Origin of the sequence: Arenimonas daejeonensis, assembly GCF_007993735.1 — a bacterium.
Classification (GTDB): Bacteria; Pseudomonadota; Gammaproteobacteria; order Xanthomonadales; family Xanthomonadaceae; genus Arenimonas; species Arenimonas daejeonensis.
The window spans coordinates 2,455,165-2,511,722 of sequence record NZ_CP042453.1 but is presented as its reverse complement, the minus strand read 5'-3'; the positions used below and the strand labels follow the sequence as shown (position 1 = coordinate 2,511,722).

At 69.2% G+C, this 56,558-nt stretch carries 39 protein-coding genes, 1 tRNA gene and 14 pseudogenes (2 of these 54 only partly in view); 32 read left to right on the top strand and 22 right to left on the bottom strand.

Translation table 11 applies throughout. The features are described from left to right. Positions 1-628 carry the 5' portion of a dienelactone hydrolase family protein gene (locus FRZ33_RS12220; protein WP_146909962.1) on the bottom strand. It extends 35 nt beyond the left edge of the window, so the window shows 628 of its 663 coding nt (coding positions 1-628); the start codon lies at positions 626-628; the stop codon falls past the left edge of the window. Between the two features lie 94 nt (positions 629-722). Between FRZ33_RS12220 and rimO the strand changes: the two genes are divergently transcribed. From rimO to FRZ33_RS12205, 3 genes and pseudogenes are all read left to right on the top strand, one after another. Further along, the gene (gene rimO / locus FRZ33_RS12215) at positions 723-2,057 is read left to right on the top strand and encodes a 30S ribosomal protein S12 methylthiotransferase RimO (protein ID WP_146909960.1); all 1,335 of its coding nucleotides are present in this window, start codon (positions 723-725) and stop codon (positions 2,055-2,057) included. A gap of 59 nt (positions 2,058-2,116) precedes the next feature. Continuing rightward, entirely contained in the window at positions 2,117-2,776 is a 660-nt protein-coding gene (locus FRZ33_RS12210) for a hypothetical protein (protein WP_146909958.1), read from the top strand. A gap of 52 nt (positions 2,777-2,828) precedes the next feature. Next, positions 2,829-4,704: pseudogene (locus FRZ33_RS12205) on the top strand (ABC transporter ATP-binding protein). On the opposite strand, the gene greB reads toward FRZ33_RS12205, so the two are convergent. Then, positions 4,705-5,205, bottom strand: coding sequence for a transcription elongation factor GreB (greB, locus tag FRZ33_RS12200; RefSeq protein WP_146909956.1), 501 nt, complete (start codon positions 5,203-5,205; stop codon positions 4,705-4,707). A 139-nt stretch (positions 5,206-5,344) separates the two neighbouring features. On the opposite strand from greB, the gene FRZ33_RS12195 reads away from it, so the two are divergent. The 4 genes from FRZ33_RS12195 to FRZ33_RS17050 all read left to right on the top strand — a co-directional run bounded on the left by FRZ33_RS12195 (position 5,345) and on the right by FRZ33_RS17050 (position 8,382). Next, positions 5,345-6,022: a VIT1/CCC1 transporter family protein gene (locus FRZ33_RS12195; protein WP_146909955.1), complete on the top strand. Its 678-nt coding sequence runs from the start codon at positions 5,345-5,347 to the stop codon at positions 6,020-6,022. Between the two features lie 86 nt (positions 6,023-6,108). Further along, a complete protein-coding gene (locus FRZ33_RS12190; RefSeq protein WP_146909953.1) occupies positions 6,109-6,660 on the top strand; it encodes a LemA family protein in 552 nt (183 codons plus the stop codon). Continuing rightward, entirely contained in the window at positions 6,657-7,964 is a 1,308-nt protein-coding gene (locus tag FRZ33_RS12185; RefSeq protein ID WP_146909951.1) for a DUF2207 domain-containing protein, read from the top strand. Before FRZ33_RS12190 ends, FRZ33_RS12185 begins: the two co-directional genes overlap by 4 nt. Continuing rightward, positions 7,846-8,382: a DUF2207 family protein gene (locus FRZ33_RS17050; protein ID WP_146909949.1), complete on the top strand. Its 537-nt coding sequence runs from the start codon at positions 7,846-7,848 to the stop codon at positions 8,380-8,382. Before FRZ33_RS12185 ends, FRZ33_RS17050 begins: the two co-directional genes overlap by 119 nt. On the opposite strand, the gene FRZ33_RS12175 is transcribed toward FRZ33_RS17050, so the two are convergent. Then, on the bottom strand, positions 8,383-9,879 hold the full coding sequence (locus tag FRZ33_RS12175; RefSeq protein ID WP_146909948.1) for a helicase HerA-like domain-containing protein: 1,497 nt from the start codon (positions 9,877-9,879) through the stop codon (positions 8,383-8,385). 602 nt (positions 9,880-10,481) lie between these two features. Here FRZ33_RS12175 and FRZ33_RS12170 point away from each other — a divergent pair. Further along, the gene (locus FRZ33_RS12170) at positions 10,482-11,426 is read left to right on the top strand and encodes a transglycosylase SLT domain-containing protein (RefSeq protein ID WP_322618996.1); all 945 of its coding nucleotides are present in this window, start codon (positions 10,482-10,484) and stop codon (positions 11,424-11,426) included. Between the two features lie 758 nt (positions 11,427-12,184). Here the strand turns inward: FRZ33_RS12170 and FRZ33_RS12165 are convergent. Continuing rightward, a pseudogene (locus FRZ33_RS12165) lies at positions 12,185-14,214 on the bottom strand (3-hydroxyacyl-CoA dehydrogenase NAD-binding domain-containing protein). Positions 14,215-14,375: 161 nt separating this feature from the next. On the opposite strand from FRZ33_RS12165, the gene rpoE reads away from it, so the two are divergent. The 11 genes and pseudogenes from rpoE to recO all read left to right on the top strand — a co-directional run bounded on the left by rpoE (position 14,376) and on the right by recO (position 23,888). Further along, positions 14,376-14,969, top strand: coding sequence for an RNA polymerase sigma factor RpoE (gene rpoE / locus FRZ33_RS12160; RefSeq protein WP_146909946.1), 594 nt, complete (start codon positions 14,376-14,378; stop codon positions 14,967-14,969). Further along, the gene (locus tag FRZ33_RS12155) at positions 14,966-15,607 is read left to right on the top strand and encodes a sigma-E factor negative regulatory protein (RefSeq protein WP_146909944.1); all 642 of its coding nucleotides are present in this window, start codon (positions 14,966-14,968) and stop codon (positions 15,605-15,607) included. Before rpoE ends, FRZ33_RS12155 begins: the two co-directional genes overlap by 4 nt. Beyond that, positions 15,604-16,527 (top strand): MucB/RseB C-terminal domain-containing protein, encoded by a 924-nt coding sequence (locus FRZ33_RS12150; protein WP_146909943.1) that lies wholly within the window; start codon positions 15,604-15,606, stop codon positions 16,525-16,527. Before FRZ33_RS12155 ends, FRZ33_RS12150 begins: the two co-directional genes overlap by 4 nt. Further along, the gene (locus FRZ33_RS12145) at positions 16,520-16,957 is read left to right on the top strand and encodes a SoxR reducing system RseC family protein (protein WP_146909941.1); all 438 of its coding nucleotides are present in this window, start codon (positions 16,520-16,522) and stop codon (positions 16,955-16,957) included. Before FRZ33_RS12150 ends, FRZ33_RS12145 begins: the two co-directional genes overlap by 8 nt. Before the next feature lie 10 nt (positions 16,958-16,967). Beyond that, positions 16,968-18,431 (top strand): annotated as a pseudogene (locus FRZ33_RS12140) (DegQ family serine endoprotease). Positions 18,432-18,552: 121 nt separating this feature from the next. Beyond that, positions 18,553-20,346 (top strand): translation elongation factor 4, encoded by a 1,794-nt coding sequence (gene lepA, locus FRZ33_RS12135; RefSeq protein ID WP_146909939.1) that lies wholly within the window; start codon positions 18,553-18,555, stop codon positions 20,344-20,346. A 33-nt stretch (positions 20,347-20,379) separates the two neighbouring features. Beyond that, positions 20,380-21,190 (top strand): annotated as a pseudogene (gene lepB, locus FRZ33_RS15625) (signal peptidase I). A 23-nt stretch (positions 21,191-21,213) separates the two neighbouring features. Beyond that, positions 21,214-21,594 (top strand): DUF4845 domain-containing protein, encoded by a 381-nt coding sequence (locus FRZ33_RS12125; RefSeq protein ID WP_146909937.1) that lies wholly within the window; start codon positions 21,214-21,216, stop codon positions 21,592-21,594. Next, positions 21,587-22,242 (top strand): annotated as a pseudogene (gene rnc, locus FRZ33_RS12120) (ribonuclease III). Before FRZ33_RS12125 ends, rnc begins: the two are co-directional and overlap by 8 nt. Beyond that, a pseudogene (gene era, locus FRZ33_RS12115) lies at positions 22,239-23,151 on the top strand (GTPase Era). Before rnc ends, era begins: the two co-directional pseudogenes overlap by 4 nt. Before the next feature lie 3 nt (positions 23,152-23,154). Next, positions 23,155-23,888, top strand: a pseudogene (recO, locus tag FRZ33_RS12110) (DNA repair protein RecO). On the opposite strand, the gene FRZ33_RS12105 reads toward recO, so the two are convergent. After that, positions 23,874-24,542: a response regulator transcription factor gene (locus tag FRZ33_RS12105; RefSeq protein ID WP_146909934.1), complete on the bottom strand. Its 669-nt coding sequence runs from the start codon at positions 24,540-24,542 to the stop codon at positions 23,874-23,876. The pseudogene recO and the gene FRZ33_RS12105 overlap by 15 nt on opposite strands. Before the next feature lie 34 nt (positions 24,543-24,576). Between FRZ33_RS12105 and FRZ33_RS12100 the strand changes: the two genes are divergently transcribed. The 8 genes and pseudogenes from FRZ33_RS12100 to FRZ33_RS12065 all read left to right on the top strand — a co-directional run bounded on the left by FRZ33_RS12100 (position 24,577) and on the right by FRZ33_RS12065 (position 32,340). After that, positions 24,577-26,619: a YdbH domain-containing protein gene (locus tag FRZ33_RS12100; protein ID WP_227977845.1), complete on the top strand. Its 2,043-nt coding sequence runs from the start codon at positions 24,577-24,579 to the stop codon at positions 26,617-26,619. A 20-nt stretch (positions 26,620-26,639) separates the two neighbouring features. Continuing rightward, the gene (locus FRZ33_RS12095; RefSeq protein ID WP_146909930.1) at positions 26,640-27,251 is read left to right on the top strand and encodes a YdbL family probable chaperone protein; all 612 of its coding nucleotides are present in this window, start codon (positions 26,640-26,642) and stop codon (positions 27,249-27,251) included. A 169-nt stretch (positions 27,252-27,420) separates the two neighbouring features. Then, positions 27,421-28,739, top strand: a pseudogene (gene rlmD / locus FRZ33_RS12090) (23S rRNA (uracil(1939)-C(5))-methyltransferase RlmD). Between the two features lie 498 nt (positions 28,740-29,237). Beyond that, positions 29,238-29,741, top strand: coding sequence for a CYTH domain-containing protein (locus FRZ33_RS12085; RefSeq protein ID WP_146909928.1), 504 nt, complete (start codon positions 29,238-29,240; stop codon positions 29,739-29,741). Beyond that, on the top strand, positions 29,741-30,748 hold the full coding sequence (gene nagZ / locus FRZ33_RS12080; protein ID WP_146909926.1) for a beta-N-acetylhexosaminidase: 1,008 nt from the start codon (positions 29,741-29,743) through the stop codon (positions 30,746-30,748). The genes FRZ33_RS12085 and nagZ overlap by 1 nt, the downstream gene beginning before the upstream one ends. Before the next feature lies 1 nt (position 30,749). Further along, positions 30,750-31,295, top strand: coding sequence for a hypoxanthine-guanine phosphoribosyltransferase (locus FRZ33_RS12075; protein WP_146909924.1), 546 nt, complete (start codon positions 30,750-30,752; stop codon positions 31,293-31,295). Between the two features lies 1 nt (position 31,296). Next, positions 31,297-32,039, top strand: a pseudogene (locus tag FRZ33_RS12070) (S-methyl-5'-thioinosine phosphorylase). Positions 32,040-32,136: 97 nt separating this feature from the next. Continuing rightward, a complete protein-coding gene (locus tag FRZ33_RS12065; protein ID WP_146909922.1) occupies positions 32,137-32,340 on the top strand; it encodes a cold-shock protein in 204 nt (67 codons plus the stop codon). Positions 32,341-32,469: 129 nt separating this feature from the next. Here the strand turns inward: FRZ33_RS12065 and FRZ33_RS12060 are convergent. The 6 genes and pseudogenes from FRZ33_RS12060 to FRZ33_RS12040 form a co-directional block, all read right to left on the bottom strand. Then, a pseudogene (locus tag FRZ33_RS12060) lies at positions 32,470-34,227 on the bottom strand (ABC transporter transmembrane domain-containing protein). Continuing rightward, the gene (locus FRZ33_RS12055; protein WP_146909921.1) at positions 34,224-34,826 is read right to left on the bottom strand and encodes an IMPACT family protein; all 603 of its coding nucleotides are present in this window, start codon (positions 34,824-34,826) and stop codon (positions 34,224-34,226) included. The pseudogene FRZ33_RS12060 and the gene FRZ33_RS12055 overlap by 4 nt, the downstream one beginning before the upstream one ends. Beyond that, complete coding sequence (locus FRZ33_RS12050) at positions 34,826-35,851, bottom strand: hypothetical protein (RefSeq protein ID WP_146909919.1); 1,026 nt, start codon at positions 35,849-35,851, stop codon at positions 34,826-34,828. Before FRZ33_RS12050 ends, FRZ33_RS12055 begins: the two co-directional genes overlap by 1 nt. 7 nt (positions 35,852-35,858) lie before the next feature. After that, positions 35,859-37,256, bottom strand: a complete 1,398-nt coding sequence (locus FRZ33_RS12045) for a vWA domain-containing protein (protein ID WP_265468629.1) — start codon at positions 37,254-37,256, stop codon at positions 35,859-35,861. Next, positions 37,256-37,606 (bottom strand): hypothetical protein, encoded by a 351-nt coding sequence (locus FRZ33_RS16410; RefSeq protein ID WP_227977843.1) that lies wholly within the window; start codon positions 37,604-37,606, stop codon positions 37,256-37,258. Before FRZ33_RS16410 ends, FRZ33_RS12045 begins: the two co-directional genes overlap by 1 nt. A 65-nt stretch (positions 37,607-37,671) precedes the next feature. Next, positions 37,672-38,220, bottom strand: a complete 549-nt coding sequence (locus FRZ33_RS12040; protein WP_146909915.1) for an RNA polymerase sigma factor — start codon at positions 38,218-38,220, stop codon at positions 37,672-37,674. Positions 38,221-38,285: 65 nt separating this feature from the next. Between FRZ33_RS12040 and FRZ33_RS12035 the strand changes: the two genes are divergently transcribed. Both FRZ33_RS12035 and FRZ33_RS12030 read left to right on the top strand, forming a co-directional pair. Beyond that, positions 38,286-39,146: a CHASE domain-containing protein gene (locus tag FRZ33_RS12035; RefSeq protein WP_146909913.1), complete on the top strand. Its 861-nt coding sequence runs from the start codon at positions 38,286-38,288 to the stop codon at positions 39,144-39,146. Continuing rightward, positions 39,116-39,742, top strand: coding sequence for a GGDEF domain-containing protein (locus FRZ33_RS12030; protein WP_158637218.1), 627 nt, complete (start codon positions 39,116-39,118; stop codon positions 39,740-39,742). The genes FRZ33_RS12035 and FRZ33_RS12030 overlap by 31 nt, the downstream gene beginning before the upstream one ends. Here FRZ33_RS12030 and xseA read toward each other — a convergent pair. Further along, positions 39,739-41,092, bottom strand: a pseudogene (gene xseA, locus FRZ33_RS12025) (exodeoxyribonuclease VII large subunit). The gene FRZ33_RS12030 and the pseudogene xseA sit on opposite strands and share 4 nt — an antisense overlap. A gap of 103 nt (positions 41,093-41,195) precedes the next feature. Between xseA and FRZ33_RS12020 the strand changes: the two are divergent. Further along, entirely contained in the window at positions 41,196-42,842 is a 1,647-nt protein-coding gene (locus FRZ33_RS12020; protein WP_146909909.1) for a hypothetical protein, read from the top strand. Next, entirely contained in the window at positions 42,839-44,077 is a 1,239-nt protein-coding gene (gene ispG, locus FRZ33_RS12015) for a flavodoxin-dependent (E)-4-hydroxy-3-methylbut-2-enyl-diphosphate synthase (RefSeq protein WP_146909907.1), read from the top strand. Before FRZ33_RS12020 ends, ispG begins: the two co-directional genes overlap by 4 nt. Before the next feature lie 6 nt (positions 44,078-44,083). Here ispG and FRZ33_RS12010 read toward each other — a convergent pair whose 3' ends face one another. Then, on the bottom strand, positions 44,084-44,980 hold the full coding sequence (locus FRZ33_RS12010; protein WP_158637217.1) for a GGDEF domain-containing protein: 897 nt from the start codon (positions 44,978-44,980) through the stop codon (positions 44,084-44,086). A gap of 105 nt (positions 44,981-45,085) precedes the next feature. Here FRZ33_RS12010 and FRZ33_RS12005 point away from each other — a divergent pair, with 105 nt between their 5' ends. Beyond that, positions 45,086-47,767 (top strand): serine/threonine-protein kinase, encoded by a 2,682-nt coding sequence (locus tag FRZ33_RS12005; RefSeq protein ID WP_158637216.1) that lies wholly within the window; start codon positions 45,086-45,088, stop codon positions 47,765-47,767. A gap of 62 nt (positions 47,768-47,829) precedes the next feature. On the opposite strand, the gene FRZ33_RS12000 is transcribed toward FRZ33_RS12005, so the two are convergent. The 9 genes and pseudogenes from FRZ33_RS12000 to thrA all read right to left on the bottom strand — a co-directional run. Beyond that, on the bottom strand, positions 47,830-48,702 hold the full coding sequence (locus FRZ33_RS12000) for a DMT family transporter (RefSeq protein WP_146910643.1): 873 nt from the start codon (positions 48,700-48,702) through the stop codon (positions 47,830-47,832). 58 nt (positions 48,703-48,760) lie between these two features. Continuing rightward, the gene (gene murB / locus FRZ33_RS11995; protein ID WP_146909902.1) at positions 48,761-49,804 is read right to left on the bottom strand and encodes a UDP-N-acetylmuramate dehydrogenase; all 1,044 of its coding nucleotides are present in this window, start codon (positions 49,802-49,804) and stop codon (positions 48,761-48,763) included. Continuing rightward, positions 49,801-50,835, bottom strand: a complete 1,035-nt coding sequence (locus FRZ33_RS11990) for a quinone-dependent dihydroorotate dehydrogenase (RefSeq protein WP_146909900.1) — start codon at positions 50,833-50,835, stop codon at positions 49,801-49,803. Before FRZ33_RS11990 ends, murB begins: the two co-directional genes overlap by 4 nt. A gap of 11 nt (positions 50,836-50,846) precedes the next feature. Continuing rightward, on the bottom strand, positions 50,847-51,191 hold the full coding sequence (locus FRZ33_RS11985; RefSeq protein ID WP_146909898.1) for a DUF4190 domain-containing protein: 345 nt from the start codon (positions 51,189-51,191) through the stop codon (positions 50,847-50,849). A gap of 9 nt (positions 51,192-51,200) precedes the next feature. Further along, positions 51,201-52,702, bottom strand: a pseudogene (gene amaB / locus FRZ33_RS11980) (L-piperidine-6-carboxylate dehydrogenase). Between the two features lie 71 nt (positions 52,703-52,773). Then, a tRNA-Arg gene (locus FRZ33_RS11975) sits at positions 52,774-52,850 on the bottom strand. A 37-nt stretch (positions 52,851-52,887) separates the two neighbouring features. Continuing rightward, positions 52,888-54,179, bottom strand: a pseudogene (gene thrC / locus FRZ33_RS11970) (threonine synthase). After that, positions 54,176-55,102, bottom strand: a complete 927-nt coding sequence (locus tag FRZ33_RS11960; RefSeq protein ID WP_174754965.1) for a homoserine kinase — start codon at positions 55,100-55,102, stop codon at positions 54,176-54,178. Before FRZ33_RS11960 ends, thrC begins: the two are co-directional and overlap by 4 nt. Next, positions 55,099-56,558 (bottom strand): annotated as a pseudogene (gene thrA / locus FRZ33_RS11955) (bifunctional aspartate kinase/homoserine dehydrogenase I); it runs 1,035 nt beyond the window's last position. Before thrA ends, FRZ33_RS11960 begins: the two are co-directional and overlap by 4 nt.

Genomic DNA, 56,558 nt, shown 5'->3' with positions numbered 1-56,558 from the left:
GGGTCATGGCCTGCGCGGCCACGTCGGCGTTGTAGTCGGCGCGCTGGTCGCAGTTGAAGCCGTGGCCGGCGCCGGGCCAGACATGGATTTCGGCCGAGGTCAGGGCTTCGCGGTGCTTTTCGACGTCTTCGGGCGGGATGATCGGGTCGTGTTCGCCGAAATGCAGCATGAGCGGCGCCTTGGGCCGGTCCTTCAGCAGTGGCACGGTACGGCCGCCGTAATAACTGACCGCGGGCAGGCCGAGCCGGGTATTGGTGTAGAAGGCGACGCTGCCACCCCAGCAATAGCCGACGATGCCCACCTTGAATTCCGCCTCGAGGAAGTCGAAGGCGCCGCGCACGCCGTCCAGGGCGCCGTTGAAGCCCAGTTCCTCGACGATCTCGCGGCCGCGGGCGACCCCGGCCTCGTCGTAGCCGAGCTCGGTTCCGGGGTGCACCAGATCGAACAGGGCGGGGGCGATGGTGACGTAGCCGTAGTTGGCGAAGCGGTCCGCGACCTGGCGGATGTGCGAGTTCAGCCCGAAGATCTCCTGCACCACGATCAGCGCGCCCTTGGGCGCGACATGTGGCTTGGCGTGCCAGGCCGAGATGCGCCCGTGGCGGGTGTTGATCGAGATCGTCTGGCCCATGGTCGCTCCCCCAAGCAGTCCGGGGCCTAGCCTACACCGGCTGCGCGAGCCGGGGAGGGCTATAATCCGCGCCCCCGACCCCACGGCCCAGCCCATGTCCGCCAGCCACCCCAAGGTGGGCTTCGTCAGCCTCGGCTGCCCGAAAGCCCTCGTAGACTCCGAACGCATTTTGACCCAGCTTCGGGTCGAGGGCTACGAGATCGTGCCCAGCTACGATGCGGCCGACGTGGTGGTGGTCAATACCTGCGGCTTCATCGACTCGGCCGTGGCCGAGAGCCTGGACGCGATCGGCGAGGCCCTGGCCGAGAACGGCAAGGTCATCGTCACCGGCTGCCTGGGCAAGAAGCCCGAGCAGATCCGCGCCGCCCACCCGGACGTGCTGTCCATCAGCGGCCCGCAGGACTACGGCAGCGTGATGAACGCGGTGCATGCGGCGCTGCCGCCGCGGCACGACCCGTTCGTGGACCTGCTGCCGGACTACGGCCTGAAGCTGACCCCGAAGCACTACGCCTACCTGAAGATTTCCGAGGGCTGCAACCACCGCTGCAGCTTCTGCATCATCCCGTCCATGCGCGGCGACCTTGTGTCGCGCCCGGTGGACGAGGTGCTGCGCGAGGCCGAGAAGCTGGCGCGTGGCGGCGTGCGCGAACTGCTGGTGGTGTCGCAGGACACCAGCGCCTACGGCGTGGACATGAAATACGCCGAGCGCGAATGGCGCGGCAAGGCTTTCCAGACCCGCATGAAGGGCCTGTGCGAGGGCCTGTCCGAGCTGGGCCTGTGGACCCGCCTGCACTACGTCTATCCGTACCCGCACGTGGACGACATCATCCCGCTGATGGCGGAAGGCAAGATCCTTCCCTACCTGGACATCCCGTTCCAGCACGCCAGCCCGCGCATCCTCAAGCTGATGAAGCGGCCGGGCGCGGTGGACAAGACGCTCGAGCGCATCCAGCGCTGGCGGGCGATCTGCCCGGAAATCACCATCCGCAGCACCTTCATCGTCGGTTTCCCGGGCGAGACCGACGAGGAATTCGAGCAGCTGCTGTCGTTCCTGGACATGGCCGAGCTCGACCGCGTCGGCGCCTTCGCCTATTCGCCGGTGGACGGTGCCAAGGCCAACGACCTGCCCGATGCCGTGCCCGAGGAAGTGAAGCAGGAGCGCCTGGCCCGCTTCATGGAACTGCAGGCCCAGATCAGCGCCGAGAAGCTCGAGCGCAAGGTCGGCAGCGTGCAGACCGTGCTGGTGGACGAGATCGACGGCGAGCTGGCGATCGGTCGTTCGAAAGCCGATGCCCCTGGCATCGACGGCCTGGTGCAGATCCAGGACGGTGCCGCCGCGGGCCTGAAACCGGGTGATTTCTGCGAGGTCCGGATCATGGGCAGCGACGAACACGACCTGTTCGGACTGGTGGGCGACGAGGAAGACTGACCGGATTCCCGCGCGCCCGCTCCGGCGCTAGAGTGCCGGCACACGCCCCGGAGTCCGCCATGCGCCGCCTTCCGACAGTCCTGCTGCTGTTGACGTTGTCCCTGGCCGCCACGGCCCAGTCGCCGCCGGACCCCCGGCCGGTGCTGGAGCCCATGACCGACGAGATGCTGGTCAACCAGTTCACCGGACGGGTCGAGGCGCGCATCGACGGCGACCTCAATGGCGACGGCGACCTGGACACCGCCGCGGTGATGCGCGACGACGAAGCGGAAACCCGCCGCCTGGTCGTCGCGCTCGGCTACCGCACCGAGGTCGACTTCGGCCACGAGCCGGTCGGCGAGATGGCGATGGACCCCTATCCGCTGGGCAACGCCTCGCTGTCGGTGAAAAAGGGTGTGCTGGTCGTCGAGGACCTCACCGGCGGCACCAGCGCGGTCTCGAGCACCTACCGCTTCCGCTTCGACAAGGCCGAACACCGCATGCGCCTGATCGGTGACGACGTGACCTATTACAGCCGCACCAACAACCACGACCAGCTGAAGATCAGCAGCAACCGCCTGACCGGCCTGCGCCTGCGCCAGGTCGGGGTCGTGAACGAAGGCGCTGGCGACGAGGCCTACGTCATGCAGCCGGAAACCCGCGAAACGGTGCCGACCACGCCGGTGTGGATGGAAGACGCGCCTTCGCCGGAGGCGACGCTGGGCCTGGGCGGCGAGTAGGTGGACCGGCTGCCGACCCGGAGCATCGGCCCGAGGCCACAGGGAGTCGTCGATGCCCGCGCCTGAAACCATCGGCAAACCCAATCGCGCCGCCCGCCCCAGCGTGCGTGAACGTTGGGACGCGATGCGCAACCTGCGCCCCTTCCTGCGCCAGATCTGGGACACCAGCCCAACGCTGACGCTGGCCACGCTCGGCCTGCGCCTGGTGCGCGCGCTGCTGCCGGTGGTGATGCTGTACGTCGGCAAGCTCATCATCGACGAGGCGCTGCGCCTGGTGTCGCTGGACGCGGGGCTGGCCACGCTGGGCGAGTGGGTGGACAGCGGCCTGCTGGCGCCGCTGTTCTGGCTGCTGGCGCTCGAGTTCGGCCTGGCGGTGTTGTCGGACGTGCTGGGGCGCCTGGTGTCGCTGTTCGACTCACTGCTGTCGGAACTGTTCACCAACGCCACCAGCGTGCGCCTGATGGAGCACGCTGCCACGCTCGACCTGGAGGATTTCGAGGACAGCGAACTGCAGGACCGCCTGGACCGCGCCCGACGCCAGACCATGGGCCGCATGACCCTGATGAGCCAGCTGTTCGGCCAGGCCCAGGACCCTGGTGACCATCGTCAGCTTCGCCGCCGGCTTGATCGTCTACGCGCCCTGGCTGATCGTGCTGCTGGTGGTGGCGCTGGTGCCGGCCTTCCTGAGCGAAGCCCACTTCAACGCGCTCAACTACACGCTCAACTACACCAAGACGCCCGAACGACGCGAGCTGGAATACATCCGCCAGACCGGCGCCAGCGTCGAGACCGCCAAGGAAGTGAAGATCTTCGGCCTGCACGGCTTCCTGATCGGGCGGTTCCGGGAGCTGTCGGAACAGTTCTACCGGGCCAACCGATCGCTGGCGATCCGGCGCGCCGGTTGGGGCAGCCTGCTCACGGCCTTCGGCACGCTGGGGTATTACGTCGCCTACGCCTACATCGCCTGGCGCACGGTGCGCGGCGAGTTCAGCATCGGCGACCTGACTTTCCTTGCCGGCAGCTTCCGGCGCCTGCGCCAGTTGCTGGAAGGCATGCTGGTCGGGTTCTCGCAGGTGGCTGGGCAGGCGCTGTACCTGGACGACCTGTTCTCCTTTTTCGAGATCGAGCCGGAAATCACCTCGCCGTCCGCGCCGCGGCCGTTTCCGGCAGCGATCCGCGAAGGCTTCGTGTTCGAGAATGTCGGCTTCCGCTATCCCGGTGCGGAACGCTGGGCGGTACGGCATCTCACTTTCACGCTCCAGGCGGGCGAGGTGCTGGCCCTGGTGGGCGAGAACGGCGCGGGCAAGACCACCCTGGTCAAACTGCTGGCGAGGCTATACGACCCGGACGAAGGCCGCATCCTGCTGGATGGCCACGACCTGCGCGAGTACGACCTGGACGTGCTGCGCTCCAACATCGGCGTGATCTTCCAGGACTTCGTGCGTTACCACCTGACCGCCGCCGAGAACATCGCGGTTGGCCGCATCGAGGCGCGCAACGACCGCGAGCGCATCGTCGAAGCCGCGCGGCGCAGCCTGGCCGACGAGGTCATCGACAGGTTGCCGAACGGTTACGACCAGGTGATCGGCAAGCGTTTCAAGAGCGGCATGGACCTGTCCGGCGGCGAGTGGCAGAAAGTGGCGATCGCGCGCGCCTACATGCGCGATTCGCAGCTGCTGATCCTGGACGAGCCGACGGCGGCGCTGGATGCGCGTTCGGAATTCGAGGTGTTCCAGCGCTTCAAGGAACTCAGCGCCGGCAAGACCGCGGTGCTGATCTCGCACCGGTTCTCCAGCGTGCGCATGGCCGACCGCATCCTGGTGCTGGAGCAGGGCCAGGTCGAGGCGGTGGGCACGCACGAGGAGCTGCTGGCGCAGCGGGGGCGGTATGCCGAGCTGTTCGAACTGCAGGCCGCGGGTTACCGCTGATCAGTCGTAGCCGATGGCGAGGATGGCGTAGCGCCGCGGCCCGGCGGGCAGGGCGACTTCGAACTCGTCGTCCACGCGTTTTTTCAGCGCCGCCCGCGCCAGCGGCGAATCCACGCTGATGTCGCCGGCCTTGGCGTCGGTTTCATCGGGGCCGACGATGCGGTAACGCGCCGTCTCGCCGCTGTCCGTGTCTTCGATTTCGAAACGCGCGCCGAAGAACACGGCGCCCGGGTCGGAAGGGCGGCCCTCGGCGACCTTGAGGACCTCCAGCCGCTTGCTGAGGTAACGCACACGCCGGTCGATCTCGCCGAGCTGCTTCTTGCGGTAGGTGTATTCGGCGTTTTCGCTGCGGTCGCCTTCGGCCGCGGCGGCGGCCAGCGCCTTCACCACTTCCGGACGGCGCAGGCGCCAGAGCTCGTCAAGCTCGGCGCGAAGGCGTTCGAAGCCGGCACGGGTGATGATCGCGGTCGAATGTTCGGAGGGTGGCCGCCAGCGGGACATCGAATTCCAGGGGGTCGGGGCAGGGGGCGATTCTAGCGGCGACGTGGGTCCCAGGCCCAATGGACAAGCTGGCCGCGGGGGATAGGCTGGGCCGGCATGCCGCGCCCCTGCGCGCAGCCGTCGACAGGAATCGGAGGCCATGGAAAGCAAGGTACGGGAGATCGGCATCTTCGCGAGGAACCTGTCGGACGGCGAGCGCCTCGGCGAACTGCTGTTCGGCCTGATCATGACCCTGACCTTCACCCTGACGGCCGGATTCGTCGTCGGCGACGACCAGGACGCGGTGCGCGAGCTGCTGATCGCCACCATCGGCTGCAACATCGCCTGGGGCATCATCGATGGCGGACTCATGATCATCGGCAATGCCTTCCGGCGCGGCCAGCTCGCGCTTCTGGGCGAAACCCTGCGCAGCAGCGACCGGCCGGAACAGGCGACATCGCTGGTGGCCGCCGAGCTCGGCGACATGGTCGATCCGCTCATCCCGGCCGAACGACGCGAGACTTTCTACCGGGAAATCGCCAACCACGTGCGCAACAAGGCCCCGGAGCGCAGCGGCATGCGTGCCGATGACTGGATCGGGGCGATGGTCATGTTCGTCATGGTGGTCATCAGCAGTCTGCCTGCGGCCTTGCCGTTCGTGTTCATCGACGAACCCTGGATCGCGCTGCGCGTCTCCAATGGTGTACTGCTGGCGATGCTGTTCCTGATCGGCTGGCGCTGGGCCGGTTACACGACGATCAGCCGTTGGCGCGCCGGGTTGACCATGTTCGGATTCGGCGGGCTGCTGGTGGCCGTCGCAATCGCCCTCGGCGGCTGATCCCGCGGCGGCCGGCGTACCAAGGCTGGTCGTGTGGGTCCGCCTGTGCCGATAATCCGGCAACCATCGCCGGTGAGGTGCGGGAAATGACCTGGATCGTGGGAGCCATCGCCTTCGCGTTCGTGCTCTGGGCCGTGCTGGGCTTCAACCGGCTGGTGCGCCTGCGCAACCAGGTCAGGGCCGGCTGGAGCGACATCGACGTGCAGTTGATGCGCCGGCACGACCTGGTGCCGAACCTGGTCGAGGCGGTGCGTGCCTACGCCGGGCATGAGAAGGCGCTGCTGGAGAACGTCACCGCCCTGCGCGCGCAGGCCCTGGCGACGCAGTCGCCGGCGAAGCTGGCCGAAGTCGAGCGGGCGCTGGAGCAGGGCATCGGCCGCCTGATGGTGATCCAGGAGGCCTACCCCGACCTCAAGGCCAGCGAGAACTTCCTGAAGCTGCAGCGTGACCTGGTGGAAGTCGAGGACCACCTGCAGTACGCGCGCCGCTTCTACAACGGTGCCGTGCGCGAGAACAACGACGGCGTCCAGCGATTCCCGGACCTTCTGGTGGCGCGCGTCTTCGGGTTCCGCGACGCCGAGTTCTTCGAGGCCGATGCCGCGGCGGCCGCCGCGCCGTCGCTGGAGCCGGGCCGGTGAGCCGCGCCTGGGGGGTCCTGCTGGCGCTGCTGTGCGCACTGCCCGCCGCGGCGCAGGAGCGCATCCTCGACTACGCCAGCGTGCTGCACATCCAGCCTGACGGCAGCCTGGAAGTCACCGAGACCATACGCGTGCGCGCCGAGGGCCAGCGCATCCGCCGCGGCATCTACCGCGACTTCCCGACCCGCTACGAAGACCGCTACGGCAATCGCGTGGTGGTCGAGTTCGAACTGCTGGGCGTGGAACGCGACGGCCGGCCCGAGCCGCATTTCACCGAGGCCATGCCCAATGGCGTGCGCATCAATACCGGCAACGACGACTTCCTGACCGTTCCCGCCGAATACACGTACACCCTGCGCTACCGCACCACGCGCCAGCTCGGGTACTTCGACGGGTTCGACGAACTGTACTGGAACGTCAACGGCCTGGGCTGGGATTTCGCCATCGAATCGGTGTCGGCGCGGGTGATCCTGCCGGCGGCCGTGCCCGAAGCGCAGCTGCGGCGCGACGCCTACACCGGTCCCAGTGGCGCGCAAGGGAAAGACTTCGAATCAGAAGTGGTCGGGCCGGATGAAGTCCTGTTCCGCAGCACGCGGCCCTTCGGGTCCTACGAGGGCCTGACGATCGCGCTGGGTTTCCCCAAGGGCCTGGTGCCGGAACCTACGCGGGCGCAGCGCTGGGGCTGGTTCTTCCGCGACAACCGTGGCGTGCTGGTGGCGCTGGCGGGCCTGGGCCTCCTGCTCACCTACTACTACCGGACCTGGAACCGGCACGGGCGCGACCCGCAGTCGGGCCCGGTGTTTCCGCGTTACGAACCGCCGGCGGACTTTTCGGCAGGCGAAGTGCGCATGTTGAGGCGGATGGGCTACGACAACCGAGCTTTCGCCGCCGACGTGGTGCAGATGGCTGTACAGGGTGCGCTCGACATCCATGCCGAGGGCAGTGAGTGGCGGCTGGTTCGGCATCCTGGCGCGGACACCCAGGCCCTGACACCCGGCCAGCAGGCGATCGCCGCCAAGCTGTTCGCGGGGTCCGACGAGGTCGTGCTGAAGAACACCGAGGCCGCCCGTGTTGGCGGCGCACGCACGGCGCATGCGGTGGCGCTGACCCGGAAGCTGCAGCCGGCCTGTTTCGTCACCAATTCCGGCACCCCTGGTGCTGGGGGTCGTGCTGTCGGTCATTGCAATGGTCGTCGCGTTCGCCGTTTCTGGGGGCAGCGGCATCCTGGCGATGCTGTTGCTGGGTGCGGCGATGCTGGCGGCCCATATCCTGTTCGGCTGGCTGCTCAAGGCGCCCACGCCTGAAGGCCGCAAGCGCATGGACGAGGTCGAGGGCCTGCGGCAATACCTTTCCGTGGCCGAACGCGACGAGATCGGCGCGATGGCCGCGCCTTCCTCGACTTCGGACGCACCCCCGTCGCTGGATGCGGCCCGCTACGAGCGCTTGCTGCCCTACGCGATGGCGCTGGATGTCGAAGCCAAGTGGAGCGACCGGTTCACGCGCGCGGTGGGAGTGCAGGCCGCCGAGGCCGCGAGGCCCCGGTGGTATCACGGCGGCACCGGCTCGACGCCGATGGGGCTGGCCAGCATGGGCAGTTCGCTGGGCAGCGCGCTGACCCAGCACATCTCGTCTTCGTCCTCGCCGCCCGGCAGTTCTTCGGGCAGCGGTGGCGGCGGGTCCTCCGGCGGTGGTGGTGGCGGAGGCGGCGGCGGCGGTCGCTAGTCAGCGTTTCTTGCCGCCGAGCAGGCTGCCCAGGATGCCGCGCAGGATCTGCCGGCCGATGCCGTTGGCGACGGTGCGGGTGGCGGACTTGGCGGCGGTCTCCACCGCACCCTGGCGGCGTTTGGTACCCCACAGGAATTCGTCGAGTTTCGAGGGCTTCTCGGGCTCGGCCTTCGGTGTTCCGGGACTCGGCGTTTTTGCCGGGGCTTCCGGCGCGGCCGACTGTTCGGCCCGCTGCGCCAGCATCTCGAAGGCCGACTCGCGGTTCACCGCAGTGTCGTACTTGCCGCCGACCGGGCTGCGGCCGCGCACGGCGGCACGTTCCTCGGGCGTGATCGCGCCCATGCGGCAGCGCGGCGGCGCGATCAGGGCGCGTTCGACCGGCATCGGGATGCCCTTGTCCAGCAGCATCGACACCAGCGCCTCGCCGACGCCGAGTTCGCCGATCACCTTGGCGACATCGAGCTTCGGGTTCTGCACGAAGGTCTCGGCGGCGGTGCGCACCGCCTTCTGGTCGCGCGGCGTGTAGGCGCGCAGCGCGTGCTGCACGCGGTTGCCGAGCTGGCCGAGCACGGTATCGGGAATGTCGTCGGGATTCTGCGAGCAGAAGTACACGCCCACGCCCTTGGAGCGGATCAGGCGCACGACCTGTTCGACCCGCTGCTGCAGCGCCGGCGGGCAGTCGTCGAACAGCAGGTGCGCCTCGTCGAAGAAGAACACCAGCTTTGGCACCTCGAGGTCGCCGACTTCCGGCAGGGTTTCGAACAGTTCCGACAGCAGCCACAGCAGGAAGCTCGAATACAGGCGCGGGCGCAGGATCAGCTGGTCGGCCGCCAGCAGGTTGATGACGCCGCGGCCGGACATGTCCTGGCGCATCAGGTCGGCCAGCTGCAGGGCCGGTTCGCCGAAGAACTGCTCGCCGCCGTCCTGTTCCAGGCGCAGCAGCGAACGCTGGATCGCGGCCACGGTCTGCGCGCTGACCAGGCCGTACTCCTGCGAGACGTCCTTGCGGTGTTCGGCGACGAAACCCAGCAGCGCCCGCAGGTCGTCGAGGTCGAGCAGCAGCAGGCCCTTGTCGTCGGCCAGCTTGAAGGCGATGTCCATCACGCCCGACTGGGTGTCGTTGAGTTCGAGCATGCGCGACATCAGCGCCGGACCTACTTCGGAAACGGTGGTGCGCACGGGATGGCCCAGCTTGCCGTAGAGGTCCCAGAACACGACCGGGCTGGCCTCGTTGGTGTAGCCCTCGACGCCGATCTGCTGCACGCGTGCGGCGATCTTCTCGTTCGACACGCCGGCGACGGCCAGTCCGGCAATGTCGCCCTTCACGTCGGCCATGAACACCGGCACGCCCAGCCGCGAGAATCCTTCGGCCATCACCATCAGGGTCACCGACTTGCCGGTGCCGGTGGCACCGGCGACCAGACCGTGGCGGTTGCCGTACTTGCCCAGAAGGCGCGCGGGCTGGTCGCCCTTGCCGATCAGGATGTCGCTCATCAGGGGCCGCTCCGGGGCGTGTGGGGATCTCCGGATTCTAGCGGCTGATCACGGCACCGAAAGCGCCGGCTTGCCCAGTTGCGGGCGCGGCCGCTAGTCTGCCGGCCTGTAGTCTGGATTCCCCGAATGCGCGCCTCGCCCCTCCTGATCCTGATCCTGGCCGCCTCGGCCCTGTCGCCCGGGTTTGCCGATGCCCGGCGTGTTTCAGCCAACACCCAGAAGCTCTACGACGAACTCGAGCAGGCCAGCACCGACTACCGGGCCGGCCTGGCCCAGGTGCGCAAGGGCGAGACCGCCGCCGGCCGGGAAGCCGTGCGCAGCGCCACCGCCCGGCTGTCGACCGCGGCAAGGCGCTGCGAAGACACCCGAGGCTGCGAAGTCGCGCGTTTCGTGGCGGCCTACGACGCCCTGCTGCAGCACGGCACCGACCTGGCCGCCGGCGGCGGCGAGGGCTACGGTGCCGAAGCGGGTGAAGGTTCGGTGGCGGGCGAGGGTGTGCTGGCCTCCATGCCGGCGGCGGGCCGCTCGGTGACCCTGCTCAAGGGCCAGGACCTGCGCCAGCTGATCGAGATGAACGAGCCGGTGAAGGCCGCGCTGGCCGAATGGCTGACCTGGATGCGCCCCAGCCTGATCACCAGCTGGGAGAACTACCAGCAGATGCGTTTCCTGATGTGGCCCGAATACGAGCAGGCAGGGCTGCCCGAGGCCCTGCTGTTCGGCATCCTGGCGAAGGAATCAATGGCCGCGTGCACGCGGTCTCGCGCGCGGGTGCCGCCGGGCCGATGCAGTTCATGCCTGCCACCGGTGCACGTTTCGGCCTGGGATGGCGCGACGGTTTCGACACGCGCTACGACCCGCAGTTGGCGGCGCGCGCCAGCGTGCTGTATTTCAACGAACGTTTCGCCGAGCTCAACAACGACCTCGAGTTCGCCATCGCCGCCTACAACGGCGGCGAGGGCCGCGCGCTTCGGCTGAAGAACGCGGCGGGTGGCAAGGACTTCTGGGATCCGTCGGTGTACGGCCAGTTGCCGCCGGAGACGCGCGATTACGTTCCTTACGTGCTGGCGGCGGCGTGGCTGTTCCTGCATCCCGAGGAATACGGCCTGGAGTTCCCGAAGGTCAATGGTGCGGCGACCGTGCTCAAGCTGAAGGCACCCGCTTCGATCTACCAGCTGTCGATCTGCCTGGGCGGCCCGCGCGACGGTTATTTCCGCGCGCTGCGCAACCTCAACCCGCGCTACGAGCCGCACAACCCGATCGCTGCCGGCACTGAACTGCGCGTGCCGGTGATGGTGCCGCCGGAATACGACAAGAATTGCGTCAGCGGCCCGCGTGCCGAGCTGGCGGTGAACCTGATGGCCGCCAGCAAGCCAACGGTCGCCGCGTCGCCGGCGCGCACCTACCGGGTTAAATCTGGCGACACCTTGAGCAGCATCTCGCGCCGGCACGGCTGCGATGGTCCCACCCAGCTGGCGCGTGCCAACGGGTTGCGGGCGCCCTATGTGATCCGTGCGGGGCAGCGCCTGCAGCTCAAGGGCTGCGGCTGACGGGGACTGGCGCCAGCATCTGGCGCCGTCATCACCGGGGAGACGAGGGTCTCTTTCTGCTCAGTGAAGCCTTTTATTTCGCAGAAAGAGACCCTCGTCTCCCCGGCGCTGCCGGTGCGGTTCATCCGGATCGCTGATGGGAGGGCAGGTGTGGCATCGGCGCTTTGCATGCGCGTGCGGCTTCGCGGGCTTCCGCGTGTGAGATCTTTCCTGCGCATCACGTTTGGCTAAGTCGGGTAACACGGAAAGCCGGCAACTCGCCTATCGCGGGCGCGTTCCCCTGAACGCGCGTCTGGTGCCTTCCGTACGAGGTTGGGTTGTAGGCGAGTGCGGCGTTTCTTGCGAAAACCGGGCAGGCGCATCGCGCCGCCCGCTCTTCGCCGCTGCGCGGCGGGTACTCCTTCCGGCCTCGCTCCGAAGGCACCAGACGCGTTCAGGGGAACGCGCCGCGACGTGACGCGTGGTGAAAAGGGGCCTCGGCCCGTTTAACCGCCCGGTCCGCAGGAAAGATCTCGCACGCGGAAGCCCGCGAAGCCACACGCGTATGCAAGACGCCGATGCCCGCAAGAACTCCGTCACGAAACCGCACTGACACGACCGGCGGCGCCGGGAAGTGCATACCTCTTTCTGCGAAATAAAAGGTTTCACTGAGCAGAAAGAGGTATGCACTTCCCCGGTGTTGCCGGCCCAGGTGCAGCAGGCATGAGAAAAAAGGGCGACCAATGGCCGCCCCTTCCGATGCAAAAACAGCCGTCAGCTCAAAGCGAATCCCACCCGGCCCGCGGCTTGAAGCGGCCGCCGTAACGCGTGCTCAAGGTCTCCAGCCGCGCCTTGAGCTTGTCGGCGCCGACCGCCTTGATGTGCTGGATCGGGCCGCCTCGGAACGGCGCGAAACCGGTGCCGAAGATCACGCCGGCGTCGAGCAGGTCGGCGTCGGCCACCACGCCGTCGTGCAGGCAGGACACCGCTTCGTTGAGCAGGGGCAGGACCAGGCGGTCCTCGAGATCCTCGGGGGCCTGGAAGTCCTTGGGCACTTCGGGTTTGACCGGCTTGCCGTTCTCCCATCTGTACAGGCCCTGGCCATCCTTCTTGCCGCGTTTGCCGGCTTCGACCTTGAAGGCCTCCGGCAGCGACTGGCCGTGGAAGTCCGCCATGATCTTTCCGACGCTGGCGGCGACATCGAGGCCGACGGTGTCCACCAGTTCGATCGGGCCCATCGGCATGCCGAACTTCAGCGCCACCTTGTCGATCACCGGGCCGGGGATGCCTTCGGCGAAGGCGATGATCGCTTCCTGCATGTAGGGCGCCAGGATGCGGTTGACCAGGAAGCCGGGCGTGCCGGCGACCGGCACCGGCAGCTTGTCGATCGCCTTGCAGAACGCGGCGAGCCGGCGTTCGGTTTCGGGGTCGAGGCCGTCGTGGCGCACGATCTCCACCAGCGGCATCAGTGCCACCGGGTTGAAGTAGTGCAGGCCGGCGAACCGCGCCGGGTCCTTGCGGCCTGCGCGCAGGTCGGTGAGCGGAATGGACGAGGTGTTCGAGACCAGGATTGCGCCCGGCTTCAGGGTTTCCTCGACCTTGGCGAACAGCGCCTGCTTGGCCTCGAGGTTCTCGAAGATGGCTTCGATCACCAGGTCGGCATCCGCGACGCCCGCACCTTCGACGTCGGCCTTCAGGCGCGCCGAAGTCGCCTCACGTTTGGCGGGATCCTTCACCTTCTTCTCGTACAACGCCTTCGCGCGATCCAGCGCGGGCTGCACGTACTGCATCTCCCGATCCTGCAGCGTCACTTCGAAACCACGCAGCGCGCACCAGGCGGCGATGTCGCCGCCCATCACGCCGGCGCCGACCACGTGCACCTTCTGGATGCCATGGTCTTTACCGCCCAGGCCCTTGAGGCGGTCCATCAGGAAAAACACGCGCACCAGATTGTGAGCGGTCGGCGTGCCGGCGAGTTTCACCACCGATTTCGCTTCGGCTTTCAGTGCCGGATGCACGGGCAGGCCGCCGCTGCGGCGCCAGGTCTCGATCAGCGCGAACGGAGCGGGGTAGTGCTCCTTGCGCGCCTTGCGGGCGACCTGCCTGGCCATCTGCGGCGCCAGCAACGCACGGCCGATGCCGGTGTTGGTGGCCCAGGCCAGGAAACGCTGTTTGAACGGCCGCTTCGTGCCGCGCTGGGCGAGCTTCACGGCTTCGTCGAGCAGCTGCTCGCGCGCCACGACCTTGTCCACCAGGCCCATCGCCCGCGCCGCCGACGCCGACAGGCTGCGGCCGGTAAGCATCAGGTCCATCGCCGCCGGTGCACCCACCAGGCGCGGCGCGCGCACGCTGCCGCCCCAGCCTGGATAGATGCCCAGCTTGATCTCGGGCAGGCCGATGCGGGTTTTTTCGTCGTTGCTGGCGATGCGGTAACGACAGGCCAGCGCGATCTCGGTGCCGCCGCCCATGCAGTGGCCATGGATGGCGGCGACGGTGGGGCAGCGCAGTTCGGCGAGCTTCTGGAAGATCAGCTGGCCGCGGCGGATCCAGTCTTCGACCAGGCCCTTGGCGGCGATGGCCTCGAAACCCTTGATGTCGGCGCCGGGAATGAAGCCGGCGTCCTTGCCGGAAATGATCACGATGCCCTTGGGCAGTTCCAGCTGGATGCGCTCGATCATCGACTCGAGTTCGTCCAGCACGGCCCGCGAGCGCGTTCACGCCCTGGTCGGAGCGGTCCAGGGTGAGCACCAGGGATGCCGTCGGGGCGGCGGGTGGCCTGCCAATGGGCCAGGCGAAGTCCGTCGAACATGGCGGGCTCCATACGTTGGGGTAGGGAAGGGAGGACGTATCATCCGGGCCAGACCCCGGGGGGTCAACGCCGGTGACGCCCGATGAATGCGCGTTGCGGAACTTTCCCGGGCCATGGATGTCCATGCAGCGGCCCGGATGGCCGCAGGAGCAGCGGCCCGGATGGGCGAGAACGAACTGGACCTGGCCCTCGTCAAGCGTGTTCAGGCAGGCGACAACTCGGCTTTCGACCTGCTGGTGCGCAAGTACCAGCACCGGATCGGCGCCGTGGTGTACCGCTTCGTGCCCGACCATGCCGAGGCCCAGGACATCGTCCAGGAAGCCTTCATCCGCGCCTACCGGGCGCTGGCGAACTTCCGTGGCGATGCCCAGTTCTACACGTGGCTGTACCGGATCGCCGTGAACACCGCCAAGAACCACCTCGTGGCCATGAAACGCCGACCGCCTACCGCCGACATCGCAGCGGAGGACGCCGAACATTTCACCGGCGCCGGACGCCTGCACGACCACGACACGCCAGAGCACCAGCTGTTGCGACAGGAGATCGAGCAGACCGTCACCGACACCGTCGCCGGCCTGCCCGAGGAACTGCGCCAGGCCATCACCCTGCGCGAGGTGGACGGCCTGAGCTACGAAGAGATCGCGCAACTGATGCAATGCCCGATCGGCACCGTGCGTTCACGCATCTTCCGCGCCCGCGAGGCGATCGACCAGCAACTGCGCCCGTTGATGCACGACGAAAGAGTCCGCCCATGACCGATATCGACAAGTCCCTGCTGGAACAGCTCTGTGCCTGGATGGACGGCGAACTGCCGGCCGACGAGGCCCGCTTCCTGCAGCGCCGCCTGCAGAACGACCCGGCGCTGCGCGCGCAGTGGGAACGCTGGCAACTGGCCTCCGCCTGCCTGCGCGGCCAGCCCGTGCGGGCCATGCCGGCCGGCCTCGGCGACCGCATCGCCTCGGCGGTCGCCGCGGAGCCGGCGCGACATGGCCGCTGGCCCCGGGTGGCGGGGCTGGCCGCCGCCGTGCTGGTGGCGGTGATGTTGCCGCGCATGCTGGCCCAGGACCCGTCGTCGGGCCGCCTCGTTCCCGAAGCCGTGCTCGCCGATGCGGCGGTGCCGGGTTCCGCGGACGCCCCGATCGTGCCGCCGCCGGATGCCGCGCCGGTGTCTCCGGTGCAGGCGCCGCCGTCCATCCGTGATTTCCCGTTGGCCGACAACGGCACCCGCAAACCCTGGCCGCGTTCGCCGCTGGCGCCGGACGACCGCGCGATGGAGGACTACCTGGTCCGCCACAACGCCCTGATGGCCGAAGACGGTCTCGGCGGCTTCATGCCGTACGTGGACGTGGTCGCGCACGAACAGCCGGTCGAGGATGGAGAGCCGCCACGGTGAGGCGCCTGCTGCTGGCCCTGCTGCTGACGCTGGCCGGCCCGCTGCAGGCGGCGGGCGCCGACGCCTGGCTGGCGCGCATCGCACCCGCGCTGCGCGAGCTCGACTACCAGGGCACCCTGGTCTACGTCGCCGGCGGCAAGGTCGAAACCCTGCGCGTGTTCCACCGCAACGACGACGGCCGCGAACGCGAACGGCTGGTCGCCATAAGCGGCCCGCCGCGCGAGGTGGTACGCGACGGCAGCCAGGTGATGTGCATCGGCACCGGCCTGGCGCCGGTGGCCTACGACCTGCGTCAGGCGGGGCGCTGGAGCCAGGCGCTGGCGATTTCCGAAGCGGCGCAGTCCACGGGTTATCGCGCCACGCTGGCGGGCGAGGGTCGTGTGGCCGGGCATGCCGCGCAGCTGGTCGAGGTCAAGGCCGCCGACCGGTGGCGTTACGGTTACCGGCTGTGGATCGAGCGCAAGACCGGGTTGCCGCTGCGTGTGGACCTGCTGGGCGAGGACGGGCAGGCCGTCGAACAGATCGCCTTCACTGAACTCGAGCTCGGCCACCGGCCGGACGATGCCGACCTGGAAGCCAGCGGTGCCGTGGCGCTGAAGCGCATCGAGGTGCTGGCACCCCTTGGCCACGAGCCGCCGCGCTGGACCGTGCCCACGCCGCCGGCCGGATACGAACTGCGCGCCGCGCGATACGGCACCGATGGCGTGCAACTGCTCTACAGCGACGGCCTGGCCAGCGTGTCGGTCTACGTCGAAAGGGCCGGCAGTGGCCTGCGCGGTGCAAGCACCCGTCAGCGCGGTGCGGTGCACGCGCGCTCGTTCTGGTTCGACGGCTGGCACGTGCTGGCGATCGGAAAGGTACCGGCCGCCACCGTGGACCGTTTCGCGCGCACGGTGCGTGCCGTGGACGGCGATGGCTGAGCGCCAGGTCGAAGTGGTTGCGGTGCATGCCGGCGAATTGCGCCTGCGCCTGCTCGGCAGCGCCTGCGACGGCTGCGCCGGCGGCTGCGGTGGCCGCTGCAGCCTGTTCGCCACCGACGATGGTGGCGAATACCGGATGCCTGCACCGGAGGCCACGCGCTTCGTCCCCGGGCAACATGCACGACTCCACCTTGACGATGCCGGGCTGCGTCGCGCCGCCTGGCGCGGTTACGGTGTGGCGTGGATGGGCTTGCTGCTCGGCGCCGGTCTCGGCGCAGCCGCTGGTCTCTTGTGGCCAGCGCAGGCAGACCTGCTGACCCTGGCCGGGCTGCTGGCGGGAACTTTCGCCGCCGTCCGCTTTTCCAAACGCCACTTGCCGGAGCCGCGGCTCACCGCCGCGGTTCCCGACGTTCTCCCCCATCGAGCATGAGTGACCCGACATGAGCTGGATGCCCCGCCGTTTTCTCGCCATCGTCCTGGCCCTGCTGGTGCCGGTGACGCAGGCCCAGGTGCCTGCCGCCGCGACCGAGGCCGAACCCATCGTCAATCTCCCCGACTTCACGCGGCTGGTCGAGCGCGCCGGTCCGGCCGTGGTCAACATCGAGGCCAGCATCGGCAATGGCCGGGACGAGCTCGCGCAGGGCCCGTCGCCACGTGGCCGGGAAGAGCTGCCGGAAGACATGCCGGAGTTCTTCAGGCGCTTCTTCGAGCAGCAGCCGGGCATGCCGCAGCCGGTGCCGCGCGGTGGCGTGTCGCAGGGCACAGGTTTCATCATCTCGGCCGACGGCTACGTGCTGACCAACCACCACGTGGTGGACGGCGCCGACGAGATCGTGGTGCGGTTGACCGACCGTCATGAACTCGAGGCCGAGCTGGTGGGCAGCGACCCGCTGTCCGACGTCGCCCTGCTCAAGGTCAAGGGCCAGGGCCTGCCGGTGCTGAAGATCGGCGATTCGCGCAGCCTCAAGCCGGGCCAGTGGGTGCTGGCGATCGGTTCGCCCTTCGGTTTCGAGCATTCCGTCACCGCCGGCATCGTCAGCGGCGTCGGCCGGCGCTCGCTCGATCCCAGTCAGCAGTACGTGCCCTTCATCCAGACGGACGTGGCGATCAACCGCGGCAACTCGGGCGGCCCACTGTTGAACGTGCGCGGCGAGGTGATCGGCATCAATTCGCAGATCTTCTCCAACTCGGGTGGCTACATGGGCGTCAGCTTCGCCATCCCGATCGAGGTGGCGATGAACGCCGTGCGCCAGCTGCGCGACACCGGCAAGGTGGTGCGTGGACAGTTGGGCGTGCGCATCCAGGACGTCACCCGCGACAACGCCGCCGAGCTGGGCCTGGACCGCCCGGGTGGCGCCTTCGTGGATTCGGTCGAGAATGGCAGCGCCGCTGCGCGCGCCGGCATCCGCCCCGGCGACGTCATCACCCGTTTCAATGGCCGCGAGATCGCCCGTTCGGCCGAACTGCCGCCGATGGTGGGCGCCATGCCGCCCGGCACCCGGGCCAGCCTGGGCCTGCTGCGCGACGGCAAGCCGCTGGACGTGGTGGTCACGCTGTCGGCTCTCGATACGGCTTCGGCGCCCACGGCCGGTCCGGCCGCGCCGGCGCCGGCCGAGTCCGCGGGCGGCAATCCCCGGCCTGGTGGTGGAGGAGCTCGATGCCGCCGCCCGTGCGGCCCCGGGCCTGAAGGCGGGCGAAGGCGTGCTGGTGGGCCGGGTCGCCGGCCTGGCCGCCCGCCGCGCGGGCCTGGCGCCGGGGATGTGATCCTGCAGGTCAACAAGGCCGAAACCGGCTCGGTCGCCGCTTTCGAGGCGGCCGTGAAGGCGCTGAAGTCCGGCGACGAGGTCCGGCTGCTGGTCCGCAATGCCCGCAGTACCGGTTTCGTGGTCTTCCAGGTGCGCTGAACGGCGCCGACGGAGCCCAGCGGTGACCCCGGGCCGGTCCGATCATGGGCGGGCCGGACCGGGGTGCTGTGCGATAATGCCGCGTTTTCGCCCAGGATACGGCCCGAGCCCCGCCACCCGCATGCAGCACATCCGCAATTTCTCAATCATCGCGCACGTGGACCACGGCAAGTCCACGCTTGCCGACCGCATCATCCAGATCTGTGGCGGCCTGCAGGCGCGCGAGATGGAAGCCCAGGTGCTGGACTCCAACCCGATCGAGCGCGAGCGTGGCATCACCATCAAGGCGCAGTCGGTGTCGCTGCCGTACACGGCCAAGGATGGCGTCACCTACCAGCTCAATTTCATCGACACCCCGGGCCACGTCGACTTCAGCTACGAGGTCAGCCGCTCGCTGGCCGCCTGCGAGGGCGCGCTGTTGGTGGTGGATGCGGCGCAGGGCGTCGAGGCGCAGTCGGTCGCCAACTGCTACACCGCGGTCGAGCAGGGCCTGGAAGTGGTGCCGGTGCTCAACAAGATCGACCTGCCCACGGCCGACGTCGAGAAGGTGAAGAAGGAGATCGAGGCGGTGATCGGCATCGATGCCGAGGACGCCGTCGCGATCAGCGCCAAGACCGGCCACAACGTCGAGGCGGTGCTCGAGGCGATCGTGGCGCGCATCCCGCCGCCCAAGCCGCGCGACACCGACAAGCTGCAGGCGCTGATCATCGACTCCTGGTTCGACAACTACCTGGGCGTGGTGTCGCTGGTGCGCGTGATGCAGGGCGAGATCAAGCCCGGCGACAAGATGCTGGTGATGTCCACCGGCCGCACCCACCTGGTGGACAAGGTCGGCGTGTTCACCCCCAAGCGCAAGGACCTGCCCAAGCTGGGCGCCGGCGAGGTGGGCTGGATCAACGCTTCGATCAAGGACGTGCACGGCGCGCCGGTCGGCGACACGCTGACGCTGGCCAACGATCCCGCGCCCGGTCCGCTGCCCGGTTTCCAGGAAATGCAGCCGCGCGTGTTCGCCGGCCTGTTCCCGGTGGACGCCGACGACTACCCGTCGCTGCGCGAGGCGCTGGAGAAGCTGCGCCTGAACGACGCCGCGCTGCGCTTCGAGCCCGAGAGCTCCGAGGCCATGGGTTTCGGCTTCCGCTGCGGCTTCCTCGGCATGCTGCACATGGAGATCGTGCAGGAGCGCCTGGAGCGCGAATACGACCTCAACCTCATCACCACCGCGCCCACCGTGGTGTACGAAGTGCTGATGAACGATGGCAGCACGATGCCGCTGGACAACCCGTCCAAGCTGCCGCCGGTGACCAAGATCGCGGAGATCCGCGAGCCGATCATCCGCGCCAACATCCTGACGCCGCCCGACTACGTCGGCAGCGTCATCAAGCTGTGCGAGGAAAAACGTGGCCGCCAGATCGGCATCAACTACATGGCCTCGCAGGTGCAGATCAGCTACGAGCTGCCGATGGCCGAGGTGGTGTTGGACTTCTTCGACAAGCTCAAGTCGGTGTCGCGCGGCTACGCCTCGCTCGACTACCACTTCGAGCGCTTCGAGGCCGGCCCGTTCGTGCTGATCGACACCCTGATCAACGGCGACAAGGTGGATGCGCTGTCGTCCATCGTGCACCGCAGCCACGCCGACCGGCGTGGTCGCGAGGTCTGCGAGAAGATGCGCGAGCTGATTCCGCGGCAGATGTTCGACGTCGCCATCCAGGCCGCCATCGGTTCGCAGATCATCTCGCGCTCCACGGTGAAGGCGATGCGCAAGAACGTGCTGGCCAAGTGCTACGGCGGCGACGCGACCCGCAAGAAGAAGCTGTTGGAGAAGCAGAAGGAAGGCAAGAAGCGCATGAAGCAGGTGGGCCGGGTCGAGATCCCGCAAGAGGCCTTCCTCGCCGTTCTCCAGTCGGACAACAAATAAGCGGCGTTCGCCGCGAGGACCCCCTGCGTGAAAATCGACCTTGCCCTGATCCTGACCTCGCTTGCCGCGCTCACCGGCCTGATCTGGCTGGTGGACCGCCTGTTGTTCGCACGCAAGCGCCGGCTGATGCAGGCCGAGGGCGAGGAGATCGCCGAGCCGGTGCTGGTGGATTACGCCCGCTCGCTGTTCCCGATCATCTTCCTGGTGCTGGTGCTGCGCAGCTTCCTGGCCGAACCCTTCCGCATCCCGTCCAGTTCGATGATGCCGACCCTGCTGGTCGGCGATTTCATCCTGGTCAACAAGTTCGCGTACGGCCTGCGGCTTCCTGTGCTCAACAACAAGGTCATTGCTCTGGGCGAGCCTGCCCGGGGCGACGTGGTGGTGTTCCGCTACCCGGGCATGGGTCGGACGACGCCCAGAAGGGCGCGGACTACATCAAGCGGGTGGTTGGCCTGCCCGGCGACAGGATCACGTTCAGGGATCAGGTGCTCTACATAAACGACGAACCTGTGGCCAAACAGCCGGTCGGGGTGTACGTGGGCAGCGGCCGTGGCCGGGAAATGACCGGGGCGACCCTGCTGGACGTGGACCTGACCGGGGTCCGGCATCGGAGCCTGGAAAACAGCCCGTTCGGCGACCCCGGACCGAAGGCAGCTGGGAAGTGCCGGCCGGCCACTATTTCGTCATGGGCGACAACCGCGACTTCAGCGCCGACAGCCGCGTATGGGGGTTCGTGCCCGAGGAGAGCCTGGTGGGCAAGGCCTTCCTGGTCTGGCTCAACTGCGAAGGCTGGTTCTGCAGCGGGGCGTTTGACTACACCCGGATTGGCGATACCATCCGCTGAACGTTTACCCAAGGGGAAGGGACATGGCACGCAATCAGAAGGGCATCACGCTGATGAGTTTTGTCATCGTGCTCGTGGTCGTCGGTTTCTTCGCGCTTGTGGCGATGAAGCTGTTCCCGATCTACAGCGAGTACAACAACCTCCGGGGCGTGATGAAGGACTTTTCCGCCCAGCCGAATGCAGCAAGCCTGACGCCGGCGCAGATCCATACTGAACTGAACAGGCGTTTCAACATCGCCTACGTCGAGTCGGTCAAGAAGGAACACATCAAGGTCCAGCGGGAGGGCACCATCATCCAGCTGAACATCGCCTATGAAGTCCGCAGGCCGTTTTTCGGGAATCTTGATGTCGTTGCCAAGTTCGACAATACCGTCAACTTGAACGGCACGCCGTCGAGTGAATGACCGGATCGGACACCGCTTCCGATCCCCGAACTGCTGCAGCAGGCCCTCCGGCACCGCAGCGCCGGGGTGCCTCACAACGAGCGCCTTGAATTCCTCGGCGACGCCCTGGTCAACCTGGTCGTCGCCGAAGCCCTGCATGCCCGCTGGCCCAAGGCCGACGAAGGCACGCTCACCCGGGCCCGTGCCAGCCTTGTGCGCGAGTCCGCCCTGGCCGACCTGGCCCGCCGGCTTGAACTGGGCGAACGCCTCGAACTGGGGCCCGGCGAACTCAAGAGCGGCGGGCACCGCCGCGATTCCATCCTCGCCGACGCCGTCGAAGCGATCGTCGCCGCCATCCACCTGGATGCCGGTTTCGAGGCCTGCCGGGCAGTGGTCCTGCCCTGGTTCGAACCGCTGATCGCCGACCTGCCGGCCGGCAAGGCCGACAAGGACCCCAAGACCCGCCTGCAGGAATGGCTGCAGGGTCGCCAGCTGCCCCGGCCGACCTACCATCTGTTGGAAACCCGCGGCAACGACCACGCCAGGATCTTCCTGGTCCGCTGCGAAACAACTGATCCCGTCCATTCCGAACAGGCCGAAGCGGCCTCATTGCGCGCCGCCGAACAGCTGGCGGCCGAACGCCTGCTGGCGATACTGGAGAAGAAGTGAACACCGAATCCGAGACCGGCCCGGAATTCCGCGCCGGCACCATCGCCGTGCTCGGTCGCCCGAACGTCGGCAAGTCCACCCCTGGTCAACGCGCTCGTGGGCGCCAAGATCAGCATCGTCTCGCCGCGGCCGCAGACCACGCGCCACCGCCTGCTCGGCATAGCGACATTCCCTGAAGGGCAGTTGCTGCTGGTGGACACGCCTGGCATCCACGGCCAGCAGAAGCGGGCGATGAACCGCATGATGAACCGCGCCGCCCGCGGCGCGATCGAGGGTGTTGACGCGGCGATGCTGGTGATCGAGGCCGGCCGCTGGACCGAAGACGACGCGCTGGCCTACAAGGCGCTGCAGGATTCCGGCGTGCCCTGCGTGCTGGTGATCAACAAGGTCGACAAGGTGCCCGACAAGGGCAAGCTGTTGCCCTTCATCGCCGAAGTCACGGCCGGGCGCGATTTCAGCGCCGTGTATCCCTTGTCGGCCCTGAAGAAGAAGGGCCTCGAAGGCCTGGTCAAGACCCTTGTCGAGCGCATGCCGGTGGCCGAGGCGCAGTACGCCGATGACGAGATCACCGACCGCAGCGAACGTTTCCTGGCCGGCGAACTGGTGCGCGAGCAGCTGATGCTGCGCCTGGGCGAGGAACTGCCGTACTCGACCACGGTCGAGATCGAGAAGTTCGAGTTGGACGGCGAGATGCTGCGCATCGGTGCCGTGGTCTGGGTCGAACGCGAAGGCCAGAAACCGATCGTGATCGGCAAGGGCGGCGAGCGCCTGAAGTCGATCAGCACCGGCGCCCGGATCGGCATGGAGAAACTGTTCGACCGCAAGGTGTTCCTGGAAACCTGGTGCAAGGTGCGCGAAGGCTGGTCTGACGACGAGGCCGCGCTGCGCCGTTTCGGATACTCGGACTGAACCATGCGCGTCGAGGCCCAGCCGGCCTACGTGCTGCACGCGCGTCCCTGGCGCGAAACCAGCCTGATCGTCGAACTGCTCAGCCGCGACCACGGCCGCATCGCCGTGGTCGCCCGCGGCGTGCAGGGTGCGAAACGACATCCGTTGCGTGCCGCCTTGCAGCCCCTGCAGCACCTGCGGCTGGATTTCCTGCCGCGGGGTGAACTGGGCCGGCTGGTCCAGGCCGAAGCGCTGGATGCCGCGCCGCTGTTGCAGGGGAAAACCTGATGGCGGCGTTCTACCTCAACGAGCTGATGATGCGCCTGTTGCCGCGCCAGGATCCGGCGCCGCTGCTCTACGAGCGCTACGGTGAAGTGAGGGCCGAACTGGCCGGTCCCGGGCCGCTGGCCTGGACCTTGCGCCGCTTCGAGCGCGACCTGCTGGAAGGCCTGGGCTACGGCCTGCCGCTGGACCAGACCGACGATGGCGAACGCCTGGATCCGGCGGCGCGCTACCGCATCGACCCCGAACTCGGTCCGGTGCGCGACCGCAGCCACGATGCCGGTTCGACCAGCGGCGCGGCCCTGCTGGCCCTGGCGGAAGATCGCCTGCCGCCGCCCGGACAACTGGCCGAACTGCGCAACGCGCTGCGCGGCGTGCTGTCCAGCCACCTCGGTCCGCAGCGGCTCAAGTCCTGGGGCCTGCTGTCGGAACTGGCGCGCATCCGTCGCGACGAACCGGATTCAGGCGCCGGCTGACAGTTCCCCGGCACGACGCACGAATTGCCCCAGCGCCGCTTCGTCCCCGGGGGCCGATGCCAGTACCCGCACCGCCGCCAGCAGGCGCATCGCGCCGACGAAGCCGCAGCCTGCCTTCAGGCGATGCAGGTGTTCGCGTGCAGCCACCGGGTCGCCCGCGCGGCAGGCGTCGGCCACAGCCCGCGCCTGCATCGGCAGCTCCTGCAGGAACAACCGTCGCAGCGCCTGCACGGCGGCGGCATCCTGGCCCAGCGCGGCGTGCGCGACGGCATCGTCCCAGGGTGCATCGACACGGGTCCGGGGAAGCAGCGCGCGCACGTTGGCATGCAGGTCCGGCACACGCACCGGCTTGCGCAGGACACGCAGGAAACCGGCGGTTTCGAGCCGTTGCAGCGCCAGGGGTTCGTCCTCGGCGGTCAGCGCGACGGCCGGCACCTGCAGTCCGCATGCGCGCAGTTCGGCCAGCAGGTCGGCGCCATGGCCGTCCGGCAGGCGGGCATCGAAGATCCACAGATCATGACCCGAGCCGGCGAGGCGGCGGGCACTGGCCACGTCCGGCGCGTGATCGACCCGGGCGGGCAGGGCGGCCAGCGCCTCGCGCAGGAAGGCGGCGCTGACGGCATCGTCCTCGAGCAGCAGCAGGCGCAGGTTCATCGCGGTGTCCGTTCAATGGGCGGGTCAAACCACTATGCTGGGCAGCATGCGGCGACCGGAAAACCTGGGCAAGGCGTTCCTGCTGGCAGGTCTGCTGATCGCGGCCCTGCCGCTGCAGGCGGCCGTGCTGCGCGCCGAGGTGGCGAAGGTGCGCAGCGGCGTGGGCCATCTGGACCAGGTCTCGATGCGGCTTTCCTGGCCCGAAGGCGCCGGGGAGGGCGAACTGGAGCTGCGCGCCACCGCCCTCGAGTTTCCGCTGCTGTCCTACAGTGCCCGCGACCTGGTCTGGCGTTGCCCGCTGCGGCGCGCCGAGGGCGATCAGTGGAGCTGCGACGGGCCGTTGCAGCTGACAGGCGCCAAGGCGCCGTCGCGTCTCGCGCTGTCGATTTCTCCCGCGGCCACGACCGCCGATCTCTCCGTCGGCAAGCAGAAGTTTTCCTACCTTTCGAATGCCTCCAGTCCCGACCTGTCGCGCATCCAGGTCGAACGCATCCCGGTGGCCTGGCTGCAGGCCTTCTTCTCCGGGCTCTGGGCCGAAGGGCAGTGGACCCAGGGTGAGCTGGGCGGCCGGCTGGACATCACCGCGCCGGCCGAGGGCCCGTTCCGGATCGCCGCCGGCCTGGATTTCGACGGCATCGGGCTGGAAACACCGGACGGCTGGCTGGCCGCGGCCGGACTGGCCGGCCACCTGGACCTGGACTATCGGGAGCAGGGCGCCCGCACCCGGGTGACCGCGGACATCGAAACCCGCGGCGGCGAATTCCTGGCCCAGGGCCTGTACGCGCAGTTGCCGGCGACGCCGGTGTCGATCCAGGTGGAGGCGGAGCAGACCGGTGGCGGCCCCTGGGCGCTGCCGAAGATCGCCTGGTCGGACAGTGGCGTGCTGCAGGCCCAGGGGCGGGCCATGCTGGATGCCGCGGCATCGGTCCAGGAGCTCGATCTCGACCTGCGCCTGGGCGACCTGGCCGTGGCCCGCGACCGCTACCTCAGCGGTTTCCTCGCGCCGGCAGGATTTTCCGATCTGGTGCTCTCCGGCGCACTGTCGGCGCGGATGCAGCTGCAGCAGGGCGAACTGCAGTCGCTGGCGATGGAACTGACCGGCATCAATGCCGTCGACCCCCGCCAGCGTTTCATCTTCGCCGGCCTCGAGGGCAGCCTCGGCTGGACGGCCGATTCGCATCCGGTGGCGAGCGAACTGCGTTGGGGCAGCGGTGCGCTCTACGGCATCGGCCTGGGGGCCGCGCGATTCGGGTTCGAGAGCGCCGGCGGCGAACTCCGGCTGCGCGAACCGGCCAGCCTGGCCGTGCTCGAAGGCAGCCTGCGCCTGGACGAACTGCGCTGGCAGGCGCCGGCCGGCAATCGTGGCACCCGCTTCCAGGTCGGCGCCACGCTCGACAATCTCGATCTGGGCAGCTTGTCACAGCGCCTCGGCTGGCCGCCGTTCACCGGCAGCCTGGGTGGACGCATTCCCGCCGCGCGTTATGAAAGCGGCGTACTGCAACTGGACGGTGGGCTGGCGATGCAGGTCTTCGGCGGCAGCGTCTCGCTGTCGGAACTGGTGATGGAGCGGCCCTTCGGCATCGCGCCGACCCTGTCGGCCGACGTCGCGATCGAGGACATCGACATGGAGCCGATGACCGCCGCCTTCGGTTTCGGCGCCATCACCGGACGGCTGGATGGACGCATCGCAGGCCTGCGCATGGTGGACTGGTCGCCGGTGGCCTTCGATGCGCGGCTGATGACCGACCCCGCCTGGAAGGGCAAGAAGCGCATCAGCCAGCGCGCGGTCGAGGACATTTCCAAGGTCGGCGGCGCCGGACTGGTGGCGGGTCTGCAGACCCAGGTGCTGAAGTTCTTCGATGATTTCGGCTATGCCCGCATCGGCCTGGGCTGCCGCCTGCGTGACAACGTCTGCGCGATGGAGGGTGTCGGTTCAGCCGGCGATGGCTATACCATCGTCGAAGGTGCGGGCCTGCCCAGGATCCAGGTGGTCGGGTTCCGCCGGCAAGTCGACTGGCCAACCCTGCTCGACCGCCTGAAGGCGGCGACCGAAGGACAGGCCCCGATCATCCAATAGGTTCCGAGAAGGAGAGTTACATGGCCGCACGCAAGCCCTACCTGTTTTCATCCCTGCTGGTGGCCGGCGTGCTGGCGCTGGGCGCCTGCGTCACCATCAACGTCTATTTCCCGGCGGCCGAAGCCCAGGAAGCGGCCGAAGAGTTCGTCGAGAAGGTGCTGGGCGACGAAGCCCAGGCCCCGCCGGCCGACGGCAACCCGCAGGCCCGGCTGGCGCCCGCGCGTGAGCCGGGCTTCGACCTGATGTCGCTGTTCATCAGCTCGGCGCACGCCCAGACCGCCGACATCACCATCCGCACGCCGGCGATCCAGGCGATCCAGGACCGCATGGCGGCCCGCTTCAAGTCCAGCCTGGAAAAACATTTCACCAGTGGCGCCCTGGGTTTCGGCAAGGACGGCCGCGTGGTGCTGCGTGACGCCACCAAGGTCGGCCTGAAGGACCGCGTGGCGGTGACCCAGCTGGTGGCCGAGGAAAACCGCGACCGCGACGCCGTGTACCGCGAGATCGCCGTCGCCAACAACCACCCCGAGTGGGAAGCCCAGATCCGCGAGACCTTCGCCAAACAGTGGGTCGCCAGCGCGCGGGCCGGCTGGTGGTACCAGGCCGCCGACGGCAGCTGGAAGCAGAAGTAACGCTCGACTCCCTCCCCCTGCTGGCAGGGGAGGGTTGGGGTGGGGTGAGTCCTGGCTCGAAGTTCCACCCCCTCCCGGCCTCCCCCTGCAAGCAGGGGGAGGGGCCATTCCGAAGCAGTTGGGGCGCGGATTTGCGACAATCCGCGCCCCGTTTCTTTTGGTGTTCCCCGTGGCCCGATCCCGCACCAAGCTGCACCAGCAATTCGAACTCCAGATCGACGACCTGAGCCACGACGGCCGTGGCGTCGGCCGGCGCGACGGCAAGGCGGTGTTCGTGGCGGGGGCGCTGCCGGGGAAACCGTGCGGGTCGAACAGACCGGCCGCAATCGCCACTTCGACGAGGGCAGGACCCTGGAGGTGCTGGTCGCCTCGCCCGAACGGGTCGAGCCGCGCTGCCCGCACTTCGGCACCTGCGCCGGCTGCGTGCTGCAGCACCTAGAGGAGTCGCGCCAGATCGCCGCCAAGCAGCGCGTGCTGACCGACAACCTGCAGCGCATCGGCCATGTCGAACCCGGCCGCGTGCTGCCGCCGCTGGTGGACGCGGCCTGGGGCTATCGCCGCAAGGGCCGCTTCTCGGTGCGCTACGTCGAGAAGAAGGGCAAGACCGTGGTCGGCTTCCGCGAGACCAATCCGCGCTTCGTCGCCGACCTCTCCGTCTGCCACACCGTGGTGCCTTCCATCGGCCTGCGCATTCCGGAAATCGCCGCCCTGGTCGAATCGCTCGACGCCAGGCGCACCCTGCCGCAGATCGAATTCATCGCCGGCGACGAGGCGGTGGCGCTGGTGTTCCGCCATCTCGAGCCCTTGAGTGCCGAAGATGTCGAGCGCCTGCGCGCTTTCGCCCGCGGCACGGGTTTCGCGGTATTCCTGCAGCCGGGCGGGGTCGAATCCGTGCATGCGTTGTGGCCGGAGCAGGTGCCGCTGTCTTTCGCCATTTCCGGCCACGACCTCAGCCTCGATTTCCGACCGCTGGACTTCATCCAGGTCAATGCCGGACTCAACGGCAAGATGATCGAAAGCGCGCTCGACCTGCTCGACCCGCAGCCGGAGGACCGCGTGCTGGACCTGTTCTGCGGCCTAGGCAATTTCACCCTGCCGCTGGCACGTCGCGCCGGTCGCGTGGTCGGCGTGGAAGGCGAGGCGGGGCTGGTGGCCCGGGCGCGCGCCAATGCCGCGAAGAACGGTCTGGCGAATGTCGAATTCCACGCCGCCGACCTGGCCAAGGACCTGTCGGCCGAGCCGTGGATGAAGGCCGGTTTCGACAAGCTGCTGCTGGATCCGCCGCGTGCCGGCGCCGCCGAGGTGCTGGCGCAGTTGCCGCTCAGGGGCATCCGCCGGATCGTCTACGTGTCCTGCCATCCGGGGTCGCTGGCGCGCGATGCCGGGTTCCCGGTGCGCGAGCGCGGTTATACGCTCAAGGCCGTCGGGGCGATGGACATGTTCCCGCAGACGGCGCATGTCGAGTCGATCGCGCTGTTCGAGAAGTAAAGCTGCTGGTGCTGGTGCTGGTGCCGTGATCGTCTTGGGCGATAGGCCGCCGTACGTGAGGTCGCTTTCCGGGGACGCCGTGAATCCATCCATGGAGGCTCTTCGAAAACGTCCATGTTTTCGAAGCCCCGGAAAGCGACCTCACGCACGACGACCTGCGGACCCTCCGGGCCGGGCTATCGAACTCATGGAAGCGCGCAGCCTGCGAGGTCCCGGTGCTTTTCGTGACCGGAGGGCACGAGTGGGGTTTCAACGGCCCGCGGAGATGAGTCGTGGCGACGGCACGCATCGGTAGTGACCCCTGAAGTGGAGGCAGGATGCCGTAACGGCCGCCATCCGCTGGGCAGGACGCCGCTGCGAATGGCGGGCAGGGGTCACTACCGATGCGGGGCGGCGCACGCCAGATCTACCGCCTACGAGTTCTACCGCCCTACTTGCGCAAAGCGCAAGGCGGGGAAGGGCGATTAGAATGGGCGCCTGGACGCGGGCGGGGAAACGATGGGCATCGAGATCGAACGGAAATTCCGGGTGGTGGGCGAGGACTGGCGCGGACAGGCCGTGAAGTCCGTTCGCATGGCCCAGGCCTACATCAACGACATGGCGGCGATGCGCGACGGACGCCAGAACGCCTCCGTGCGCGTGCGCATCGCCGGCGACCAGGCCTTCCTCAACCTCAAGTCGCGCGAACTCGGCACCACCCGCCAGGAATTCGACTACGAAATCCCCGTGGCCGATGCCGAGGCCCTGCTCAAACTCTGCGTCGGCGGCCTGATCGACAAGGTCCGCCACTACGTCGAACACGATGGCCGGACCTTCGAAGTGGACGAGTTCGCCGGTGACAATGCCGGACTGGTCGTGGCCGAACTGGAACTGGAATCGGCCGACGCCGCCTACACCCGCCCGGCGTGGCTGGGCCGCGAAGTGACCGAAGAACAACGTTTCTACAACCTGGCGCTCGCCGAGCGCCCGTACTCGCGCTGGAGCGCGGCGGAGCAAGCCTGATGCTGGTGATTGGAATCACGGGACACGAACTCGACGCCGCCGAACGCGAGTGGCTGCAACACCCGTCGGTCGGCGGCGTGATCCTGTTCAAGCGCAACTTCGCCTCGCGGGCGCAGGTGGCGGAGCTGTCGCGGTCGATCCGTGAAGCCGCGCCACGACCGCAGCTGCTGTGCGTGGACCAGGAAGGTGGCCGGGTGCAGCGTTTCCGCGAAGGTTATTCCGACCTGCCCCGGCTCGAAGGCTTCGGCCACCTGTTCGAACGCGACCGCGACGCCGCCCTGCGCCTGGCCCGCGAACACGCCTGGCTGATGGCCAGCGAGATCCGCGCCACCGGCGTGGACCTGAGCTTCGCGCCGGTCGTGGACCTGGGCCGCGGCAACCGCGCCATCGGCGACCGCGCCTTCCACGCCGAACCGTCCGTCGTGGCCGAATTCACCCGTGCCTACGTGGCCGGCATGCACGAGGCCGGCATGGCCGCCACGCTCAAACATTTCCCGGGCCACGGGTCGGTGCTTGAAGACACGCATTTCGACGACGCGGTCGACACGCGTCCGCTCGAAGTGCTGCATGCCGAAGACCTCGTTCCCTTCGTCGCGGGCATCGAAGCCGGCGCCGAGGCGGTGATGATGGCGCATGTGAAATACCCGGCGGTGGCACCTGAGCCGGCGGGATATTCGCCGCGATGGATCAGGGAAATCCTGCGCAGGGAAATGGGTTTCCGCGGCGTGGTGTTCTCCGACGACATCGGCATGGCGGCGGCGGAGTCGGCCGGAGGCATCAAGGCCCGCATCGACGCGCACCTGGACGCCGGCTGCGACGTGGTGCTGGTCTGCGCACCGGCCCTGGTGGCCGATTCGCTCAAGGCCATGGACGGTCGCGCCGTGGACGGCGCCGCGTTGGCGACGCTGATGGGGCGCGGCGACACCGGCTGGGACGGCCTGCTGGCCGACGCACGTTACGATGGCGCCCGGGCCGACCTGTCCGGCAAAGACCTGGGAGTGGCCTGACATGCAGAACCATCTCGCCGATGCGCTGAAGAAGTCCGAGGTGCTGTTCGACCGTGCGCATATCGAGGCCGGGATCCGGCGCATCGCCGCCCTGATCGACGCCGACTACGCCGAGGGACCGCGCCCCGTGTACCTGACGATCATGCATGGCGGCATGCCCTTCGCGGCGCAGCTGGCGATGGAAATGCAGGTGGACCTGGAGTTCGACTACCTGCACGCCACGCGTTACCGCGGCGCCACCACCGGTTCGGGCCTGGCCTGGCTGCACCGCCCGGCGACGCCGCTGCGCGGCCGCCGCGTGCTGCTGGCCGACGACATCCTGGACGAAGGCCACACGCTGAAGGCGGTCAAGCACTGGTGCGAGGACGAAGGCGCGGCCGACGTGCGCATCGCCGTGCTGGCGGTGAAGGACCACGACCGCCGGGTCGAGGGCATCGAGGCCGACTACATCGCGCTAGAAGTGCCCGACCGCTACGTTTACGGCTACGGCATGGACTTCCACGAACAGGGCCGCAACCTGCCGGCCCTGTACGCGCTCGGAGCCTGAGATGGCGGCGATCGACCTGGCCGTGATCGGCGGCACCGGCCTGTACCGGCTGGCTTCGCTGCAGGACGCCGAAGCGGTGTCGGGCGACACGCCCTACGGCGCACCCTCGGGCCCGATCCGGGTCGGCCGCATCGCCGGCAAGCGTGTCGCCTTCCTGGCCCGGCACGGCGAGGGCCATTCGCTGCCGCCGCACCGCGTGAACTATCGCGCCAACCTGTGGCGGCTGAAGGAACTCGGTGCGCAGCGTGTGCTGGCGATCAATACGGTCGGCGGCATCACCGAGCGTTTTGGCCCGCGTGTGCTCGCGCTTCCGGACCAGCTGATCGACTACACCTGGGGCCGCACGTCCAGCTTCTGGCACGGCGAAGGCGGGGAAGTACTGCATGTGGACTTCGGCGATCCGTACACGCCTTCGCTGCGCCGCGACGTGCTGGCGGCGGCCGCGAAATCCGGCATCGCGCTGGTGGATGGCGGTTGTTACGGCGCCACCCAGGCCCGCGCCTGGAGACCAGGGCCGAGATCGTGCGGATGCGGCGCGACGGCTGCGACCTGGTCGGCATGACCGGCATGCCCGAGGCCGGCCTGGCCCGCGAGCTCGGTCTGGACTACGCCTGCCTGGCCGTGGTCGCGAACTGGGCGGCCGGCTGCAGTGCCGACGAAGAGATCACGCTGGCCGAGGTCCTGGCCCACGTGGAGGCGGCCAGCGCCGGCCTGCCGGCGCTTTTCGACGCGCTGTTGGGGTGATTGTCAAGCGTTTTGCCCTTGTTCATACTCGGGTCGTGCACGCGACCGGGGAACGGCGGAGGGCACGCTCGACCAACAGCATCCGAGGATCTAGTTCATGAGTTTCGGCACCGTGAAGTGGTTCAACGACGCCAAGGGCTTCGGTTTCATCGCGCCCGAGGACGGCAGTGCGGACGTGTTCGTCCATTATTCGGCCATCAGCGCCAAGGGCTTCCGATCCTTGCAGGAGGGCCAGCGGGTCAGCTTCGAAGTGGTCCAGGGCCCGAAGGGCTCGCAGGCCGCCAACGTCGCACCGGCCTGACGGTTTCGGCCAGCGTAAAAAGAAAGCCCCGCTCCGGCGGGGCTTTTTCTGCGCGATCAGGTTCATTTTCTTTCTCGCTGAGACAGCGTCTCAGCGAGAAAGAAAATGAACCTGATCGGCTTGTTCAGGTCAGTGGTCGAACTGGAGGCGGGCCAGTTCGGCGTACAGGCCGCCTTGCGCCAGCAGTTCCGAATGCGTGCCCTGGGCGATGATGCGGCCGTGGTCCATCACCACGATGCGGTCGGCCTTGAGCACGGTGGCCAGGCGGTGGGCGATGACGAGCGTGGTGCGGCCCTGCATCAGGCGTTCCAGGCCTGCTGCACGGCACGTTCGCTCTGGGCGTCGAGCGCGCTGGTGGCTTCGTCCAGCAGCAGGATCGGCGCATCCTTCAGCAGCGCGCGGGCGATCGCCAGGCGCTGCTGCTGGCCGCCGGACAGGCGCGCGCCGCGTTCGCCCAGTTCGCTGTCGTAGCCCCGGGGCAGGGCGCTGAGGAAATCGTGTGCTTCGGCGCTGCGGGCCGCCGCTTCAATCTGGCTCTCATCGGCCTCGAGCCGGCCGTAGCGGATGTTCTCGCGCGCGCTGGCGCCGAAGATCACCGGGTCCTGCGGCACGAGGGCGATCTGGCGGCGCAGCGTGGCGGGATCCACCTTGCGCAGGTCCACGCCATCCACGGTGATGCGGCCCGCATCCGGGTCGTGGAAGCGCAGCAGCAACTGGAACACGGTGCTTTTGCCGGCACCGGAAGGGCCGACCAGCGCCACGGTCTCGCCGGGCGACACCGTGAGGCTGAAATCGTCCAGCGCGGCACGGTCGGGGCGGGTCGGGTAGTGGAAACGCACGCCCTCGAGCACGATGCGGCCCTGCACCGGTTCCGGCAGTCGCACCGGCGTCGCCGGCAGTGCCAGCACCGAACGTTCCTGCAGCAGCTCGTTGATGCGCGCCATGCCGCCGGAAGCGCGCTGCACCTCGGCCCAGACTTCGCTGAGCGCACCGACCGAGCCGGCGCCCAGCAGCGCGTACAGCACGAACTGGCCCAGCGTGCCCGGCGTCATCACGCCGCCGATCACGTCGTGCGCGCCGATCCACAGCACCGCGGTGATCGAACCGAAGATCAGCACGATGACGATGGCGGTCAGCATGGCCTGCAGCCGGATGCGTTTGCGGGCCGTGCCCAGCGCGGTCTGCACGGCGTCGCCGAAACGCTTGCGTTCGTAGTCCTCGCGGGCGTAGCTCTGCACGGTGTGCATCGCGCCGAGGGTTTCGCCGGCGCGGGCATTGGCATCGGCCACGCGGTCCTGGCTGTCCTTGGCGACGCCGCGGACCTTGCGCCCCGACAGCACCATCGGCAGCACCGCCAGCGGAATGCCGACCAGGGCCAGCAGCGCCAGGCGCGGGCTGGTGACGGCCAGCATCACCGCACTGCCGATCACCGTGATGCCGCTGCGCAGCGCCACCGACATGCGCGACCCCACGACGCTGCGGACCAGCTCGGTATCCGCCGACAACCGCGACAGCAGCTCGCCGGTGCGGGTCTTCTCGAAAAAGGTCTGGTCCAGCGACAGCAGGTGGCCGTACAGCGTGCGCCGCAGGTCGGCGACCACGCGCTCGCCCAGTAGCGTGACGAAATAGAAACGCGCCGCGGTGGCCAGGCCCAGCATCACCGCCACGCCGAACAGCAGCATGAACCACTGGTTGATCGGGCTGCCGGCCACGAAACCCCTGGTCGATCACGTATTTCACGGTGACCGGCAGCAGCAGCGTGGCCGAAGACGACAGCGCCAGCGCGCCCAGCCACAGGGCCAGCAGCTGGCGGTGCGGCCGCAGGAAGGGCAGCACGCCGCGCAGGGTATTCATCGGCGGGCGCGGGGTGGCGGCGTCGTCGCTCATGCGGGGTCGGTCTCGGATCGGGTGAGGCGGGCGGCGCCGCGGCTGAGGTCGCGCAGACGCGCGGCCAAGGCTTCATAACTTGAGGCGGGCAGGCGCAAAGACAAGCGCAGGCCCGACTCGTCGAAGGCTTCGGCCGATTTTACGGCCGAAAAGGCCTCCAGCAGCCCATGCACGGCACCCGACAGCGCAAAATCGCAGGCCAGTTCGGCCTGGCACCACACCACCAGCGGCCGGCGCGGGGCCGTGCGCAGGCATTCCGCGGCCGCGCCACCGTAAGCCCGCACCAGGCCACCCACGCCGAGATTGGTGCCGCCGTACCAGCGCACCACCAGGACCACGACCTGGTCCAGGTCCTGGCCATCGATGGCCGCGAGGATCGGCCGGCCGGCACTTCCGCCGGGTTCGCCGTCGTCGTTGAAGCGGTAGGCGGTACCGATGCGGTAGGCCCAGCAGTTGTGCGTGGCCTGCGGGTCGCCGGCCTGCTGCAGCCAGGCCAGGGCGGCTTCGGGCGACTCCACCGGCATGGCCTTTGCCAGGAAACGGCTCTTTTTCGCTTCGAGTGCGAATTCGGCCGGACCGGCCAGGGTTGCCGAGGCCATCAGCGCAGCGGGTCGAGGTCGGCCGGGACCGGCACGTCCGGATGGGTCTGGAGGAAAAGCTGCAGGCTGGCGCGGGCGCCGGCGTGATCGTCCAGGCGCAGTCGGTCGCGGATGCGTTCGATCCATTTGGCGGGCGGCAGCGCGGCGTCGTCGGCGACCGGCGGCAGCGGCAGGGCGAAGGCCGCGGTGTCCTGCAGGACGCGGGGTGATGCCGGTGCCGGTGCGGCGGCGGCCGGCGTGTCGGCCGCGGCTTCGCGGCGCTGGCGCGACAGCGCGGAATCTTCGGCCAGGGACTGCTCACGTGCCTGCGCCGCCTTGGCTTCGGCTTCCAGCGCTTCGCGCTGGGCCCGCGTCGCATAGGCATTCTGGTGCGCGCGCCGGGCGCGATCGCCGGATTCCGGCGGCGGGGCGACCCGCGTGCCGGTGACGGTGATCGAATCGAGGGTCGCGTTGTCGGCCTCCGAATCGGCGATGGGGGCAGGTTCGGCGGCAGCTTCCGCCGGGAAGGCCTCGGCGGTAGCGCCGGCGGCGGCAGGTGGTTCCATGGGGACCGGAGGTGGCGGGGGCGGCGCGGGCGCGCGCGCTTTCCGGCGCACTTCGTCCGGAGCCGACGGCGGCGGTGCGGGTGGCGGAACCGTCACGGCCTCGGGTTCGACCAGTTCCACGCTCATCCGCTCGCGCGCCTGCGGCAGCTCCTGTTTCGCGGCAGGCGCGGTCGCTTCGGCCGCAGGTCCGGGTGCCAGCGGCGGCCGCAGCTGCATGCCGATGCCGACCGCCAGCACGGCGGCGGCCGCGGTGCCGATCGCCCAGGACGGCAGCAGCCAGCGGGTGGTCGTCTTCGCTACACGGCGCGGGGCGACGGTGTGCGTGGGCGAATGGCTGTTCACGGCATCGGTGGCCGCCGCCAGGATGGCGGCGTCCACCTTCGCCGACGGTTCGCCGGCCGGCAGGGCGCGCAGCACCCGGGCCAGTTCGACTTCGTCGTCCTGGAGCGGGGTGGTGCGCGGGTCCTGCGGCTGGGTCACGTCGTGTTTACTCCGTACTGATCGCGATGGCCGGATCGTGGGCGGCGCTCAGGCTGCGCGCCTGGGAGAGCAGTTGCAAGAACTCCGACCGGTAGCCCCAGGGATCGTTCCCGCGGGCGCTGCGGGCGAGGGTTTCGACCTGGTCCCAGGTGAATCCGTTCATGTTTTCGCCACCGCGCAGCAGGTCGGCGTAGGCGGCCACCGCGGCCGCGAAACGCAGGCTTTCGCCGGCTTCCATCTTCACGTCGCGACGCGTGACCGGCCGTTCCATCAGCACGCTGCGGTCATTGCCCGGCTGCTTGTAGCGCAGCTTGAGGAAGGCCAGTTCCTGGCCCTTGCCCTCGACCAGGGCTGGCGCGGAATAACGCAGCGGGTCGCTGGCACTGCAGCCCATGCCGACCAGGCACACTTCGTAGATCGCGGTCACGTCATGGCCGGCGCCGATCTCGCCGGCGTCCACCTGGTCGTTGTTGAAGTCCTCGCGGGCCAGGGCGCGGTTCTCGTAGCCGATCAGGCGGTACTCGGCCACCATCGCCGGGTTGAACTCGACCTGGATCTTCACGTCGCTGGCGATGGTCATCAGGGTCGAGCTCATTTCCTCGACCAGCACCTTGCGGCCTTCCATCAGGTTGTCGATGTAGGCGTGGTTGCCGTCGCCGACGTCGGCCAGCTTTTCCGCCAGCGCTTCGTTGTAGTTGCCCTGGCCGAAGCCCAGCGTGGTCAGCGCGATGCCGGTCTTGCGGCCGGTCTCGACCTTGGTTTCGAGGGCGCGCTCGTCATGGATGCCGACGTTGAAGTCGCCGTCGGTGGCCAGCACGATGCGGTTCACGCCGCCGGTGATGAAGGACTGTTTCGCCATCGCGTACGCCAGGTCGATGCCTTCGCCGCCGTTGGTGGAACCACCGGCTTCCAGGCGGCCGAGCGCGTCCAGGATCTCGCCGTGGCGGTCGCCGGGCGTGGGCGGCAGCACCAGGCCGGCGCTGCCGGCGTAGACGACGATCGAGACGCGGTCCTGCGCGCGCAGCCGGGGCACCATCTGCCGGAAGCTTTCCTTCAGCAGTGGCAGTTTGTCGGGGTCGGCCATCGAGCCGGAGGTGTCGATCAGGAACACCAGGTTGGCTGCCGGGATCTCGTTGCGCGCAACGTCGTAACCCTGGATGCCGACCTGCATCAGCAGGCGCTTGCCGTTCCAGGGCGCGGGCGCGAGTTCGGTGCTGACGCGGAAGGGCTGGCTGCGGTCGGCCGGGCCGGCGTAGCCATAGTCGAAGTAGTTCACCATCTCTTCGACCCGCACCGCGTCCTTGGGCGGCAACTGGCCTTGTGCGAGCATCCGGCGCACATTGCTGTAGCTGCCGGTGTCGACGTCGATTGAGAAGGTGGACACCGGGTTTTCGACTGTGCGCACTATGCCGTTGTCTTCGAACTCGGCGTAGTTTTCGGTGTTGATTCCGCCGGTGCCGGCATCATCGGCGCCCGCGGCTGCGCGAAGTGGGCGACAGGTGCCGGGGGCGGCGCCATCGCCATGGGTTCGGCGGCAACGCGGACCTTGCGCGATTCCTGGCGCTGCAGTGCGCGGTCGCGTTCGGACGACGCGGCGCCTGCGGCAGCGGCGTTCGCGTCGGCGAGCCGGCTGCCGGTGACTTCGACGGCATCCAGCGAGGCCGATGACGGGCCGGCCTCTTCTTTGGTTTCGGTCTTCTTGGCGCAGCCGGCGGCGACGGCAAGGGCGAGACAGCTGATCAGCAACGGACGCATGGCGAGGCTCCTGGCCTGGGTGGTGCCCCTGTCAACGGCCGGATGCGGGAAACGGGGTTGACCGGTCATGGCCGCAGCCTCGCGCGCAGCTTGTCCATGGCGTATCGCAGCCGCGATTTCACGGTTTCACGGCCGACGCCGGTGATCTCGCCGATCTCCTCCAGGCTCAGTTCCTGTTCCAGCCGCAGCAGCACCACCTCGCGCTGGTCCTCGGGCAGTTCCTCCAGCGCCAGCTGCAGGCGGCGGCGCTCCTCGAAGGACGACAGCTGGCGCTCGGGCGTTTCCGGGTCGGGCACGCGCGACGCCAGCTCGTCGGCGTCGCCGGGCGCGTCCGGGCGGTGCTGTTTGGCCCGCCAATGGTCAGCGACCCGGTTGTGGGCGATCTGGTAGAGCCAGGTGCCGAACTTCGCGTCAGGCCGGTAGCGTTCGCGGGCGGTGATCACCCGCTGCCAGACGTCCTGGAACAGCTCCTCGGCCAGGGCCGTGTCGCGCACCTGCCGTCCCAGGTGCCGGAACAGCGGGCCGCGGTGCCGGGAATACAGGGTCTGGAAGGCGGCGACGTCGCCGGCCCCGTAGGCCAGCATCAGTTCCTCGTCGGTCGGCTCGGCCTGCATGCCCTGAAGCCTACGGACTTTCGCCACGGCGGTGAAGCCGGCCGCCCGGGTGTAGATTGGCGGGCATGGGTTCCCGCCAGACACCCCTGCCGCCGGCCGACAGCGATCCCGTGCATTCGGCGGGGGCCTGGCTCCGGCCGGGCCGGCATCTGTTCGCCGGCCTGGGCGTACTGCTGATGGGCCTGTACTTCAGCATCAACTCGGCGCAGTTGGAACGCCAGCGCGAGATCAGCAACCGGCGCTCGGAAGTGCAGCGCGACCTGTCCAATTTCCGCGCCAAACTCGAGACGGACATCTACGCCTGCGTGGCCATGGCAAAGGGCCTGGGCGTGAACGTGGTCGTGCAGGAAGGCATCACGGAACGGGAGTTCGAAAAGGCGGCGCTGGAACTGCTGCGCGAGGAGCGGCGGTTGCTCAGTCTTTCCCTGGCGCCCGGCTTCGTGGTGCGCAACGTCTTTCCGGCCGAAGGCAACGAAGCCGCCATAGGTCTCAATCTGCTCGACGATGCCGTGCAGAAGCATGCCGTACTGCGCGCCATCAGCGACGACGCACCCGTGCTCGCGGGTCCGTTCGAACGGGTCCAGGGTGGCAGCACGCTGGCGGTGCGCGTCCCGCTATGGGTGAACCGCGACGGTGTGCCCAGGCTCTGGGGCGCGGTCAGCGTGACGCTGGACTATGAGCAGACCATGCGCGACGCCGGCATCCGCAAGCTCGAACGCGACATGCGGATCCGCATCGTCGGTCGGGATGCCTCCGGGCCGGGCGGGGTGTTGATCCGCGGCGAACCCTTGCGCGACCAGGCAGGCGCCGTGAAGACCCCGTGCTGCTGCCCGGCGGCAGTTGGCTTATCTCGGCCGAGCCGATCGAAGGTTGGCATGCGCGTCCGCTGTGGCGCATGCCCGGTTTCCTGTTCCGCCTGGCATTGAGCGTGCTGGCCGGTCTCGCCACCGCGCGCATCCTGTACGACCGCCAGCGCATCCGCCGGCTGGCGGGCATGGATTCGCTGACCAACCTGCCCAACCGCCGCTGGGCGCTGCAGCAGCTGGCACGCATGATCGCGCGCGGGCGGCGCGGCGGCGGCGCGTTCGCGCTGCTGTCCTTCGATCTGGACGGTTTCAAGCCGGTGAATGACACCTATGGCCATGCCGCCGGCGACCACCTGCTGGCGGCGATCGGCCGGCGCCTGAGCGAGTCGGTGCGCCCGGGCGACGTGGTGGCGCGCATGGGCGGCGACGAATTCCTGGTGCTGGTGCCGACCGACGGCAGCGTGGACGAGGAATGGCTGCGCGCCGTCGCCGTGCGCGTGCAGTCGGCGATCAGCCGGCCGGTGCCGATCGATGGCCAGTGGCTGGTGGTGGGCGCCAGCATCGGTATCGCCCGGTTCCCGGAGGACGGCGACCAGTCGGAAGTCCTGCTGCGAAAGGCCGACGAGGCGATGTACCGCGCCAAGCACGGCCGGACGCATGGAGTCGAATTCGCCAGCCCGGTGCGCCTCGGCGCTATCGGGCCGCCTGTCGACTAGCCTTCGGGGTCGACTTCAACCCGCAGCAACAGCCGGCCTTCGGCCAACCGCGCCTGCAGCAGCTCGCCGGGCTCCACCTGGCCGGGGTCGCGGACCACGCGAGCGTCGGCCGGGTGCTGCAGGATGGCGTAACCGCGTCCCAGGGGTCGCAAGGGGGCTGACACTTTCCAGTGCGCGCGCCAGGCCCTGCACCTGCAGCCGGCGTTGCTGCAGCAACCGGGGAGGGGCCTGCTGCAGTTGCTGGCGAAGCAGCTGCAGGCGATGGGCGTGGTCCTGCAGGCGGCGGCGTGGATGCGACTGGTCCAGGCGCCGCAGCAGGCGCGCCAGGCGTTCGGCACGCTGGCCGACGGGCTGTTGCAGCGCGAGGTCGAGCCGGCGCCGCAGCGCCATCAACCGGCCACGGCCACGTTCCAGCCGCAGCTGCGGGCGCAGTGCCTGCAGTTTGAGGAAGGCCTGGTCGATACGTTGGGCGCGCGCGGTGTTGGCGCGGGTGATCAGCGCCTGCAGCTGGGCCTGCCGTTGCCGCAGCCGCGCCATCAGTTCGCCGCGTTCAGGCACCAGCAGTTCGGCCGCCGCGGACGGCGTCGGCGCGCGCAGGTCGGCGGCGAAGTCGCTCAGGCTGGTGTCGATCTCGTGGCCGACGGCGGAAACCACCGGCACCGGCGAGGCGGCGATCGCGCGTGCCAGGGCTTCGTCGTTGAAGGCCCAGAGGTCCTCCAGCGAACCGCCGCCGCGGGTGAGCAGCAGCACGTCGTAACGCCCGCAGGCAGCCGCGCGGCGCAGCATCTCCAGGATCTGGCTGGCCGCGCCGTCGCCCTGCACGGGCACCGGCAGCACGTCCACCGGCAGCAGCGGGAAACGCCGGCCCAGCACGCTCAGCACGTCGCGGACCGCGGCGCCGCGTGGCGAGGTGATCACGCCGAGGTGGCGCGGGAAGGCCGGCAGAACCCGCTTGCGGTCGGCGTCGAACAGGCCCTCGGCCGCCAGCTTCTGCTTGAGCAGCTCGAAGGCGCGGCGCAGCGCGCCTTCGCCGGCTTCCTCCAGGTGGTCGAGCACCAGCTGGTAGTCGCCGCGCGCTTCGTACAGCGTCAGGCGGCCGCGCGCCAGCACCTGCATGCCATCGCGCGGAATGAAACGCAGCGACTGGGCCCTGGGCTTGAACAGCGCGCAGCGCACCTGGGCACGTTCATCCTTCAGCGTGAAGTAGGCGTGCCCGGACGCCGGCCGAGAGAAGTTGCTGATCTCGCCCTCGACCCAGACCTGCGGGAAGCTGCCTTCCAGCAGGTCCCGTGCCAGCGCATTGAGCTGGGACGGGCGCAACACCTGGCGTTCGCGGGCGAGCTGGGACATGGGGCGGGCCGGGGACGGCCTGACAGGATACCGCGCCACGTTCGGGGACGGAGTAGGGGATTGCCCCGCGCCGGTCTAAACTGTCCCTCCATGAGGACCCACGATGAGCGATAGCTACCGAAGGCTCTGTGACGATCTGCCCCGGGGCAGTGGCGCCCCGGGCACCTTCGCCGCCGAGCCGCGCAAAGTGAAGGCCTGGGTGGCGGCATTGCCGCGCGCCAACGCGCAGGCGTCGGAACAGGAACTGGCGCGCGCCCTGGACAGCCTGCTGGCCCAGAAGCTGGACGGCGCCCAGCGCCTGGGGGCGCTGGAGGAACTGCGGGCCGCCGTGCTGGAAACGGTCACCCTGCTCGAGCGCCAGTTCACCGCCAACCCGCTGCCGCTGCCGCCCGACAAGGCGCGTGCCGCAGCGGTCGCTGAAAATTTCCACCTGCTGCTCGCGCATGGTTACCGCAAGTCGGCCGCTGAAGCCTGTGCGCCGTCCGGCACGGTGCCGTTCCTGCGCGGCGGCGGCGTGGTGCAGGCGCTGGAACGCGCCGCCTGGCATTATTCGCGCGCTGGCGCTGGCCTGGCGCGTCTACCGTGCGCCGGGCGCGGGTGCCTGGCAGGGACTGCACCGTGGCACCGTTTTGCGGTCAGCCTGAAACTGGACCGCAAGTCGGTGGATGACCGCGCGGCCGGCGGCAGCATGGATGTGCACACCGTTTACCTGCAGACCCTGCTGATGGCCTCGGTGAACCCCTACGCCTTCGGCCAGGCAGAGCAGGACACGCTGTGGCCGATCGCCCGCGGCTACGTATCGCGCTGCAGCCTTGCGGAGCATGCGCCCGATGGCCTGGCGCCGGTGGTGCCCGATGATGCGGACCGCGGCCCCGGTCCCGGTGCGAGTGACGAGACCCATTCGCTCTGGTTGGACCTGCGTGCGTTCGCCGAAGACATCGAACGGGCGCTGGCGCGCGTCCAAGACGGCCAGTCCGAACTGGTGCCGGCCGCGGGCCATGGCGTCCGGGTCGGCAACGACCTGCTGCTGCGCCTGCGCCGCGCCTTCGGCCAGATCGCCGCGCGCGGCCTGGTGCGGCTGCCGGCCGGTCACGGCCTGGACACCGTGCTGGGCCTGAGCGGACTGCATTATTTCCTGGCCGGCCAGCGCGACTTCGACACCTTCATGCGCCAGTCCGCACAGGGCACCGTGCATGTCATCGCCGGCGCAGCCTGGACCCAGGGCGGCGCGGGCATGGCCAAGGTCGCGCGTTTCACCGGCAAGGTGCTGGACCAGAGTCTGGGTGGCTACCGCATGACCTGGGAAAACGCCGAACAGGTACGCGCCCGCGTCGGCGAACTGGTCGGCCTGAGCTTCGGCGAGGATGGCGGGGAACAGGACTGGATGGTCGGCGTGATGCGTTGGCTGCGTTATGAGGACGACGGCGGGCTGTCGGCAGGCGTGGAACTGCTGTCGCGGCGCGGCAGCGCGGTCGCGTTGCGCGTGGTCAGTGCCGATGGCGGCAGCCGCCAGGTCAGCCGCGCGGTGGAGATCGTGCCGATGGAGCCGGGCGCTGGCCGCTGTTTCCTGTCCAATGCCGTGATCGAGTCCGGCAGCCGGGTCGAGGTGATCCACGACATGGACGGCCAGTTCCCGGAAATCGGCACGCGCGGCCCAGACCTGCTGCCCGAGGTCGAGGTGCTGCTGAACGCCGGCGACTACGTGCTGCTGGGCGAACGCCAATCGGCGGCGGCCGGAGCCGCGGCATGAGCGAAGCCGCCGCGAAACCGCGCCGCGCCACCCGCGCGGTCGCCGTGGACAAGGTATTGATCGGCGGCGGCGCGCCGGTGGTCGTGCAGTCCATGACCAACACCGACACCGCCGACGTCAATGCCACGGTGAAGCAGGTGGCGGAACTTTGGCGCGCCGGCTCGGAACTGGTGCGCGTGACGGTGAACAATCCCGAGTCCGCCGCCGCGGTGCCGCGCATCCGCGAAAAGCTCGACATGATGAACGTGCCGGTGCCGATCGTCGGCGACTTCCACTACAACGGCGACCGCCTGCTGGCGTCCGAACCGGCCTGCGCCGAGGCGCTGGCCAAGTACCGCATCAACCCGGGCAACGTCGGCTTCGGCAAGAAGCGCGACACCCAGTTCGCGGCCATCGTCGAGATGGCGATCAGGTACGGCAAACCGGTGCGCATCGGCGTCAACTGGGGTTCGCTGGACCAGGCCCTGGCGGCGCGCCTGATGGATGAGAACCACGCCCGCGCCGAACCCTGGGACGCCGCGCGCGTGCTGCGCGAGGCCCTGGTGGTGTCGGCGCTGGAATCGGCCGAACGGGCGGTGGAGATCGGCCTGGGCCGCGACCGCATCGTGCTGTCGGCCAAGGTCAGCGGCGTGCAGGAGCTGGTGGCGGTCTACCGCGACCTGGCCACGCGTTCCGATTTCCCGCTGCACCTGGGCCTTACCGAGGCCGGCATGGGCAGCAAGGGCATGGTCGCTTCCAGTGCCGCGCTGGCGGTGCTGATGCAGGAAGGCATCGGTGACACCATCCGCATCTCGCTCACGCCCGAACCAGGCGCGCCACGCACGCTGGAAGTGCAGGTGGCGCAGGAACTGCTGCAGACCATGGGCCTGCGCGCGTTCACACCGCTGGTCACCGCCTGCCCGGGCTGCGGCCGCACCACCTCGGAATTCTTCCAGGTGCTGGCGCAGAAGGTGCAGGAGCATGTGCGCGGGCAGATGCCAGTCTGGAAACTCAAATACCCCGGCGTCGAGAACCTGTCTCTGGCGGTGATGGGCTGCGTGGTCAACGGCCCGGGCGAATCGCGCCATGCCGACATCGGCATCTCGCTGCCGGGCACCGGCGAGGCGCCGTCGGCACCGGTGTTCATCGACGGCGAGAAAGCGATGACCCTGCGTGGCGAGAACATCGCCGACGAGTTCGTGGGCGTCATCGACGATTACGTGGCCCGGCGTTACGCCGCGCGCCCGGAAGGCTGATTCGGTTCAGGCCTCGACGCAGACGCGGTTGCGGCCCTCTTCCTTGGCCCGGTAGAGGGCGGCGTCGGCCGCCTGCATCAGGGTGCTGCGTTCGGTGCGCGACGGCGCCAGGCCGGCGATGCCGATGCTGATGGTCAGCCGCCGCTCTTCGCCGCCAAGCACGAAGACCGCCTGTGCAATGGCTTCGCGCAGGCGCTCGGCGAAGGCACGTGCCGCCTCAAGGCTGGCCTCCGGCAGCAGCACCGCGAACTCCTCGCCGCCGATGCGCGCGGCGATGTCCTCGCCGCGCACGAAATCGCGCACCAGCGCCGCCATCTGCCGCAGCACGCCGTCGCCGGCGATGTGGCCGTACTGGTCGTTCACCGGCTTGAACAGGTCCACGTCGATGATGCACATCACCAGCGGCCGGTCGTGGCGCAGCGCGCGCGCGATTTCCTTGTCCACCAGCTCGACGAAGTGCCGGCGGTTGTAGAGCTCGGTCAGCGCGTCGTGGGTGGCCAGCTGGTAGACCTCCTCGTGGTAGCGCGCCTCGACGCTGGCGTGGCTGATGAACTTGAGGATGCATTCGCCCAGCGTGATGTGGTCGCCGTCGGCCAGCAGGGTCTCGGTGATCGGCTGTTCGTTGACGCGCGTGCGGTTGGTCGCCCCCAGGTCGCGGATGCGGTAGGCGTCGCCCTCGCGGCGGATCTCGCAATGCTGGCGCGACACCGACTTGTGCGGGATGTGCAGGTCGGCTTCCTGCGAGCGGCCGACGACCACGGGCTGGCCTTCGATGTCGGCGCGTTTGCCCAGGCCCTCGCCGTGGATCACCACCACGCAGGCAGAACGCGGCCCGCTGCGGCGGGGACCGCCGCTGAGCAGGGTCAGCTGGGTGGTGATCGGATCGGAGTCGCGCTGGCTCATCGGAAACGTCGAACAGGGCGGCAGGTCGAGTCTAGCCCAGCCCGCCGGCGGGTGCCCGCCACGGAGCATCGGGTAACATCGCCACGTCCCCAAGGAAAGCCCACGATGACGACGCAAGGCCAGGACGACCTGTCGCCCACCGAAGCCCTGCCGACCCGTTCCGGCGGTCCAGGGCCAGCGCCCGAAGGCGCGTTGCCCGCCGGCACGCGCCTGGGCCGCTACCGCATCGAGGCCCTGCTCGGACGCGGCGGCATGGGCGAGGTCTATCGCGCCGAACAGTTGGAGCCGGTGCACCGCACCGTCGCCCTGAAGCTGCTCAACGCGCGCCGGCTGGACGCCCGTCACCTGGCCTATTTCGAGGTCGAGCGCCAGCTGCTGGCGCAGATGAAACACCCGGCCATCGCCCAGGTATTCGATGCCGGCGCCACGCCCGAGGGCCATCCCTTCTTCGCGATGGAATTCATCGAGGGCAGCGCGCTCACCGGTTTCTGCGAACAGCGCAGGCTGCCCCTGCGCGAACGCCTGGAGCTGTTCATCCGGGTCTGCGAGGGCGTGCAGCACGCGCACCAGAAGGGCGTGATCCACCGCGACCTCAAGCCCGGCAACCTCCTGGTGGCGGAGGTGGACGGCCGGCCGTTGCCCAAGATCATCGACTTCGGCATCGCCACCGCCGCCAGCCGTTCACTGGCCGTGGGCGAACGCGTGGGCGAGCTCGAGCGCGCAGGAACTCCCGACTACATGAGCCCGGAACAGGCGGGCCTGGAACCCGGCGCCGAGGTGGATACGCGCAGCGACGTCTATTCGCTGGGCGTGATCCTGTGGGAGCTGCTGGCGGGCCACCGGCCGGGCGCGGGCACGGAAACCGGCGCCGCGCCGCATACCGCCAGCACCACGGTGCCGCCGCCTTCGGAACAGATCGCCACGCTGGCCCCGGGCCTGGCCGCCGCACGCGCCACACAGTTGGGCATCAGCCCGACCCAGCTGCGGCGCCTGCTCAGGACGGAGTTGGACTGGGTGGTGCTAAAGGCCATGCGCCGCGACCGCGCCCAGCGTTATTCGTCGGCGGCCGAACTGGCGGACGAGCTGCGGCGTTTCCTCGAGGGGCGGCCGCTGGTGGCGGTGCCGCACAGCCGGCGTTACGTGCTGGGCAAGTACATCGCCCGCAACCGACTGGCCGTCGCCGCTTCCGCCGCGGTCGCTGCCGCGCTGATCGCCGGGCTTGGCCTGTCGCTCTACGGGCTGCAGCAGGCGCGTGAACAGCGCGCCATCGCCGAACAGCGCAGCGCCGAACTCGAGCGGGTGGTGGCCTTCCAGCAGTCCATGCTCGAAGGCGTGGACATCGAGGCCATGGGCGTCGGCCTGGCCAGTGGCCTGCGCGAACAGCTCGGCAAGGTGGACCCGGAACGCGTGCCGGCGCTCGAAGCGCTGCTGGCCCGCACCAGCCCGGCCGACCTGGCGCGCAGCCTGGTCGACCGCAACATCCTCGCCAGCGCGGAAACGGCGATCGAACGCGATTTCGCCGACCAGCCGGCACTGGCCGCGGACCTGCGCGAATCGGTCGCCGAAGTGCACGAGGCCCTGGGCCTGGCCGCCGCCGCCGAGGCCGGCTACACCCGCGTCGGCGACTACCGCGAACAGGCGCTCGGCCCCGGACATCCCGATACCTTGCGGGTGCGCACCCAGCAGGCCGGCGTGATGCTGTCCAGCGCCAAGGCCAAGGAAGCGAACGCGCTGATGGAGCAGGTGATGTCGCAGTCGGTCGCGCTGCCGCCGGACGGCGACCAGCGCCTGGCAATCGAACTGCGGATGAGCGAAACCATCGCGGCCCTGGGCGATCGTGTCGCCGCGCGCGAGCTGCAGCAGGCGCTGTACACGCGCGCCGCGACTGCGCGTGGCGGATCCGATCCGAAGGTTCTGGTCATCCTCAACAACCTGGCCATCACCCAGGCCCGCACCGGCGAACTGCCGACGGCGCGTGCGGCGATGGAGCGGCTCTATCCGCTGCGCCGCGAAGTGATCGGCCCCGAACACGAGGACACGCTGGCCTCGATGAGCAACCTGGCGGTGATGCGGGCGATGATGGGCGACCTGGAACAGGCGCTCGAACTGCAGCAGCAACTGGTCGAGATCCAGTCGCGCCGCCTCGGCGCCGAACACCCGATCACGCTCAACCAGCGCAACAACCTCGGCAACATGCTGCTCGACCTGGGCCGCCTGGACGAGGCCGAGGCGACCATGCGCGAGGTGCTCGAGGCGCGCGAACGCGTACTCGGCCCCGATTCGACCGACAGCCTGCGTTCGCGCCTGAACCTGTCCTCGCTGCTGGTGCGCCGCGAGCGCATCGACGAAGGCCTGGCCATGGAGGCGCAGGTCATCGCGGCCCGCACCCGGATCCTGGGTCCGGACCATCCCGACACGCTGTTCGTGCGCATCAACCACGCCGGCACCCTGCGCCGGGCCGGCCAACCGGAACAGGCCCTGGCCGAAGTGCGCGCCGTGCTGCCGGCCGCGCGCGAGGTGCTGGGCCCGAAGAACCCGCAGCTGCATGCGGCGCTGGCAGTGCAGGGCGACGCCCTGGCGAGACCGGCGACTGGCCGGGTGCCGTGGCCTCTTTCCGCGAGCAGCTCGAGCTGCGCCGGGAAGCGCTGGGCGAGGAACATCCGGACACCGTGCTCTCGGCCTGGTCGCTGTCGCATGCCCTGGCCGAAGCGGGCGAGCCGGCCGAGGCCGCGCAGCTGCGTGCGCGTTATGTGCAGCCGCTGCTGGAGGCGCCGGAGGAATCGTTGAGCCCGCCGCAGAAACGTGCGGCCGAGCGCATCCGCGAGGAAGCCGCGGAAGGCTGACGCCGGTCAACGCGGCGCCGGTGTTTCCTGGTTGATCTCGGGGTCGGTGACGGCTTGGCGCGCCAGCCGCGCCTCGCGCCGGGCGATGTAGACGTTGGAGCCGAACACGATCGCCGCGCCCAGCACCGTCCAGCGGTCCAGGGCCTCGCCGAACAGCACGTAGCCGAACACGGCGACGACGATGATCTGCAGGAAGCTGATCGGCGTCAGCATGGACGCATCGCCCAGCTTCAGCGCGCGGGTCCAGCACATGTGCGCGGTGGTTCCCAGGAATCCCGCCAGCACGATCCACAGCCAGGTGATGCCGACCGGCGTTTCCCAGTAGAACAGCGCCGGCACCAGCGACATCGGCACCCACAGCATGGTCGTGTAGAGCACGATCGCGTCGGGGTGTTCGGTGCGCGACAGGAACTTGATGCTGATCGCCACGCTGGCGCTGGCCACGGCCGCCAGCAGCGCCACCAGGCTGCCGGCGGTGAAGGCGTCGCTGCCGGGGCGCACGATCACCAGCACGCCCATAAAGCCGACCAGCACCGCGGTCCAGCGCCGCGCACGCACGATCTCGCCCAGCACCAGCACCGCGCCGATGGTGACGAACAGCGGCGTCGAGTACGACAGTGCGATCGCCTGCGCCAGCGGCAGGTTCACGATCGCCCAGAAGCCGGCCAGCATCGACACGATGCCTATCAGGCAGCGCAGCAGGTAGAAGGGCAGCTTGGTCGTGCGCAGGATCTTCGGGCCGTGCCGGAACAGCATCGGCAGGATGAACACGAAGCCGAAGAAGTTGCGGAAGAAGGCGATCTCGAACGGATGCAGCTGCTCGGAGGCCAGGCGGATGCAGACGGCCATGCAGCCGAACAGCACGGTGCTGGCGGTCATCAGCGCCACCGCGCGGCGCACGTCGCCGGCGCGCGATTCGGGGTGTCGGCGGTGGTGCTCAAGGGGTGTCGAAGCGGGCGCCGATGATGCGCGGCTCCGGTTCCAGCGCCACGCCGAAGCGCTCCCGCACGGAGGCGGCGATGCGCCGGGCCAGGTCGAGCAGTTGTGCGCCGCTGGCCTGCCCGTGGTTGACCAGCACCAGGGCGTGCTGCGCGGCGACGCCGGCATCACCTTCGCGGAAACCCTTCCAGCCGCAGGCCTCGATCAGCCAGGCGGCGGAGAGCTTGCGCTGGCCGTCGCTGCCCGGGAACACGGGCAGCAGCGGATGTTCCGCCTTCATCGTCTCGGCGGTGGCGGCATCCACCACCGGGTTCTTGAAGAAGCTGCCGGCGTTGCCCAGCACGGCCGGGTTGGGCAGCTTGCGGGTGCGGATGCGGCTGATGGCCTCGGCCACGTGCACCGCACGCGGCGTCGCGATGCCCATTGCCGCCAGCTCTTCCTTCACGCCGGCGTAGTCGAGCCGCAGATCGCGTTCACGCGGCAGGCGCAGCTCCAGTGCGGTCACCACCCAGCGTTCGCTCTCGCGCTTGAACAGGCTGTCGCGGTAACCGAAGCCGCAGTCGGTGGCGGCGATGCGCTTGACCTGGCCGGTGTCGCGCTGGAAGGCCTCGACCGTCTCGACGAATTCGCCGACCTCGACGCCATAGGCGCCGATGTTCTGGATCGGCGCGGCGCCGACCGTGCCCGGGATCAGGGCCATGTTCTCCAGCCCGCACAGGCCGCGCGCCAGGGTCCAGCCGACCAGGTCGTTCCAGTTCATGCCGGCTTCGGCACGCACCAGGGCGCTGCCGCCGTCTTCCTGCACGATGCCCACGCCGGCCATCGTCAGGCAGACCGCCACGCCGGGGAAATCACCGGCGAACAGCAGGTTGCTGCCTTCGCCCAGCACCAGCACCGGGCCCTCGCGCAGCATCGCGAATTCGAACAGCCCGGCCAGCGCGTCGGCGCGCGACACGTCGGCCATCATCGCGGCCCGGGCCGCGACCCGGAAGGTGTTGCGGCCGGCCAGCGAAACGTTCTCCGCCAGTTGGTAGCCGCTCATGGGTGGCCCTCGCGCAGGCGCCGGATGGCACCGACGCATTCGCCGATCAGTTCCGGCCCGCGATAGACCATGCCGGTGTAGAACTGCACCAGCCGGGCGCCGGCGGTGATCTTGCCGGCCGCATCGGCGCCGCTCAGGATGCCGCCCACGCCGATCATCGGGATGGCCGGGTCCAGGCGCGCGCGCATGCGCCGCAGCACCGCGGTGGACTTGCCGTACAGCGGCGCGCCCGACAGTCCGCCCGCTTCGCCCGCCAGGCGGTGGCGTTCCACCGGCAGCCGGTCCACGGTGGTGTTGGTGGCGATCACGCCGTCCACCTGCAGGTCGCCCAGCACGCGCCCGCAGGCGTCGATGTCTTCGTCGGACAGGTCGGGTGCGACCTTCACCAGCATGGGCACCCGCTTGCCGTGCTGTGCACCGAGTTTTTCCTGCGCCTCGCGCAGCGTGCCGACCAGCTGGCGCAGCGCCTGTTCTTCCTGCAGCTCGCGCAGGCCGGCGGTGTTGGGCGAGGAGATGTTGACCGTGATGTAGTCGGCCAGCGGATAGACCCGCTCGAGGCAATACAGGTAGTCGTCGGCCGCATCCTCGTTCGGCGTGTCCTTGTTCTTGCCGATGTTGATGCCCAGCAGACCGTGTTTGCGGCGCGCCTTCGAGACATTTCGCACCAGCGCGTCCACGCCTTCGTTGTTGAAGCCCAGCCGGTTGATGACGGCGCTGTGCTCGGGCAGCCGGAACATGCGCGGCTTCGGGTTGCCCTCCTGCGGGCGCGGCGTGGTGGTGCCGACCTCGACGAATCCGAAGCCCAGTGCCAGCAGGGCGTCCACGTGGGCGCCGTTCTTGTCCAGGCCGGCGGCGCAGCCGACCGGGTTCGGGAAGTCCAGGCCCATCACTTTTGTCGGCAGCGGTTTCGGCCGGCCGGCCAGCAGCGGGTTCAGGCCGCTGCGATAGGCGGCTTCCAGCGCCTTGAGTCCCAGGCCGTGGGCCCGTTCGGCGTCGAGGTGGAAGAGGAAGGGTCGCGCGAGTGAATACATGCGTCAGCGGCTCAGAGCTGGCCGCTGATGCCGAGGAAGCCGAGCAGCACGGCCAGTCCCCCGAAGAACAGGATCACCGCCAGGATGGTCAGCACGCTCAGCGCGATCATCACCCAGCCCAGCACCAGGCCGGCGATGGCCAGGCCATCGCCCTCCAGGGTGTCCGGGCTGCGGCGGATCTCGGCGCGGGCCAGGTGGCCGGTGATCACCGCCACCAGGCTGCCCAGCCAGGGCAGCAGGGTCCAGCCGAGGACGCCGGCGATCAGGCTGGTGATGGCCAGTGCGCTGGTCTGCCGGAAGGGAGCGGCCGGCGCCGGGGTGGCGGGGGCGGGCGGCGGCAGGTTCTGCGGGTCCATGCTCAGTCCTCAGAGGTCGAACTTGATGCCCCGGGCCAGCGGCAGCGCGTCCGAATAGTTGATGGTGTTGGTCTGGCGACGCATGTAGACCTTCCACGCGTCGGAGCCGGATTCGCGGCCACCGCCGGTCTCCTTCTCGCCGCCGAAGGCGCCGCCGATCTCGGCGCCCGAGGTGCCGATGTTGACGTTGGCGATGCCGCAGTCGGAGCCCGACGCCGCCAGGAAGGCCTCGGCCGCCTTGAGGTTGGTGGTGAAGATCGCCGACGACAGGCCCTGCGGCACGTCGTTCTGCATGTCGATGGCCTCGTCCAGCGTCTTGTACTTCATCACGTACAGGATCGGCGCGAAGGTCTCGTGCTGGACGATTTCATCGCTGTTCTTCAGGCCGGTGACGATGGTGGGCAGCACGAAGTTGCCCGGGCGCTCGATCTTGCCGCCGCCGGTCTCGACCTTGCCGCCGCTGGCCTTCGCCTTGGCCACGGCGTCGAGGTAGGCATCCACCGCGTCGGAGCTGTTGAGCGGGCCCATCAGGTTGGCCGGGTCGGTCGGGTCGCCGATCTTCTTCTCGACCTGCTTGTAGGCCGCGATGAGCTTGGCCAGCACGTCGTCGTAGATCGACTCGTGGATGAAGCAGCGGCGGGTGGTGGTGCAGCGCTGGCCGGCGGTGCCGACGGCGCCGAAGGCGATGGCCGGGATGGCCAGCTTCAGGTCGGCCGACGGGTCGACGATGATGGCGTTGTTGCCGCCCAGCTCGAGCAGCGAGCGGCCCATGCGGCGTGCGACGCGCTCGCCGACCATGCGGCCGACCTTGGTCGAACCGGTGAAGCTGATCAGCGGGATGCGCTTGTCGTCCACGAAGGTCTGCGCCAGCTCGGTGCCGCCGTCGTTGAACAGGAAGAAGATGTCCGGGAAGCCGCCGGCCTGCAGGGCTTCGTTGCAGATCTTCATCGAGGCGATCGCCGACAGCGGGGTCTTGGGCGAGGGCTTCCAGATGCAGATGTCGCCGCAGACGCCGGCCAGGAACGAATTCCAGGCCCACACGGCGACCGGGAAGTTGAACGCCGAGATGATGCCGACGATGCCGAGCGGCTGGTACTGCTCGTACATGCGGTGGCCCGGGCGCTCGGAGTGCATGGTCAGGCCGTAGAGCTGGCGCGACAGGCCGACGGCGAACTCGCCGATGTCGATCATCTCCTGCACTTCGCCGTCGCCTTCCGGCTTGACTTGCCCATCTCCAGCGCCACCAGCGAACCCAGCGCGTCCTTGTGCTTGCGCAGCGCATCCGCGCACAGGCGGATGGCTTCGCCGCGCTTGGGCGCCGGCGTGGTGCGCCAGACCTTGAAGGCGGCCTGGGCGCGCTCGAGGATCAGGTCGTAGTCGGCCTGGGACGAGGCGTAGACCTTGCCCAGCACCTCGCCATTGCTCGGGTTGACCGGTTCGATGACGCCGGCGTCGCGGGTCTTGGACCACTCGCCGTGGCCGAGATAGGTGCCGGATTCCTGGCCGGTCAGGCCAAGCGCGGAAGGACGGGATGGGACATGGAAGGCTCCGAACGGGTGGCCGCAAGCGGCCGAAATAAGAATGGCGGCCCCGATACGATTCGAACGTACGACCTTCCCCTTAGGAGGGGGACGCTCTATCCAGCTGAGCTACGGGGCCAGGCCCGCGGATTATCGCAGAAACCCCCGCCCGCTCCCTACCAGGCCCGCAGCAGGGCCTTCAGGGCCGGTTCGTCGGCGGCCAGCGGTTCGGCCTGGCTGGGTCGCTCGAGCATGGCCGCGAGGGCCGGGGGCAGGGGCACCGGGGCGCCGACCAGGGGCTCGACCACTTCCGGGAACTTGGCCGGGTGGGCGGTGGCCACCACGCACCAGTCGCCGGTTTCGCCGCGTGCGCGCAGACGCTGCAGCACCTGCACGGCGGTCGCCGTGTGCGGGCAGATCGTCTCGCCGATGCGCGTGTGGCTGGCGCGGATGGTGGCCTCGATCGCCCGGTCGTCCACCGATTCGGCCCGCAGGGCATGACGCAGCTCCGGCTCGTCCGGGAACAGCCAGTCCAGGCGCTCGAAATTGTTCGGCGATCCCACGTCCATGGCATTGGCAAGGGTCGGGATGCCGGGGCGCGGGCGGTATTCACCACCTGCGAAAAATTCCGCCAGCACCTGGTTGGCATTGCCCGCCAGCACGATGCCGCCGACCGGCAGGCCCATGTGGCGCACCAGCAGGCAGGCGAGGGCATTGCCCAGATTGCCGGTGGGCACCACGAAGCCCAGCGGACGCCGGTGCGCACGCCAGTGCGACAGGCTGGCCTGGGCGTAATAGGCCATCTGCGGCAGCAGGCGGCCCAGGCTGATGCTGTTGGCCGAACTCAGCGGCACGTCCTGCTTGAGCTCGTTGTCGGCCAGCACCGCCTTGGCCAGGCGCTGGCAGTCGTCGAAGCTGCCGGCCACGCGGAAGGCACGCACATTGCCGTCGAAACATCCGAGCTGATGCGCCTGGCGCGGCGACACCCGGCCCTGCGGATACAGGATCAGCACGCGGAAACCGGGCCGGCCGTGGAAGGCCGCCGCCACCGCCGCGCCGGTGTCGCCCGAAGTCGCGACCACGATGGTCAGTTCCTGCTCGCGCGGCGCCAGCGCGGCAAGGCCCGCGGCGAGGAACCCGGCGCCGTAGTCCTTGAAGGCCGCGGTCGGGCCATGGAACAGCTCGAGCAGGTAATCCCCCTCGTTGCCGAACGGCCGCAGCGGTGGCTCGACGGTGAAGGCGGCGCGACAGATCGCCGCCAGTTCCGGCGCCAGCACGTCGTCGGCGAAAAATCCCGCAGCAGTCGTTCGGCGATCATCGGCAGGTGCGTCAAACCGGCGAAATCCTCGGGCGCCAGGCGCGGCAGCGACGAGGGCATGTACAGCCCGCCGTCGGGCGCCAGGCCGGCGGTCATCGCTTCGCTGGCGGTCACCGGCGGCGACAGGCCGCGCGTGCTGATCATCTTCATGCCATCACCTGTGCGGCCGGGCCGGCCACGGGGGAAACGTGGAGGTCGCTGGAAAGGCCAGCGGAGGAGAAGGCGGCCGCCATGGCGATGCCGGCCATCCGCGCCTGCGTTTGATGTTCGAACCAGGCGAACACGCTGGGGCCGGCGCCGGAAATACTGGCGCCCAGTGCGCCGGCGTCCAGCGCTGCCTGTTTGACCGCCGCGAAACCGGGGATCAGGCGCGCACGCCGCGGTTCGACCAGGGTGTCGTGCAGGCCGGCGCGCACCAGCGCCGCATCGCCGCGCTCGCAGCCCAGCAGCACTTGTGCGAGTGAAGCACTTTGCGCGACGAACTCGCCCAGCGCATAGGCACCGGCCAGCGCCGCGCGCGCCTCGCGGGTTTCCAGCACGAAATGCGGATGCACCACGACGCAGGTCCAGGACGCCGGTACCGGCACCTGCATCAGGCGGTCGGCGGTGGCCAGCACCAGTCCGCCCAACAGCATCGGCCCGACGTTGTCGCCGTGGCGGCCGCCGCTGGCCACGGCTTCGCCGGCCAACGCATGCGGGTACAGCGCCTCGCGCGACAGCGGCGTGTCGAGCAGTGCGTTCGCCGCCACCAATGCCGCCACGCAGGACGCGGCCGAACCACCCAGGCCCGAACCCAGCGGGATGCCCTTGTCGAGTTCGAGTTCGAAACCCCCGTCCAGGCCCAGTCCCTCGCGCAATGACAGCAACGCGGCACCGGCGGTATTGCGCGCGGCTTCGAGCGGCAGCGTGGTGACGGTGCCGCGGATCGCCGCGATGCGCACCACCGGTTCGGCGATGCGGCGCACGGTGGCGCGGTCGCCGGGTCCGGCCAGGCTGTGCCCTGGGATGTCGAAACCGACCCCGACATTGCCGACCGAAGCCGGCGCGAACGCGCACGCGATGTCGCTGCTCACAGTCGCGCCCCCAGTGCGGCCGCCAGCCGCAGCAGGTCGGAGAACACGCCGGCGGCCGTGACTTCGGGCCCCGCGCCCGGGCCCTGCACGATCAGCGGATTGTCGCGGTAACGCCGGGTGGTGAACTGCACGATGTTGTCCGTCAGTCGCAGGTGGGCGAAGGCGTGGTCGGCCGGCAGTTCGGCCAGGGCCACGCGGGCCTGGCCATCCTGCCCGAGTCGGGCGACATAACGAAGCACGGCGCCGCGGTCGCGGGCTGACTTCAGGCGTTCGTGCAGTGGCGCGTCCAGTTGTTCCAGGTCGCCATGAACTGTTCGCGTGGTCCGCCGCGCATCGCTTCGGGCACCAGGCTCTCGACCTGCACCTGGTCCAGCGACAACGCCAGCCCGGCCTCGCGCGCCAGGATCACCAGCTTGCGCGCCACGTCCATGCCCGACAGGTCCTCGCGCGGATCGGGTTCGGTGTAACCCAGTGCATGCGCCTCGCGCACCAAGGCCGAAAACGGCAAGGCACCGTCGTAGCGGTTGAACAGCCAGGCCAGCGTACCCGACAGGATGCCTTCGACCGCCACCAGCTGGTCGCCGGTGTCGAGCAGGTCGCGCAGGGTCTGGATCACCGGCAGGCCGGCGCCGACCGTGGCTTCGTAGCGCAGGCGTGCGCCACCGGCCAGGCAGGCCGCCTCGATCGCCTGGCGCCGTGGCCATGGACCCGCCACCGCGTGTTTGTTCGGAGTGATCACGTGGATGCCGGCGGCCAGCCAGCCGGCATAACGTTCGGCGACGGTGTCGCTGGCGCTGCAGTCCACGATCACCGCATGTGGCAGGTGCGCGCCGAGCAGGTGCGGTGCGAGGGCGTCCAGGTCGCCCGCAGGCGCGGCGGCGAGATGCATGCGCCAGTCGCCGGCGGCACCGTGCTCGCCGAGCCAGGCGCGGCGGCTGTCGGCCAGCACGCGCAACCTCAGGTCGAGGCCGGCGTCACGGCGCAGGCGCGGCATCGCGGCATCCAGTTGGTCCAGCAGGGCGCCGCCGACCTTGCCCGGGCCGATGACCGCCAGTGCCACCGTCTGCGCCGACAGCCAGAAGGCGGCATGCGCGGCGCGCAGCGCGCGGGTGGCGTCTTCGGCCGCGACCGCGACCGAGATGTTGCGTTCCGATGCCCCCTGGGCGATCGCGCGCACGTTCACCCGCGCCCGCGCCAGGGCGCCGAACAGCCGTGCGGCGACGCCGGGCGTACCGGCCATGCCGTCGCCCACCACCGCCAGCACGCTGATGCCGCCGATGCGCTGCACGCCCTGCACCTGGCCCGCGGCCTGCTCGCGTTCGAAGGCGCGCGACAGCGCCGCGGCCGCCGCCGCGGCTTCGCCCTCGCGCACCACGCAGCAGATCGAATGTTCGGACGACCCCTGCGAGATCATCACCACCGAGATGCGCGCGGCGTGCAACGCGGCGAACACACG

What these genes read in the sequence shown, in the direction of transcription:
- rimO (WP_146909960.1), top strand. Translation starts at nt 723, where the DNA reads ATGTCCGCCAGCCACCCCAAGGTGGGCTTCGTCAGCCTCGGCTGCCCG.
- FRZ33_RS12210 (WP_146909958.1), top strand. Translation starts at nt 2,117, where the DNA reads ATGCGCCGCCTTCCGACAGTCCTGCTGCTGTTGACGTTGTCCCTGGCC.
- greB (WP_146909956.1), bottom strand. Translation starts at nt 5,205, where the DNA reads ATGTCCCGCTGGCGGCCACCCTCCGAACATTCGACCGCGATCATCACC.
- FRZ33_RS12195 (WP_146909955.1), top strand. Translation starts at nt 5,345, where the DNA reads ATGGAAAGCAAGGTACGGGAGATCGGCATCTTCGCGAGGAACCTGTCG.
- FRZ33_RS12190 (WP_146909953.1), top strand. Translation starts at nt 6,109, where the DNA reads ATGACCTGGATCGTGGGAGCCATCGCCTTCGCGTTCGTGCTCTGGGCC.
- FRZ33_RS17050 (WP_146909949.1), top strand. Translation starts at nt 7,846, where the DNA reads ATGGTCGTCGCGTTCGCCGTTTCTGGGGGCAGCGGCATCCTGGCGATG.
- FRZ33_RS12175 (WP_146909948.1), bottom strand. Translation starts at nt 9,879, where the DNA reads ATGAGCGACATCCTGATCGGCAAGGGCGACCAGCCCGCGCGCCTTCTG.
- FRZ33_RS12170 (WP_322618996.1), top strand. Translation starts at nt 10,482, where the DNA reads ATGGCTGACCTGGATGCGCCCCAGCCTGATCACCAGCTGGGAGAACTA.
- rpoE (WP_146909946.1), top strand. Translation starts at nt 14,376, where the DNA reads ATGGGCGAGAACGAACTGGACCTGGCCCTCGTCAAGCGTGTTCAGGCA.
- FRZ33_RS12155 (WP_146909944.1), top strand. Translation starts at nt 14,966, where the DNA reads ATGACCGATATCGACAAGTCCCTGCTGGAACAGCTCTGTGCCTGGATG.
- FRZ33_RS12145 (WP_146909941.1), top strand. Translation starts at nt 16,520, where the DNA reads ATGGCTGAGCGCCAGGTCGAAGTGGTTGCGGTGCATGCCGGCGAATTG.
- lepA (WP_146909939.1), top strand. Translation starts at nt 18,553, where the DNA reads ATGCAGCACATCCGCAATTTCTCAATCATCGCGCACGTGGACCACGGC.
- FRZ33_RS12125 (WP_146909937.1), top strand. Translation starts at nt 21,214, where the DNA reads ATGGCACGCAATCAGAAGGGCATCACGCTGATGAGTTTTGTCATCGTG.
- FRZ33_RS12105 (WP_146909934.1), bottom strand. Translation starts at nt 24,542, where the DNA reads ATGAACCTGCGCCTGCTGCTGCTCGAGGACGATGCCGTCAGCGCCGCC.
- FRZ33_RS12100 (WP_227977845.1), top strand. Translation starts at nt 24,577, where the DNA reads ATGCTGGGCAGCATGCGGCGACCGGAAAACCTGGGCAAGGCGTTCCTG.
- FRZ33_RS12095 (WP_146909930.1), top strand. Translation starts at nt 26,640, where the DNA reads ATGGCCGCACGCAAGCCCTACCTGTTTTCATCCCTGCTGGTGGCCGGC.
- FRZ33_RS12085 (WP_146909928.1), top strand. Translation starts at nt 29,238, where the DNA reads ATGGGCATCGAGATCGAACGGAAATTCCGGGTGGTGGGCGAGGACTGG.
- nagZ (WP_146909926.1), top strand. Translation starts at nt 29,741, where the DNA reads ATGCTGGTGATTGGAATCACGGGACACGAACTCGACGCCGCCGAACGC.
- FRZ33_RS12075 (WP_146909924.1), top strand. Translation starts at nt 30,750, where the DNA reads ATGCAGAACCATCTCGCCGATGCGCTGAAGAAGTCCGAGGTGCTGTTC.
- FRZ33_RS12065 (WP_146909922.1), top strand. Translation starts at nt 32,137, where the DNA reads ATGAGTTTCGGCACCGTGAAGTGGTTCAACGACGCCAAGGGCTTCGGT.
- FRZ33_RS12055 (WP_146909921.1), bottom strand. Translation starts at nt 34,826, where the DNA reads ATGGCCTCGGCAACCCTGGCCGGTCCGGCCGAATTCGCACTCGAAGCG.
- FRZ33_RS16410 (WP_227977843.1), bottom strand. Translation starts at nt 37,606, where the DNA reads ATGCGTCCGTTGCTGATCAGCTGTCTCGCCCTTGCCGTCGCCGCCGGC.
- FRZ33_RS12040 (WP_146909915.1), bottom strand. Translation starts at nt 38,220, where the DNA reads ATGCAGGCCGAGCCGACCGACGAGGAACTGATGCTGGCCTACGGGGCC.
- FRZ33_RS12035 (WP_146909913.1), top strand. Translation starts at nt 38,286, where the DNA reads ATGGGTTCCCGCCAGACACCCCTGCCGCCGGCCGACAGCGATCCCGTG.
- FRZ33_RS12030 (WP_158637218.1), top strand. Translation starts at nt 39,116, where the DNA reads ATGCCCGGTTTCCTGTTCCGCCTGGCATTGAGCGTGCTGGCCGGTCTC.
- FRZ33_RS12020 (WP_146909909.1), top strand. Translation starts at nt 41,196, where the DNA reads ATGAGCGATAGCTACCGAAGGCTCTGTGACGATCTGCCCCGGGGCAGT.
- ispG (WP_146909907.1), top strand. Translation starts at nt 42,839, where the DNA reads ATGAGCGAAGCCGCCGCGAAACCGCGCCGCGCCACCCGCGCGGTCGCC.
- FRZ33_RS12010 (WP_158637217.1), bottom strand. Translation starts at nt 44,980, where the DNA reads ATGAGCCAGCGCGACTCCGATCCGATCACCACCCAGCTGACCCTGCTC.
- FRZ33_RS12005 (WP_158637216.1), top strand. Translation starts at nt 45,086, where the DNA reads ATGACGACGCAAGGCCAGGACGACCTGTCGCCCACCGAAGCCCTGCCG.
- FRZ33_RS12000 (WP_146910643.1), bottom strand. Translation starts at nt 48,702, where the DNA reads ATGACCGCCAGCACCGTGCTGTTCGGCTGCATGGCCGTCTGCATCCGC.
- murB (WP_146909902.1), bottom strand. Translation starts at nt 49,804, where the DNA reads ATGAGCGGCTACCAACTGGCGGAGAACGTTTCGCTGGCCGGCCGCAAC.
- FRZ33_RS11990 (WP_146909900.1), bottom strand. Translation starts at nt 50,835, where the DNA reads ATGTATTCACTCGCGCGACCCTTCCTCTTCCACCTCGACGCCGAACGG.
- FRZ33_RS11985 (WP_146909898.1), bottom strand. Translation starts at nt 51,191, where the DNA reads ATGGACCCGCAGAACCTGCCGCCGCCCGCCCCCGCCACCCCGGCGCCG.